The sequence below is a fragment of the Filimonas effusa genome (genome assembly GCF_004118675.1).
In the GTDB taxonomy this organism is placed as follows: Bacteria; Bacteroidota; Bacteroidia; order Chitinophagales; family Chitinophagaceae; genus Filimonas; species Filimonas effusa.
In genome coordinates this window covers 230,686-288,356 of the sequence record NZ_SDHZ01000003.1, presented here as the reverse complement: position 1 = coordinate 288,356, position 57,671 = coordinate 230,686, and the positions used below count along the sequence as shown (strand labels likewise).

Annotated in this window: 45 protein-coding genes (2 of these 45 only partly in view); 24 read left to right on the top strand and 21 right to left on the bottom strand. The window is 46.2% G+C overall.

What is annotated here, in order from left to right; all coding sequences use genetic code 11:
* Together gpmI and yihA are read left to right on the top strand one after the other, a co-directional pair.
* Positions 1-1,098: the 3' portion of a 2,3-bisphosphoglycerate-independent phosphoglycerate mutase gene (gene gpmI / locus ESB13_RS19090; RefSeq protein ID WP_129005285.1), read on the top strand. Its footprint begins 432 nt before the window's first position; 1,098 of the gene's 1,530 nt are visible here — the last part of the coding sequence; its start codon lies beyond the left edge, outside the window; its stop codon occupies positions 1,096-1,098.
* Positions 1,091-1,747 carry a ribosome biogenesis GTP-binding protein YihA/YsxC gene (gene yihA / locus ESB13_RS19085; protein WP_281275058.1) on the top strand — a complete coding sequence of 219 codons (657 nt, stop codon included), beginning with the start codon at positions 1,091-1,093 and terminating at the stop codon, positions 1,745-1,747. Before gpmI ends, yihA begins: the two co-directional genes overlap by 8 nt.
* Positions 1,748-1,854: 107 nt before the next feature.
* Here yihA and ESB13_RS19080 read toward each other — a convergent pair whose 3' ends face one another.
* The 6 genes from ESB13_RS19080 to ESB13_RS19055 form a co-directional block, all read right to left on the bottom strand.
* Positions 1,855-2,322, bottom strand: coding sequence for a hypothetical protein (locus tag ESB13_RS19080; protein WP_129005284.1), 468 nt, complete (start codon positions 2,320-2,322; stop codon positions 1,855-1,857).
* Between the two features lie 34 nt (positions 2,323-2,356).
* Positions 2,357-2,827 (bottom strand): hypothetical protein, encoded by a 471-nt coding sequence (locus tag ESB13_RS19075; protein ID WP_129005283.1) that lies wholly within the window; start codon positions 2,825-2,827, stop codon positions 2,357-2,359.
* Positions 2,828-2,909: 82 nt separating this feature from the next.
* Positions 2,910-3,383 (bottom strand): ribonuclease H-like YkuK family protein, encoded by a 474-nt coding sequence (locus tag ESB13_RS19070; RefSeq protein ID WP_129005282.1) that lies wholly within the window; start codon positions 3,381-3,383, stop codon positions 2,910-2,912.
* A 364-nt stretch (positions 3,384-3,747) separates the two neighbouring features.
* Positions 3,748-4,116, bottom strand: coding sequence for a CoA-binding protein (locus tag ESB13_RS19065; protein WP_129005281.1), 369 nt, complete (start codon positions 4,114-4,116; stop codon positions 3,748-3,750).
* Positions 4,117-4,183: 67 nt separating this feature from the next.
* Complete coding sequence (locus ESB13_RS19060) at positions 4,184-4,690, bottom strand: GbsR/MarR family transcriptional regulator (RefSeq protein WP_129005280.1); 507 nt, start codon at positions 4,688-4,690, stop codon at positions 4,184-4,186.
* Between the two features lie 174 nt (positions 4,691-4,864).
* Complete coding sequence (locus ESB13_RS19055) at positions 4,865-6,301, bottom strand: hypothetical protein (protein ID WP_129005279.1); 1,437 nt, start codon at positions 6,299-6,301, stop codon at positions 4,865-4,867.
* 135 nt (positions 6,302-6,436) lie between these two features.
* On the opposite strand from ESB13_RS19055, the gene ESB13_RS19050 reads away from it, so the two are divergent.
* A complete protein-coding gene (locus tag ESB13_RS19050) occupies positions 6,437-7,183 on the top strand; it encodes a hypothetical protein (protein WP_181955313.1) in 747 nt (248 codons plus the stop codon).
* A gap of 189 nt (positions 7,184-7,372) precedes the next feature.
* Here ESB13_RS19050 and ESB13_RS19045 read toward each other — a convergent pair whose 3' ends face one another.
* The 3 genes from ESB13_RS19045 to lpxA form a co-directional block, all read right to left on the bottom strand.
* Complete coding sequence (locus tag ESB13_RS19045; RefSeq protein WP_129005278.1) at positions 7,373-9,016, bottom strand: pyruvate dehydrogenase complex dihydrolipoamide acetyltransferase; 1,644 nt, start codon at positions 9,014-9,016, stop codon at positions 7,373-7,375.
* A gap of 128 nt (positions 9,017-9,144) precedes the next feature.
* A complete protein-coding gene (locus tag ESB13_RS19040; protein WP_129005277.1) occupies positions 9,145-9,849 on the bottom strand; it encodes an ABC transporter ATP-binding protein in 705 nt (234 codons plus the stop codon).
* Between the two features lie 9 nt (positions 9,850-9,858).
* On the bottom strand, positions 9,859-10,653 hold the full coding sequence (lpxA, locus tag ESB13_RS19035) for an acyl-ACP--UDP-N-acetylglucosamine O-acyltransferase (RefSeq protein ID WP_129005276.1): 795 nt from the start codon (positions 10,651-10,653) through the stop codon (positions 9,859-9,861).
* A gap of 508 nt (positions 10,654-11,161) precedes the next feature.
* Between lpxA and dnaB the strand changes: the two genes are divergently transcribed.
* Genes dnaB through ESB13_RS19015 form a run of 4 tightly spaced genes read left to right on the top strand, consistent with a single transcriptional unit; the run spans position 11,162 to position 16,374 of the window.
* On the top strand, positions 11,162-12,817 hold the full coding sequence (gene dnaB / locus ESB13_RS19030) for a replicative DNA helicase (protein ID WP_129005275.1): 1,656 nt from the start codon (positions 11,162-11,164) through the stop codon (positions 12,815-12,817).
* A gap of 10 nt (positions 12,818-12,827) precedes the next feature.
* Positions 12,828-13,526, top strand: a complete 699-nt coding sequence (locus tag ESB13_RS19025; RefSeq protein ID WP_129005274.1) for an RsmE family RNA methyltransferase — start codon at positions 12,828-12,830, stop codon at positions 13,524-13,526.
* 28 nt (positions 13,527-13,554) lie between these two features.
* Positions 13,555-15,162, top strand: coding sequence for a L,D-transpeptidase family protein (locus ESB13_RS19020; protein WP_129005273.1), 1,608 nt, complete (start codon positions 13,555-13,557; stop codon positions 15,160-15,162).
* Positions 15,163-15,195: 33 nt separating this feature from the next.
* On the top strand, positions 15,196-16,374 hold the full coding sequence (locus ESB13_RS19015; RefSeq protein ID WP_129005272.1) for a hypothetical protein: 1,179 nt from the start codon (positions 15,196-15,198) through the stop codon (positions 16,372-16,374).
* Here the strand turns inward: ESB13_RS19015 and ESB13_RS19010 are convergent.
* Complete coding sequence (locus tag ESB13_RS19010; protein WP_129005271.1) at positions 16,328-17,407, bottom strand: MBL fold metallo-hydrolase; 1,080 nt, start codon at positions 17,405-17,407, stop codon at positions 16,328-16,330. The genes ESB13_RS19015 and ESB13_RS19010 overlap by 47 nt on opposite strands.
* A 156-nt stretch (positions 17,408-17,563) precedes the next feature.
* Between ESB13_RS19010 and dnaX the strand changes: the two genes are divergently transcribed.
* Positions 17,564-19,714, top strand: a complete 2,151-nt coding sequence (dnaX, locus tag ESB13_RS24100; protein WP_246022628.1) for a DNA polymerase III subunit gamma/tau — start codon at positions 17,564-17,566, stop codon at positions 19,712-19,714.
* 188 nt (positions 19,715-19,902) lie between these two features.
* Here the strand turns inward: dnaX and ESB13_RS19000 are convergent, their stop codons facing one another.
* The gene (locus tag ESB13_RS19000) at positions 19,903-21,117 is read right to left on the bottom strand and encodes an alanine dehydrogenase (RefSeq protein ID WP_129005270.1); all 1,215 of its coding nucleotides are present in this window, start codon (positions 21,115-21,117) and stop codon (positions 19,903-19,905) included.
* Positions 21,118-21,163: 46 nt separating this feature from the next.
* Entirely contained in the window at positions 21,164-21,577 is a 414-nt protein-coding gene (tsaE, locus tag ESB13_RS18995) for a tRNA (adenosine(37)-N6)-threonylcarbamoyltransferase complex ATPase subunit type 1 TsaE (protein ID WP_129005269.1), read from the bottom strand.
* Positions 21,578-21,780: 203 nt separating this feature from the next.
* On the opposite strand from tsaE, the gene ESB13_RS18990 reads away from it, so the two are divergent.
* Both ESB13_RS18990 and ESB13_RS18985 read left to right on the top strand, forming a co-directional pair.
* The gene (locus tag ESB13_RS18990) at positions 21,781-23,910 is read left to right on the top strand and encodes a heavy metal translocating P-type ATPase (RefSeq protein ID WP_129005268.1); all 2,130 of its coding nucleotides are present in this window, start codon (positions 21,781-21,783) and stop codon (positions 23,908-23,910) included.
* Positions 23,910-25,832: a RecQ family ATP-dependent DNA helicase gene (locus ESB13_RS18985; protein ID WP_246022627.1), complete on the top strand. Its 1,923-nt coding sequence runs from the start codon at positions 23,910-23,912 to the stop codon at positions 25,830-25,832. Before ESB13_RS18990 ends, ESB13_RS18985 begins: the two co-directional genes overlap by 1 nt.
* A gap of 10 nt (positions 25,833-25,842) precedes the next feature.
* On the opposite strand, the gene ESB13_RS18980 is transcribed toward ESB13_RS18985, so the two are convergent.
* On the bottom strand, positions 25,843-27,369 hold the full coding sequence (locus ESB13_RS18980) for a helicase HerA-like domain-containing protein (RefSeq protein ID WP_129005267.1): 1,527 nt from the start codon (positions 27,367-27,369) through the stop codon (positions 25,843-25,845).
* 88 nt (positions 27,370-27,457) lie between these two features.
* Between ESB13_RS18980 and ESB13_RS18975 the strand changes: the two genes are divergently transcribed.
* Both ESB13_RS18975 and ESB13_RS18970 read left to right on the top strand, forming a co-directional pair.
* Positions 27,458-28,774 (top strand): M16 family metallopeptidase, encoded by a 1,317-nt coding sequence (locus ESB13_RS18975; protein ID WP_129005266.1) that lies wholly within the window; start codon positions 27,458-27,460, stop codon positions 28,772-28,774.
* Between the two features lie 30 nt (positions 28,775-28,804).
* Positions 28,805-30,892, top strand: a complete 2,088-nt coding sequence (locus ESB13_RS18970) for a M16 family metallopeptidase (RefSeq protein WP_164974277.1) — start codon at positions 28,805-28,807, stop codon at positions 30,890-30,892.
* A gap of 57 nt (positions 30,893-30,949) precedes the next feature.
* Here ESB13_RS18970 and ESB13_RS18965 read toward each other — a convergent pair whose 3' ends face one another.
* Genes ESB13_RS18965 through glf form a run of 3 tightly spaced genes read right to left on the bottom strand, consistent with a single transcriptional unit; the run spans position 30,950 to position 34,142 of the window.
* On the bottom strand, positions 30,950-31,960 hold the full coding sequence (locus ESB13_RS18965; protein WP_129005264.1) for a glycosyltransferase family 2 protein: 1,011 nt from the start codon (positions 31,958-31,960) through the stop codon (positions 30,950-30,952).
* A gap of 45 nt (positions 31,961-32,005) precedes the next feature.
* The gene (locus ESB13_RS18960; protein WP_129005263.1) at positions 32,006-33,025 is read right to left on the bottom strand and encodes a hypothetical protein; all 1,020 of its coding nucleotides are present in this window, start codon (positions 33,023-33,025) and stop codon (positions 32,006-32,008) included.
* A gap of 4 nt (positions 33,026-33,029) precedes the next feature.
* Positions 33,030-34,142, bottom strand: a complete 1,113-nt coding sequence (glf, locus tag ESB13_RS18955) for a UDP-galactopyranose mutase (protein WP_246022626.1) — start codon at positions 34,140-34,142, stop codon at positions 33,030-33,032.
* 83 nt (positions 34,143-34,225) lie between these two features.
* Here glf and ESB13_RS18950 point away from each other — a divergent pair, with 83 nt between their 5' ends.
* The 6 genes from ESB13_RS18950 to ESB13_RS18925 are packed head-to-tail and all read left to right on the top strand — an operon-like array spanning position 34,226 to position 41,242.
* Positions 34,226-35,530 carry a flippase gene (locus ESB13_RS18950; protein ID WP_129005262.1) on the top strand — a complete coding sequence of 435 codons (1,305 nt, stop codon included), beginning with the start codon at positions 34,226-34,228 and terminating at the stop codon, positions 35,528-35,530.
* Positions 35,531-35,575: 45 nt separating this feature from the next.
* A complete protein-coding gene (locus ESB13_RS18945; protein ID WP_129005261.1) occupies positions 35,576-36,478 on the top strand; it encodes a glycosyltransferase family 2 protein in 903 nt (300 codons plus the stop codon).
* Positions 36,475-37,671: a glycosyltransferase family 4 protein gene (locus ESB13_RS18940; protein WP_129005260.1), complete on the top strand. Its 1,197-nt coding sequence runs from the start codon at positions 36,475-36,477 to the stop codon at positions 37,669-37,671. The genes ESB13_RS18945 and ESB13_RS18940 overlap by 4 nt, the downstream gene beginning before the upstream one ends.
* Complete coding sequence (locus ESB13_RS18935) at positions 37,671-38,750, top strand: glycosyltransferase family 4 protein (protein WP_129005259.1); 1,080 nt, start codon at positions 37,671-37,673, stop codon at positions 38,748-38,750. The genes ESB13_RS18940 and ESB13_RS18935 overlap by 1 nt, the downstream gene beginning before the upstream one ends.
* A 40-nt stretch (positions 38,751-38,790) precedes the next feature.
* Positions 38,791-39,972, top strand: a complete 1,182-nt coding sequence (locus tag ESB13_RS18930; RefSeq protein WP_129005258.1) for a glycosyltransferase — start codon at positions 38,791-38,793, stop codon at positions 39,970-39,972.
* On the top strand, positions 39,947-41,242 hold the full coding sequence (locus ESB13_RS18925; RefSeq protein WP_129005257.1) for a hypothetical protein: 1,296 nt from the start codon (positions 39,947-39,949) through the stop codon (positions 41,240-41,242). Before ESB13_RS18930 ends, ESB13_RS18925 begins: the two co-directional genes overlap by 26 nt.
* 118 nt (positions 41,243-41,360) lie before the next feature.
* Here ESB13_RS18925 and ESB13_RS18920 read toward each other — a convergent pair whose 3' ends face one another.
* Positions 41,361-42,800 carry an undecaprenyl-phosphate glucose phosphotransferase gene (locus ESB13_RS18920; RefSeq protein WP_129005256.1) on the bottom strand — a complete coding sequence of 480 codons (1,440 nt, stop codon included), beginning with the start codon at positions 42,798-42,800 and terminating at the stop codon, positions 41,361-41,363.
* A 341-nt stretch (positions 42,801-43,141) separates the two neighbouring features.
* Here ESB13_RS18920 and ESB13_RS18915 point away from each other — a divergent pair, with 341 nt between their 5' ends.
* Complete coding sequence (locus ESB13_RS18915; protein WP_129005255.1) at positions 43,142-45,427, top strand: right-handed parallel beta-helix repeat-containing protein; 2,286 nt, start codon at positions 43,142-43,144, stop codon at positions 45,425-45,427.
* Positions 45,428-45,493: 66 nt separating this feature from the next.
* On the top strand, positions 45,494-46,189 hold the full coding sequence (locus ESB13_RS18910; RefSeq protein WP_129005254.1) for a response regulator transcription factor: 696 nt from the start codon (positions 45,494-45,496) through the stop codon (positions 46,187-46,189).
* 515 nt (positions 46,190-46,704) lie between these two features.
* On the opposite strand, the gene ruvB is transcribed toward ESB13_RS18910, so the two are convergent.
* Positions 46,705-47,736 (bottom strand): Holliday junction branch migration DNA helicase RuvB, encoded by a 1,032-nt coding sequence (gene ruvB, locus ESB13_RS18905; RefSeq protein WP_129005253.1) that lies wholly within the window; start codon positions 47,734-47,736, stop codon positions 46,705-46,707.
* 89 nt (positions 47,737-47,825) lie between these two features.
* On the opposite strand from ruvB, the gene ESB13_RS18900 reads away from it, so the two are divergent.
* On the top strand, positions 47,826-49,265 hold the full coding sequence (locus tag ESB13_RS18900) for a RapZ C-terminal domain-containing protein (protein WP_129005252.1): 1,440 nt from the start codon (positions 47,826-47,828) through the stop codon (positions 49,263-49,265).
* Between the two features lie 22 nt (positions 49,266-49,287).
* On the top strand, positions 49,288-50,010 hold the full coding sequence (locus tag ESB13_RS18895; RefSeq protein WP_220399722.1) for a nucleotidyltransferase family protein: 723 nt from the start codon (positions 49,288-49,290) through the stop codon (positions 50,008-50,010).
* A gap of 80 nt (positions 50,011-50,090) precedes the next feature.
* On the opposite strand, the gene ESB13_RS18890 is transcribed toward ESB13_RS18895, so the two are convergent.
* The 3 genes from ESB13_RS18890 to ESB13_RS18880 all read right to left on the bottom strand — a co-directional run bounded on the left by ESB13_RS18890 (position 50,091) and on the right by ESB13_RS18880 (position 54,275).
* Positions 50,091-51,272 (bottom strand): MraY family glycosyltransferase, encoded by a 1,182-nt coding sequence (locus ESB13_RS18890; protein ID WP_129005251.1) that lies wholly within the window; start codon positions 51,270-51,272, stop codon positions 50,091-50,093.
* Between the two features lie 96 nt (positions 51,273-51,368).
* The gene (locus ESB13_RS18885; RefSeq protein WP_129005250.1) at positions 51,369-53,060 is read right to left on the bottom strand and encodes a hypothetical protein; all 1,692 of its coding nucleotides are present in this window, start codon (positions 53,058-53,060) and stop codon (positions 51,369-51,371) included.
* A 63-nt stretch (positions 53,061-53,123) separates the two neighbouring features.
* On the bottom strand, positions 53,124-54,275 hold the full coding sequence (locus ESB13_RS18880; protein WP_129005249.1) for an acyltransferase family protein: 1,152 nt from the start codon (positions 54,273-54,275) through the stop codon (positions 53,124-53,126).
* A gap of 230 nt (positions 54,276-54,505) precedes the next feature.
* Between ESB13_RS18880 and ESB13_RS18875 the strand changes: the two genes are divergently transcribed.
* Together ESB13_RS18875 and ESB13_RS18870 are read left to right on the top strand one after the other, a co-directional pair.
* Positions 54,506-56,944: an SLBB domain-containing protein gene (locus ESB13_RS18875; protein WP_129005248.1), complete on the top strand. Its 2,439-nt coding sequence runs from the start codon at positions 54,506-54,508 to the stop codon at positions 56,942-56,944.
* A gap of 12 nt (positions 56,945-56,956) precedes the next feature.
* Positions 56,957-57,671, top strand: partial view of a Wzz/FepE/Etk N-terminal domain-containing protein gene (locus ESB13_RS18870; RefSeq protein WP_129005247.1) — the 5' portion only. Its footprint extends 374 nt past the window's final position; 715 of the gene's 1,089 nt are visible here — the first part of the coding sequence; the start codon lies at positions 56,957-56,959; its stop codon lies off the right edge, out of view.

Here is a 57,671-nt window from a genome sequence, read left to right as displayed (position 1 = left end):
TATATTCACGCCTTTACCGACGGACGTGATACCGATCCAAAGAGCGGTTTGGGTTATGTCACCGGTTTACAGGAACACCTGAACCAGTCTGTAGGTAAAATTGTAAGCGTGAGCGGCCGTTATTATGCTATGGACCGTGATAAACGCTGGGAGCGTGTGAAACTGGCTTATGATGCGCTGGTAAAAGGCGAAGGTGTGAAAGCTACCGATGCGCTGGCAGCTATCGAGCAGTCGTACGCACAGAATGTAACCGATGAATTTATCTTACCTACCGTTATCATAGGTTCCGATCAACAGCCGCTGGCTACCATTAAAGATGGCGATGTGGTGATCTGCTTTAATTTCCGTACCGACCGTTGCCGTGAAATCACGCAGGTGTTAACACAGGAAGAGCATCCTGAACATGGTATGCATACGCTTCAGTTGAATTATACTACCATGACGGAGTATGATAAAACTTACCGTAATGTAAACGTGATCTTTGAAACCGATAACCTGAACAATACATTAGGGGAGGTGCTTGCTGCAAATGGCAAAAAGCAGATCCGTATTGCAGAAACGGAGAAATATCCCCACGTGACCTTCTTCTTCAGCGGTGGCCGTGAAGCTACTTTTGAAGGTGAAAGCCGTATTATGGCGCCTTCTCCCAAAGTTGCCACTTACGATCTTCAGCCCGAAATGAGTGCAAAAGAGCTGACCGATAAACTGGTTCCTGAAATTGAAGCAGAGTCTGCCGACTTCATTTGCCTGAACTTTGCGAATGCCGATATGGTGGGCCATACAGGTGTATTCCCTGCAGTAGTGAAAGCGGTTGAAACCGTTGACGCCTGCGTGAACCGTATTGTTTCTGCAGCTTTACCGCATGGTTATACTGTTTTCCTTACTGCCGACCACGGCAATGCCGACTACATGGTTAATGAAGACGGAAGTCCCAATACACAGCACTCTACCAACCTGGTACCGTTGTTTGTGATCAGCAATGAATTTAAAGGAACTGTAAAACCCGGTAAATTGGGCGATATTGCGCCTTCTATCCTGCACTGGCTGAGGTTACCTATACCAGCCGAGATGACGGGAGAGGTTTTAATCAGTGAGTAATCAGAATATGGAGATCAAAAAGGCAACGTACCTTATTTCAAGTCCAGCAGTAGACAAATGTCCCAAGGCCGACAGGCCTGAATATGCCTTTATAGGTCGCAGTAACGTCGGGAAATCATCTCTTATAAATATGTTGTGTAATAACCAGAAGCTCGCCAAAACATCGGCGAGCCCTGGTAAAACACAAAGTATCAATCATTTTACCATCGAGAGCTCCGTGCGTGAAAAAGGTCCGGTAGAGCGCTGGTATCTTGTGGATCTTCCGGGTTATGGTTATGCCAAAATAGACCAGAGCAGCCGGAGGCGATGGGAGCAGATGATCGAGGGTTACCTGCGCAAGCGGGAGAACCTGGTGAATGTATTTGTACTGATCGATGCGCGGCACATGCCTCAGAAGATAGACCTCGAATTTGTGAACCAGCTTGGTCACTGGGAGGTGCCTTTCACTATAGTATTTACCAAGGCCGATAAAGAAAAGCCTGCGGTGGTTGAGCGTCATGTAAAGGCATTTCTCGATGCCATGCGTGAAACCTGGCAGTTCCTGCCGGCAAGTGTTGTTACCAGCGCCACTAAAAAAACAGGTAAGGATGAGATCCTTACCCAGATCGCCGGGATGAACCTGGGCAAGGATGAAGCGACAGGGGTATAGGCAGCCTTTGTGAGGGCTGGCAATTTCCTTGTTGGTATCAATGCTGAAAAAAAATGGGGTTGACCATTGTGTGGTCAGCCCCATTTTTTTGGTGGTTCTGAAGGAACCTATTTCGATTGCAGTAGTAAAGAGGTGTCGGAAGAGATCTTTTTATAATAGTGCGCAACGTATGGCGCCATGGTGCTTCCGCCTGAAAGGATCATGGTGTCGTGGGTAAAAACATAGCGGGATGGCAGCACATCGGCACTGTTATATTCTCCCATAGAGAGGGTGGTGTCGCCGCCTGCTGCCAAGGGAGGTATGAGCTTATAAATAGTTTTGAATACAGTTGCCGAGTTGTAATTACGTATATACAGTTTATAGCTTTGCGTAAAAGTCATGTAGGAGCGTTCGTTCTCGGGGTAGTAGTATACGACGCCATATTGGGGCGCCTGCGGGGTATTGAGCTCTCCTATTGGCTGCCATGTTCCAATGAGGGGGTGGCTGTTATCGAGCGCCGGCGTTACGGGTGATTTGTCTTTACTGCACGATGCAAGGAGCAGGCATGAGAATGCTATCGCAAGTAATGGTTTCATATGATGATGGTTTTTGGTTTGTAATGGTTGGTTGTTAGTTTCCTTTCAGCCATGACGCTACAACCTGGGGAGGCACTTTTTTAAAGTAGAATTCGGTGAGCACTTCGCTGGCGGTAGTGTAATCGTGTTCGTAAGTTCTCAAGGTATCGTTTCTGATGCTGTATTCGATTCCTGAGCGCAGGTAAACCTGTACATCGAGAGGGCCGATATTGAAGCGTGACAAAATTCGATTTTCGGCAGGTGGAACCGGGGCCCAGTTCATTTTCACGGTGGTATCTGTGCGGGTATGCACCAGGAAAATGCGGGGTTGTTCCATGAAAGTGCGGTAGCTGTTCCGGTTTTCGGTATAAAAGCGTATTCCGCCGGGTTCTGCCAGGGTTTTATGAGAGCGTTCTCCTATTGCCTGCCAGGTACCAACGAGGGAGTGCTGTTCCGGGGTAGCCGGCGATTTACTACAGGCTGCCAGTAACAGGAAGGCAAGGGGTGCTGCAAGTACGTGTTTCATGTGATTTGGCTTGCATTTACGTGCTATGGTGGCAAAATCACATGAGGCGTTGCTTGCAGACGAAAACTTAATTTGCAGCCTTTTAGTTCACGACCTTATCGGCGCAGCAGCTGCTGGCGAAAGCTTCGGGTTTGGCTTTAAACGCGAATCCCATTCCCAGGATATAACCCATGGCTTCCCGCAGGGCGTCGTTGCTTTTGAACTGGGGATTGGTGTTAATGTCGGCATGAACTTCCATGTCTACATTGTACTCAATGAACAGGTTGCATAGTTCATAGGCGATCTCAATGCTTTTTGCGACTTCTACCAGCATTCTTTCCTTGATGTTGTACTTGAGGCGGGTTTTGTCGTTGTGGATGAACATAAATCCACCGTTACGTTCCCTGAGGAAAACGATCACGGTAGCAAATTCTGTGTCTTCTCCTTTAACCTGGCTGTCTGTGCCGATGCAAACTTTGAGGCGTGTTCCCTTGGCAGTTTCTTTCTTAATAGCCTCTTCAACTGCATCTTTGATGGGAAGCTGGATGCTTTCTCCATTGAATTTTCTCCAACGCATAAGTAATGAGGTTTTTTGAAGTTACGTATAAAATGCTGTAACCGACGGGATTGGCAGATGACGGGAACGTTATTTTTCAACAGCTTATCCACCCACACCCGTAAAACGAGCCTGACCGGGGTGTTTACATCGGTTGAAAATGTGCAATACCGGCCTATAGAGGCTAATGCAGCTATAGTGGTTTGGCCTTATAGAATATATAGCGTGCTATTGTATGGCTGGAAGGCGGCAGGCGCGTGTACTGGTCTTATGCTAATGTTATGCTGATCCTATACTGATCGTATACATATAAAGCGTACTTTTTCGTAGATCGTTGCTGCATTCCGGCGCGGGATGGGGTTTACCGGGAGATGGCCGAGCCAGGTTAATACTGGCCTGTGCTGAGCATTACCAGGGTACAGGCGTGCAGGGGCTCTATCTTGTTTTGTCCGGCGAGTTCTTCCAGTTCGGGGTTTTCGGCGCCGGGGTTAAAGATAATGCGTTTGGGACGCAGGGAGAGGATATAATCATAATAAGGGCGCTGATTAGCGGCTCCAAGGTAAAGGGTAACGGTATCGATATCTGGCAAGGGAGGCTGACCTGTTTTTATGGATACGTTGCCTACATGGCCTTCTTTAAGCCCGATCGCTTCAACCGGATGGCCGTGTGCTGCAAGCTTGTTGATGGCCAGGAAACTGTAGCGTTGCGGATTGGTTGATGCGCCCAATACCAGCGTGTTCTTTGGTGTTTGCATACCTTGTATACTTCAAACAACGTGCTAAATGTGGTAAGGCGGCCCTGGTCCCTGCTTTTTGCCTTTATTATTTCAGCAGTTTGACAAAACTGTTCAGGAACCAGTTTTCTTCTGCTTTAATGACAGTATCCAATGTTTTTTCGGCATGGCCTGCAAACTTGCGGATACCGCCAATTACATCGGTAAAAGCTTTTATTTCGGGATCTTTTTTATCGCCTTCCACCTCATTCAGCTGGTTGAGGACCTTTAACATGGGGTCGAGCTCCCGTTTTTTGCGCTGGGCAATAATGCGGGTGGCTACGCGCCAGATATCCTTATCTGCTGAGAAATACTCTTTCCTGTCGCCGGAGATAATTACTTTGTCAACCAGCCCCCAATCCATCAGTTCGCGAATGTTCATATTGGCGTTACCGCGACTGATATTGAGTCCTTCCATCACATCATCGGTACTAAGTGGTTTTTCTGCTATCAACAGGTGTGCATGTACCTGTGCCATCGTTCGGTTAATACCCCATTGGCTTCCTAAAACGCCCCAACTTTGAACAAATTGTTGTTTTGCTTCCTGCAAATTCATCCGTAATAATTTTTCTGGGTTCTTTCTTCAATATGGTAAAGCAACCTTAGCAATCGATTCCTGTTTTTATGTGTTCCTGTCTCCGGCTTTTTCGTTTTCTAGTTTATTTCCTGTCCCAAGCCAGGCTCTATTTCTGAAATTTCAAGATTTACTGAAATTATAAACTTTTTCTGGCTAATAGTCAGGACAGGGGGCATCTTTTTCTTTTTTATTGCCCGGTCTGATCTGCAATGTTACATAACCGCCGCCATTAGGCACACTTTTCTTTCCCAGGAGCCACCCGAGATTGTGTAAACCTACGAGCAGCGGCCCCGCTTTTAATGCCAGTCCTACCCATGCAGAACGTTCAAGCGTATATTGAACAGGGAGATATACGCCCAATTCTTTTTTCTCCCAGCGCGGGGTAATTGCAAAGGTAGTTAACTCCTTAGTATTCAGTTGTCCAACATTGTCGATACTTCTGATACTCCATTGGAGTTCGGCATTGACATAAAAATTTTTTTCGAGGTTTTTATCGAAGTTGATGAGCAGCCTGGTGGGCTGGTTTATTGAAAAATTGCCGCGCAGGGTATCGTAGCGGGCGGCAATGCTTTTAATGGTATCGCTTAGCTGGTTGATATTTTCCAGGTCGTTGAATTTATTCTGAAGGCTGCTGGCGTAGGTGCCGTCTTTGGCTCCTGAGGCATGTGCGCTGGCTTTGCCGTAGGTATAAGTGTTGCGGCCTATATCGAGCAGGGCGGCTGAGAATTTCCAGTTATAGTCGTGCGGGGCGGGTGGTTTTTCGAGGTAAAGTGCATCGCTTTCCCAGTAATGAATGTATTCAACGCCCAGGTCTAACCCTACGCTGTTGCTCATGCCTTTCAGGAACTGTTTGATGTTGGTGCCTGCCGACTGATCGTTATTGGTGCGGTCGTAGTTATTGGAATAGCCATAGCGTGCATCGGCAGCGGTAAGGGCAAAGTCGTACGGTACGAAAGGGTTGGGGGATGTACGTGGTTCAAAGTTGATATTTGACAAACGGCCATGGGCTCCGGACAGGGAGCGCATGAATTTCAATTGCACGCCTCCCTGCCAGCGGCCTGCGTAGGTTTGGCTTAATACCCTGGCGTATCCCATCTTCAATTCGAGCCAGCCGCTGCTTTGTGTTGCTGCGTATAAGGAAGTGGTTGGCTGGTTCTGTGCTGCAAACTCATAGACATACAGCATGCTGTCGTGCCAGTTTACGGGGCTTGATCTAACATGATTGTAAGAGCGGATATTGGCGCCCAGGCTGAATGCGGAGACCTCATTGATCTGATAACGGAAGTTCATCAGATTCACTGTTGCGGCAGTGTGTGCATAGCGTCTGAAGTTACCGTTCTTACTTACCGCATATACTGAATCGGCAGCTGACAGCAAGCTGTACGGCTCGATGTAAAATGCATTGGACATTGTTTTACCCTGAACACCGAGGATAGTAAGGTCCCATTTATAGGGAGCATTCAAGATACCTGCCGGGTTGTAGTCGGGCGCCATACTGCCTGCATAGGCAGAGCCGTGGATGGCCTGTAATTGCTGCGAAAACGCAGTGGTCACGGATGTAAAAAGGAGTAGAAGGATTATGGTACGCATGGTAAATTGCATAACGTGTATGCACAGGGTTTTTGTATAAGGGTGTAAGATTATAAAAAAATGTGTATATTAAGTTAGTGAATATGGGAATCTGTATTTAACTTTCCTAATCATTCTTACTAAATAACTAATCCCATGGCAAAAGCTAATAAAAAAAAGGTTGCACCTAAGAAAGCCGCCCCTAAGAAGGTGGTTAAGAAAGCTGCTCCTAAAAAGGCTGTAAAGAAAGCTGCCCCTAAAAAAGCTGCTCCTAAAAAGGTAGCTGCACCTAAAAAGGCGGCGAAAAAAGTAGCTCCTAAGAAAGTTGCCGCTCCTAAGAAAGCTGCAAAGAAAATAGTTAAGAAAGCTGCTCCCAAAAAAGTAGCTGCTCCTAAAAAGGCGGCGAAAAAAGTAGCTCCTAAAAAAGTGGCTGCCCCCAAAAAAGCAGCCAAGAAAGTAGTTAAAAAAGCTGCTCCCAAAAAAGTAGCTGCACCTAAAAAGGCAGCCAAAAAAATAGCTCCCAAAAAAGCGGCAAAAACCATCGTTAAAAAGGCTGCCCCTAAAAAAGCGGCTCCCAAGAAGGTTGCTCCTAAAAAAGCTGTGAAAAGTGTAGCTCCGAAGAAAGCTGCTCCCAAAAAAGCAATTCCAAAGAAAATAGCTCCCAAAAAGCCTGCTAAGGCAATACCTGTAACTACGCCTAATCCTGTAGTTGAGGAGCAATTACCATCGACCTTATTTGGCCAGGAGCCAGAGGTGACAGAGCCTGAAGAAGAAGTGGTACCTCCGGTAGAAACACCTGAGGCTAATGACGACTTCGATGAAGATTTTGACAAAGAAGACGATGATGATGCGTTGGTTGACGATGAAGATGACGACGACGACGATGATGAAGACGAAGATTAATTAATGCGGAATAGTTTTCTGCACTAAAGCATATAAATAAAGAGAAGCTGTATCGTAGTAATACGATGCAGCTTCTTTTTTGAGGTTATAGCTGTGGATGAGAGAGGAAAGCTGTGCTAAAGGCGTTGAGGAGTGGTATAAAAAAAGCCTCCCGTGGAAAGGAGGCTTTTTTTATATGCTTTTATAACCTTAGAGGAGCATTCTCAGTGGCTCTTCGAGGTAGTTCTTAACGGTTTGTAAGAAGGCAGCACCTGTAGCGCCGTCAACAGTGCGGTGGTCGCAGGTTAACGTTACTTTCATGATATTGCCTGGTACCACCTGTCCGTTTTTAACAACGGGAACTTTGCTGATACCGCCTACAGCGAGGATACAGGAATCCGGTGGGTTGATGATGGCAGTAAATTCGTCTACGCCAAACATGCCCAGGTTAGAGATGGTGAAGGTGCTTCCTTCCCAATCAGAAGGCTGCAGTTTTTTATCTTTTGCTTTCTGAGCGAAGTCTTTCACTTCGGAGCTGATCTGGGTTAAGGTTTTAGTATCGGCGAAGCGTACTACAGGAACCAGTAATCCTTCGTCAACTGCAACGGCTACACCGATGTTTACGTGGTGGTTGATACGGATCTTATCGCCCAGCCAGCTGCTGTTGATAGCGGGATGTTGTTTCAGTGATAAAGCTACGGCTTTCAGCACGAGGTCGTTGAAGCTTACTTTCACCTTAGCGTTTTCATTGATCTTCGTACGTGCAGCTACGGCGGCGTCCATGTCAATTACCATGGTCACATAGAATTCGGGAGCGCCGAATTTGCTTTCGCTCAAGCGTTTGGAGATCACCTTACGCATTTGCGATACGGGGATCTCGTCGAAGCTAACTTGTCCGGCAGGAGCTGCAGGGGCTGCAGATTTAGCCGCAGGCGCCTGTTGCGGAGCAGCCTGGGGTTTATAGTTTTCGATGTCGGCTTTAACGATCCTACCGTTGTCGCCGCTACCTTTTACATATTTGAGGTCGATGCCTTTTTCTTCTGCTACTTTTTTAGCGAGCGGGGAAGCGAAGATGCGTCCTTCGTTCACTACCTGGGGAGCAGCTGCACCGCCACTTTGTGCTGCGGGAGCGCTGGCAGGAGCATTGCTTTCTGCTTTAGGCTGTTCTGCTTTAGGAGCAGCTGCGGGTGCAGTGCCGCCGCTTTTAAGACCATTGAGGATGGCCTGAACGTCGGTGCCTTCTTTGCCGATAATGCAAAGCAGGTCGTTGACCTGAATTTTTTCACCTGGTTTTGCGCCCTGGTGAAGCAGGATACCGTCTTTATAGCTTTCCAGCTCCATAGTAGCCTTATCGGTTTCTATTTCGGCCAGGATATCGCCTCTTTTAACGGCGTCGCCTACATTTTTCTGCCAGGAGGCGATAACGCCTTCGGTCATGGTATCGCTAAGCCTTGGCATGAGCACAACTTCTTCTGCATTAGCGGTGCTGGCTGCGGGCTGGCTTTCTTCGGACTTGTTTTCTTTGGCTTCAGGAGTTGCTTCCGGCGCTTTGTTTTCAGCAGCAGGCTGGCTTGCGCCGCCACCGTGCTGAGATAGCAGAGAACTGATATCTTCTCCCTGGTTTCCTATTATCGCCAGCAGGTCGTTAACCTGTAATTTTCCACCGTTGTCTGCGCCTAAATGTAGTAAAGTACCTTCCTGGTAGCTCTCCAGTTCCATGGTAGCTTTGTCAGTTTCAATTTCAGCTAACAGATCTCCTTTCTTAACGGTATCGCCCACTTTTTTGTGCCATGCTGCGATAACACCTTCGGTCATGGTATCGCTCAGGCGAGGCATTAAAATCACTTCGGCCATAATATATCGGTTGCTCGTTTAAAAATTGAGCCGTGAAATTACAGCAAAATGCCTTACGAATTACGATTTAGCGCCGGGGAAATGTTTACGCGGCGTGTTAATATCAGCGTGCTGCGTTTGCTGAAGCGCTATTTATAGTCGAGGATGGAAAGATGATGCTGGCAAAAACTATATTCCTGCGGGTCGTTGCTGCTTACTACTATTGTTTTTCCGGCGGTGTATGTTGTTATGAGCTGATGGTACAAAGCATACCCGGCTGCATCGAGGTTGGTGCAGGGTTCATCTAATAATAACAATGGAGAGCCGGCAAAAATGGCCTGACCCAGTTTGAGGCGTTGTTTCATACCGCTGCTATAATATCTTATCTGCTTATGTGCGGCTTTTTCGAGTGATAGCAGGGTAATGATCTTTTCGGGTGTGATACCGTCCTGAAAGGGCTTAAAACTGCTGTGGAAGCGCAGGAATTCGAGGGCCGACATTTCCTCGATAATATCGAGATAGGGAGCGGCGTAGGTGAGGTACCGGAATACGTGATCGGCTTCAACGGGTTTTGTTTCCGCAGGCCCTGTTGCAGTGATGTTACCGGGTGTGTTTGCTGCGGCTCCGCTGATGGTTGTGTTGCTGCCGGAAATGGCCGGCATATCGTTAAACCAGCGGCATTTACCTTCACTGGGCTCCATGCTTGCGGCGAGCACTTGCAATAGAGTGCTTTTGCCGCTGCCGTTGGGGCCGGTAATGGCATACCGCTGCCCTGCTTCGAATGTGAAGTTGATATGGCGGAATATCCAATCCCTGTTGAACCGTTTGCCGGCATCAGTTAATTGAATGTTCATATACCTGTTTTAGTCTTCGTCGCCGCCGCCAGCATATCTTTTGATGATGCCACGTCCGCTGTCGCGGATAAAAGCGAGGATATCATCGCGTTCGTCGGTAGCCTGCAGTTCTTCCTCTATGTATTCCATAGCCTGGGAGGTGTTGAGGCCTTTGTTGTAAATAATACGGTAGATATCGGCAATATGATTGATCTTTTCAAGATCGAATCCCCTGCGTTTAAGCCCTACGCTGTTCACGCCGCCGTAGCTAAGCGGGCTGCGTACTGCTTTGATGAAGGGAGGAACGTCTTTACTAACGAGGCTGCCGCCGCCGATATAGGAGTGTTGCCCGATTTTAACGAACTGGTGAACGGCGCAAACACCTGCAATCCAGGCCCAGTCGCCCAGTACCACATGACCTGCCAACTGAACGCTGTTGCTCATGATACAGTTGTTACCGATAATACAGTCATGGGCGATGTGAGTGTAGGCCATGATGAGGCAGTTGTCGCCAACTTTAGTTTTCCAGCGGTCGCTGGTGCCCCTGTTGATGGTAACAAATTCACGGATGGTGGTATTGTCGCCAATTTCGACCATGGTTTTTTCGCCCTTGTACTTGAGATCCTGGGGGACGCCACCCAATACGGCTCCGGGGAAGATGCGGCAGTTTTTGCCTATACGAACGCCTTCCATAATGGTTACGTTACTGCCAATCCAGGTGCCTTCGCCTATTTCCACATCCTGATGGATGACAGAAAATGGGTCCACTTTAACGTTTTCCGCCAGCCTCGCATTGGGGTGTATATATGTATGAGGGTGAATCATGCCTGTCACTCAATCTTTGTATTAATAGTAAAATTAAAAGCCCCCAGGGGAGCTTATGGGCTGCGCAAAAATAGGAGTATTGGACAATTAGTTCTTTTCTTATTTACGAAAAATGGGTGTTTTATTCCTTAAAAAACCTTAAAATCTTTACGCACATCAAGTGTGCATTACGATGGCGCAGAGAGGGGAAAATTATTGTAAATTGTGTAAAACATGCGAAATAAGCTGGATAAACCTACTTTTCTGTGCAAAACCAGGGAATAGGCGTGGAATAATTGTGCATTGAAATAGTTCAAATAATAGAAGCAGAAAATTCTTTGCGGCAATTAATCTGCTATTATATTCGCCGTCCTTTATCTGAATTGATGGCAGGCGGACGAATGGAAGCTGGCAGCGGGAGGTGACGCCGGAGCCGTTTTAATGGGGGGAATGACCCGGGGAAGCGGCGTTTTGCAGTTAAAAGGATGACCTGGTTTATGATTACTAATGCCCTAGAATTGTTTGTGAAATGGATCTAACCAACCTAAATAAAGACCGGAAAAACCGGCGTAAGCCTTCAGTAGACCTCAGTACCATGGTGTATGGCAAAGTGCCGCCACAGGCCAGGGAACTGGAAGAGGCGGTACTGGGTGGTGTAATGCTGGAAAAGAGTGCGTTTGATGCGGTCGCGGAGATCCTGAGGCCTGATTGTTTTTATGTAGATGCGCACCAGCGTATTTTTCGGGCATTCCAGAGCCTGGTTCAGAAAAACTTTCCTATCGATATACTTACGGTGGTGGAGGAACTGAAGTCGAAGGAGGAGCTGGAGATGGTTGGTGGTCCGTACTATATCACGAAGCTTACGAATTCGGTTGTATCTACTGCGAACATCGATACGCATGCTCGTATTGTGTTACAGAAGTTCATACAGCGCGAGCTTATACGTATCAGCGGTGAGATCATTGGTGAGGCTTATGAAGACAGCACGGATGTGTTTGACCTGATGGATGAGGCGGAAGACAAGATCTTCAAGATCACGAACAACTTCCTTAAAACGGACTATAAACAAATGAGCAGTGCGCTTGCGGAAGCAATTAACCGTATTGACGAACTGCGGAACCGTACCGACGATATTTCCGGTGTGCCAAGTGGTTTTCCTACGCTAGACAGGGTCACTTATGGCTGGCAGAAATCGGATCTTATCATCCTGGCGGCACGTCCTGCGGTAGGTAAGACGGCGTTTGCGCTGAACCTTGCGCGGAATGCGGCATTGAACCCTACACGTCCTACTGCGACGGCTTTCTTTTCCTTGGAGATGAGTGCGGCTCAGCTGGTACAAAGGATTTTATCGGCGGAGAGCGAGATATTGATGGAGAAGATATCGCGGGGTAAGCTGGAAGATTACGAATACCAGCAACTGCATGCCAAGGGGATCAAAAAACTGGAACAGGCAAATATTTTTATTGACGATACTGCGGCCCTTAACATCTTTGAATTCCGGGCCAAAGCGCGAAGGCTGGTAAACAAGAACCATGTAGGCTTCATCATTATCGACTATCTGCAGCTGATGAGCGGCACCGGAGATAAGGGAGGGAACAGGGAACAGGAGATCAGTACCATCTCGCGTACGTTGAAGATGCTGGCAAAGGAATTACAGGTGCCTATCATTGCACTGAGCCAGTTAAGCCGGGCGGTAGAAACGCGTAAGGAGAGTAAGATGCCCCAGTTGAGTGACCTTCGTGAATCGGGTGCGATTGAACAGGATGCGGACATGGTAATGTTCATTTACCGTCCGGAATACTATGAGGTAATGAACAATGAGATGGGCGAAAGTACGCGTGGTGAAACGCACGTGCGTATAGCTAAACACCGTAACGGTTCACTTGAAACCATTAAGTTGCGGGCAAACCTGGCTATCCAGCGTTTCCATGAGTGGGATGAGGATGAGAATGGCGGCGGCGGATTTGGCGGTGGCGGTGGATTCTCCGGCGGTGGCGGATTCCAGGGCGGCGGCAATGCTGGCGGTGGAAATACCTGGAAGCCGTTAGGACCTGGTGGCGCCGGTGGCAATGATGCCGGCAATGGCGGCGGCAACGATGATGGCGGCCGTTTCTTTATTCAAAAAGGCAGCCGTATGAACAGCGGCGAATTCGACGATGGCTTAGAAAATGATGCTCCGTTTTAATTGTTAAGGAATGGCTCCCTATTTTTTTGAACCAGATATTATACCGGGTGTCTCTGTTTATGAACTAAGTGAGGAAAGCCGGAAACATATAGTGCAGGTATTGCGCATGCGTGAAGGTGAAGCGGTGATGCTTACCGATGGTAAAGGCCACTGGTTTGCCGCCAATATAAAAGCTGCGGATAAAAAGACCTGCCAGGTACAGATCAACGGTTCGGGTTTCTCCGAAAAACCATTGCGTAAGGTTGCGGTTGGCATTTCATTATTAAAAAATGCCAATCGTATCGAGTGGTTCCTGGAGAAGGCCACTGAGATGGGTGTCAGCGAAATAATCCCCCTGTTATGCAAGCGCACGGAGCGACAGCATTTCCGTTTCGATCGTTTGCAACATATATTAATATCGGCCATGTTACAAAGCCAGCAGCTGTGGCTGCCCATATTACATGAGCCTATTGCCTATCCGGAGGCTATTGGCCGGTTCTCTTACTCCCAAAAGCTTATAGCTCACTGCGAAACGTTTCAAAAAAGCAATATTTCCCAGTTAAAAATGGCACAGGATGTGCTTATCTTGATTGGACCAGAAGGAGATTTTACATCTTCTGAAATTACAGAAGCCCTTCAGCACGGCTTTGAACCTGTATCACTCGGGGTAACCCGGCTGAGAACAGAGACGGCAGGTGTTGTAGCGGCGGCACTGCTGGTAAATCAATGATCTTAACCGTTAAAAAACCGGGATAACCATGAAGAAATGCTTCTACTATGTCTTAACAGGCCTGGCAATGGCCGGATGGTGGGCTTGCGGCAACCAGAAGAAAGAAAAAAAGCCGATTGTAAGAGATACTACCATCACCAGGCAAACTTCGTTCAACAACCTGTTCCTCGACAGTACGCAGATCGATGCGTTCCTGAAAAGCGATACGGTGTTCAAGCCCTATGCGGGATCGTATTCCGATTTCTACAAACATCGCAACTATGAGTATGCGTGGTTCGACAGCTCCGGTATTGCCGAGCAGGCGGGTAACTTCCTCAACCTGTTATCGAGTACCGTAGAAGAGCTGAAGGACAGCAGCCTGTACAGCAAACAACTTGAGAAGCTGTATACCGATTTCACCAAAGATTCGTCGCATATGCAGGATCGTGCGAAGCTGCTTAAGACTGAGCTGTATCTTACCGGTCAGTTCTTTAAATATGCTTCTAAAGTATATGAAGGCAGTGAGCTTGATGTATCGGAACTGGGCTGGTTCATTCCGCGTAAGAAAATAGATCTTACTGCGGTACTTGATTCCGTTATTAAAACCAAGGGCAAAAAGGGAACGGACTATGCCCCGCTGAATCCGCAGTACAATGAGCTGCAATCGTTTCTTGCGAAGTATGATAAGATACAGAAAGACACACGCTGGGATTCTATTCCACGTATAAAGAAGACGCTTAAACAAGGCGATACGGATACCGTACTGGTGGTGGTAAAGCAACGTTTACAGGCACTGGGCGATATGGCGGCTGCAGACAGCAATGGCGCTGCGTTTGATGCTTCTTTATCCGATGCTTTAAAGGTTTTCCAGCAGCGTATGGGATTAACGGTAGACGGCAAATTATCGCAGGGTGTCATCAATGAATTAAACGTTCCTATTGACCAGCGTATCAAACAGATCCTGATAAATATGGAGCGGGTACGATGGCTGCCCAGCGGCAAAGATTCTTCTTATATACTTGTAAATATTCCTGAGTATAAATTGCATGTTTACGAGAAAGGCAACCAGGCTTTTGAGATGAATGTGATTGTTGGCACCGAAGGCAACAGCACCGTTATTTTCAATGGCCGCCTGAAGTATGTGGTATTTGCGCCTTACTGGAATGTGCCTTCGAGTATCGTGCGTAAAGAGATTGTGCCGGGGATGAACCGTAACAGCAATTACCTGGCCCGTCAGAACATGGAGATCACTGGTACCGAAGGCGGCCTGCCGGTGGTAAGGCAAAAGCCGGGGCCTCAGAATTCATTGGGGCTGGTGAAGTTCCTTTTCCCCAACAACTATAATATTTACCTGCACGATACGCCTAACAGGGAGCTGTTTAACCGCGCCAACCGCAGCTTTAGCCATGGTTGTATACGTATAGCCGAACCGGCTAAAATGGCGCAATACCTGCTGCAGGATCAGCCGGAATGGACGGAAACGAAGATTGACAGTGCTATGCATGGCACCAAGGAAAAATGGGTAACGGTGAAGAACCCGGTATCGGTATTCATCTGTTATTTTACTTCGTGGGTAGACGGCGATGGCAGGATCAATTTCAGGAAAGATATTTACGGACACGATAAAAAAATGGCTGATAAGTTGTTTGTGCGTTAAATCCATATATTCGCCCAAACAGAATCATTGGAAATGCGCCTGACAGAAGTTAACAATGCGGCTACAGCAAAAGATTTTTTAGAGGTAAACGTATTGATGAACAAGGGGAACAAGAACTATGTTCGTCCCCTGGACAAAGAAGTAAACGAGGTATTTGATCCCTTAACCAACAGGCAGCATAAGTATGGTGAATCGAAAAGGTGGGTATTAAAATCGGATAGCGGCGAACTGATAGGGCGCATTGCAGCATTTACCAATTCAAAATATGTAAATAACGGCACCTCTTTTCCAACGGGAGGTGCCGGTTTTTTTGACTGCATCAATAATCAGGAAGCAGCCAATCTTCTTTTTGATGCGGCAGCCGAATGGCTGCGCAGCAAAGGGATGGAAGCTATGGACGGCCCCATCAACTTTGGCGACCGCGATAAGTGGTGGGGACTCATGGTGGAAGGGTTTGAAAAGGCGCCCATTTATGGCATGTCGTATAACCCGCCTTATTACGAGGCTTTGTTCGAGGGGTATGGCTTTCAGAATTTCTACAACCAGTATTATTACGCGATGATGGTGAATGATCCGTTGCCACCGCGTTTTGCCGAGCGTCATGCCAAGTTTAAGACAAAGCCTGGTTATGCTGCCCGTCATATCGATATCCGCCAGATGGAGAAACATGCAGCTGAATTTGCGACTGTTTATAATGCCGCGTGGGCACAGCATGGCGAGGCAAAAGAGATCACCACAGAGCAAGTGATCAAGCTCTTTAACAAGATGAAGCCTGTAATGGATGAGCGTCTTATCTGGTTTGCATATTATAAAGAAGAGCCTATTGCCATGTGGATCAATATCCCGGACTTAAATGAATATTTCCGTCATTTTAACGGCAAGCTGGGGCTGATTCAGAAGTTACGCCTGTTATGGATGAAGAAGACCGGGGCCTGCCGCATTTTTACTGGTGTGGCTTTTGGGGTGGTTCCCAAGTACCAGGCGCTTGGGATAGATACATTCATGATCCAGGAAGGCGCGTTGCTTATCCAGGGCAAGGGCTGGTACGACCGTTATGAAATGGGCTGGTCCGGCGACTGGAATCCCAAGATGATCAATATCTACAAACATCTTGGCGGAACACAAAGCCGCCGGATGGTTACCTACCGTTATATGCTTAATAAGGCTATTCCTTTTGAGCGTCATCCTGTGATGGAGTACCGCCAGTCATAGTAAGCCACCATGGCTGAACCGGCAGCGGCCCCTGGAGGGTAAACTGTTGTCCTATCATAGGAACAGCTATGGGCTGCTGTAGAGCGGTGGCTGCTTTGGTTACGCGTTTAACAGGGTCGTCCCATGCGTGGGCGCTGAGAGAGAATTTACCCCAATGTACGGGCAATAGTACAGCGGCATTAAGGTCTTTGGCGGCCTGTACGGTTTCTTCGGGCTGCATATGGATATAGGGCCAGAAAGGATCGTATTGGCCGCATTCGAGGATGGCGATGTCAAACGGGCCAAAGCGTTCGCCTATTTCTTTAAAGTGCGTATCGTAGCCGGAGTCGCCCCCGATATAAATGTTATAAGCGGGTGTTTTAAGCACGAAAGACGACCACAAAGTTTTATTGCGTACCAATCCGCGTCCCGAGAAATGGCGGGCAGGAGTAGCCGTTAATGTTATTTCGGGGGCGAGACTTACCTGCTGCCACCAGTCGAGTTCCGTAGTTCTTTTTGGGGAGATGCCCCAGAACTCGAGGTGTGAGCCTACGCCCAGGGAGGTGTACCAGTGTTCTGCTTTATGTTTCAGTTGCTGAACGGTTTCATATTCGAGGTGATCGTAGTGGTCGTGCGTAATGATCACGATGTCGAGGGGCGGGAGGTCGTGAACCGAATAGGCCCTGGTTCCTGCGAAGGCGGCGGGTCCTATTTCATTGGAAAAGGAGGCGCGTTTCCCGAATACCGGGTCGACCAGTATGTTCAGGTTGTTCACCTGGAGGAGGTAGGAGGAATGTCCGAACCAGGTAAGGGTGAATGCCGACTGGCGTTCATCGATATGCCGTTTTACCACGGGCATGGGTACGGGCGGAATGCTTGTTTTCTGCTTGCGCAGCATATGGCGTAAAACTTTACCATAACCTACGCCTTCGGCCAGTTGTGGGGTAGGGTGCAGGTTTTCGAAAGCTCCTTTTTTATAATGTTTTGATTGGAGGATACCTGTATGGGTAGCCGCCGGTTTTTTTCCAAACACACTGAATGATTCCTTGAACATGCCACCAAGGTAATATTATTTTTGAACCTCCGGTGGTGAAGGATGGAAAGAGGGGGACTGGCAGCTGTCCGGCAAGGCGGGTTTGTGTATAATTTGAGAGCAAGTTCCGGGGGCATATTTCGGGCTACCCGGTAGTATTTGTATCTTGCAGCCTGTATGGATAAGTTTATTGTTTCGGCGAGGAAATACCGCCCTCAGACGTTTGATACGGTGGTGGGGCAGTCTCATATTACTACTACACTCAAGAATGCGATCAAGCATAACCAGCTGGCGCATGCTTTTTTGTTTTGTGGTCCGCGTGGGGTAGGTAAGACCACCTGTGCGCGTATTCTGGCCAAAACCATCAACTGTGAGAACCTGCAGCCCGATGGAGAGGCTTGTGACACCTGTAACTCCTGCCGTACTTTCAATGAAGGTACTTCGCTGAACATTCACGAGCTCGATGCCGCCAGTAACAACTCGGTGGACGATATCCGTTCGCTGGTTGAGCAGGTGCGTTTTGCGCCCCAGGCCGGTAAGTACAAGGTATATATTGTGGATGAGGTGCACATGTTAAGCGCCAGCGCCTTCAATGCGTTCCTGAAAACGCTGGAAGAGCCGCCATCCTATGCCATATTCATCCTGGCCACTACTGAGAAGCATAAGATATTACCCACCATTCTTTCGCGATGCCAGATCTTCGACTTCAAGCGCATCACGGGGAATGATACGGTAGAACATCTGCAGTCTATTGTTACGAAGGAGGAGATCAAGGCCGAAAAAGGTGCTTTACAGGTTATTGCCCAGAAAAGTGAAGGATGTATGCGCGATGCGCTGAGCATCCTGGATAAGATCGTGAGCTTTACCAATGGCTCTGTTACCTATCATAATACGCTGGAGCATTTAAACATCCTGGATCACGATTATTTCTTCCGTTTGCTGGATTTCCTGATGCGACAGGACCTGGCCGGCGCGATGCTGTTATATGATGAAATCAACCGCAAAGGTTTTGAAGGCGACCTGGTATTAAATGGTTTTGCTGAATTCATCCGTAACCTGCTGGTATGTAAGGATGCGCGTGCCGCTTCGCTGCTCGATGTGGTAGAAGGGATGCAGTCTAAATACACCAGTGTTGCTGCACAGGCGAATGCCGCTTACCTGGTAAGCGCTTTAAATATTCTGAACGAAGCTGAGATCAATTATAAGATGGCGCGTAACAAGCGCCTGCATGTAGAGCTTTGTTTGATCAAACTCAATTTCCTGCAACAGGCGCTGGAGTTATCGGTAGAGAATGGCGCTGTTGTAAAAAAAAAGCGAATTGACGGGCCGGTAGCGCTTAAAATGAAAGGCATAGCTGCGTTGCAGCAGAAGCCTGGAGCTGGCGCGCCTGGCGGCAATGCAGCCGGTGGCAGTATGGCTGGCGGGAACATGTCTTCCGGTGGCGGTGCGCCAATTGGAGGCAATGCTTATCCGGGGGGCGGAATGGCATCCGGCGGTAATGCGGGAGGTGGCAATGGCTATTCCGGTAACACAGGAGGTGGCAATAGTTACGCCGGTAATGCAGGTAGCGGAATGGCGCCGGGTGGTTATGGGGGGCAGCAGGGAGTTGCATCCGGTAATGGATTCCAGGGTAGTCATCAGGCTGCGATGGGCGGACAACCCGGCGGGGCTGTTGGTTCGGCCGGTTCTGGAGCAAGGCTTTATATCAACAATGATGTGGCGGGAAACAGTGTCAATGAATCAGGGCAACCTTATTATGGCAGTGAGGGCACGATGATGTCTGGTGGAATGCCATTGCAGACTGCCCAGCCGGTAATGCCTTATGGCGCTGGCCCGGGAATGGCAGCGCCGGCAGGTAATGCACCGCGCAGCAAACGATCTTTACTCGAAGCTTTAAGAGATAAATACGGCGATCAATACCAGGTAGAAGAAGTGCAGGAGGCTGAGCCTTTAAACATGGACAAGCTTCGCGTGCTTTGGGATGAATATGCCGATAAACTTGAAAAACAGCAAAAACACTCTGCCGCCAATACTTTCCGGATCTGTAAAATGGTACAGGAATCGGATGTGCATTTCAGCGTAGTTGTAAACGCCCTTATCCAGCAGAACTTTATTGACCAGGAGCGTATTATGCTTATCGATGCCATTCAAAGGGCATTCAATAACCGTTCTATCGCCTTCCATGTTGTAGTGGAAGAAGGGGAGGTGGAAGAGCAGCCGGCAAACGTATCTCTCAACAGCCGTCAGCGGTTTGAAAGGATTGTTTCCCAATATCCCTGGGTAAAAGAGCTGAAAGAGCGGCTGAAGCTGGATTTGGATACATATTAAGAATGCTAAAGTTTGCTAAAAAAGCGAGCATTTTTAAAGATGCTTTTGAGAAGCTTTAAGGATGCTTTAAAGAAGCTTTGTCGCATACTTTCCCAAACCGACTCTTTTTTTAGCAAAAGCTGCATTTATTTTAGCAAAATAGATATAACCTAAGCCTGTTATTGTAATTTACCATTCTGCCTTTATCGCTATCTCCTGCTTGCGATCAACAGATTCAGATCTGTGTACTTGAGGTTGAAGCGCTGACTGATGTAGAAGTTGGTGAGGGCGCCTTTGTAGAGGTAGATGCCGTGGCGGAGGTTGAAGTTATGCCATACCATATCGTCGAAGCCGCCCTGGTCGCTGGCCAGGAGGAGCAGCGGCATGAGCACGTTGCTGATGGCGTGGCTGGCGGTGCGTGCAAATCCGCTGGGGATATTGGGTACGCAATAGTGTATGACGTCGTGTTTAATGAAAACAGGCTTTTCGTGGGTGGTTATTTCGCTGGTTTCGAAGCAGCCGCCTCTGTCGACGCTTACGTCGATGATAACGCTGCCGGCGCGCATGGCGCGGACCATATCTTCGGAAACCACTATGGGGCAACGGCCGTTGTCGCTGCTGAGGGCGCCTACGGCAACTTCGCAGGTTTTCAGTTGTTTGGCCAGGATCTTTGGCTCTATAACGCTGGTCCATACGCGCACGCCAAGATTGTTCTGAAGGCGTTTCAGGCGATAGACGTTGTTGTCGAATACTTTAACGGATGCGCCCATGGCCAGGGCTGTACGGGTGGCAAACTCACCTACCACGCCGGCTCCTATAATAATAACTTTGGTAGGAGGAATACCGCTGATACCGCCGAGCAATACACCTTTACCATTATCGGGGCTGCCCAGGTATTGTCCGGCAATGAGCATGACGGCGCTGCCGGCAATTTCGCTCATGCTGCGTACAATGGGGAAGGTACCGCTGTCGTCTTTCAGGTGTTCGAAACCCAGGGCGGTGATACGTTTCTCCATCAACTTTTCTATCAATGGTTTTTTGAGCATCGACAGGTGGATGGGGGAGATAACCGTTTGGTTCAATTGCAGGAAAGGAAGGTCGTCTTCGGTGAGGGGGGCCGTTTTCAGGATCATCGGCGCTTTGTATACATCTTCTTTGCTGTAGGCAATGCGGGCGCCGGCTTCACTGTAGTCGCCATCGCTGTATTTACTGCCTTCACCGGCTTTATGTTCAATGATAACTTCGTGACCGTTGTTCACCAATACTTCCACCGCTTCCGGTATCAGGGAAATACGTTTTTCGTGCAGCGCGTTTTCCTTAGGTATGCCAATGGTTAGCTTGGCGCCTTGCCGTTTAATATCCAATTTCTCTTCAAAGGTCTCGTAACTGAAAGAAGTACTCACAATAGACTTTCCTACTGGCATGATAATATGCGGTTATAAGATTAAAACTACATTTTTTTGAGGAAACTCAGTTATTTATCACTATACGCCTGGTATGGGGGCCAGTTGTTTCCAGGTAAATATGAACCGTATCGTCGGGCAGGAGGCCGGCGGCTTTTTCGGGCCATTCCACCAGGCACAGGCTGCCGCTGTACAGGCAATCTTCGATACCCGCCTGTATGGCTTCTTCTTCGTCTTTCAGGCGGTACCAGTCCATATGGTAGATACTACCCCGGTTGGCGCTCCTGTATTCGTTGATGAGTGCGAAGGTGGGGCTGCTCACAGTATCTTTTACATTGAGCAGGGAGCAGAGGGCATGTATAAAGGTTGTTTTACCGGCTCCCAGTTCTCCATGAAAGGCCCAAACGGAATATTGCCCGTATTGGTCCCATATAGCGGCGGCAGTATCGGCCGCCTGGCTCAGCTCATAATTTAGTTCCATGGGTGCAAATTTAGTTTTGAATTTGCTGATAAGGAGGCTTCCCTGTTAAAAATCGGGAAAGAGCGGCAAAAGGCTGGCTGAGACCGGAGCGTTGTTGCCGGAAGAAACAGTGTTACCGGTGGTGAATGGCTTGCCGGGCAGAAAGCGGTTACTGCTGCCGGCAGGCCGGTAGTTACGTTTAAAATTTGGTGTTACTTTGTAGTATGGAAAAGGTGAACTGGAAGGTTGAAGGCATGAGTTGCACCAATTGTGCGCTCACCATAGAAAAATATCTCACACAGCAGGAAGGGTTGTCCGACGTGAAAGTGAATTTCATAGGCGGTGATGTAAGTTTTGCGATAAATGACAGCACACCGGCTGCCAAGGTAGAGCGGGGCATTGAAGGGCTGGGTTATCATGTAGCCAATGGTCCTGGCAGCGCGAATAAAGCCGTTAAAAAGAAAAAATGGTTTAAGAACCATCTGCAGCGTTTCTGGTTTTGCGTGGTGTTTACATTACCCCTGGCCTTACATATGCTACCCGGGATACATATTCATCTGCTGATGAACCCGTGGGTACAGTTGGGACTTACGTTACCTGTGTATATTGTTGGAATGGATTTTTTTGGCCGCAGCGCCATCAAGAGTTTGTTGAAGGGCATTCCCAATATGAACGTACTGGTAGCGATGGGCGCTACTTCTGCTTTTATTTACAGTCTTATAGGGATGTTCAGCGCTGATGCGGCAAACTACCTGTTCTTTGAAACTACCGCTACCATTCTTACACTGGTGTTCCTGGGCTACTTGCTTGAAGACAAGACTGTAGAAACAACCCAGGCCAATATCCGGCGTCTTACCGTATCGCAGAAGGTGATGGCGAATATGATCGCTTTTGACGACAAGTTTCAGGAGCATGTGTTCCCTGTTGACAGCGCGAGCCTGAAGGTGGGGGATCTTATCCTTATCAAAAGCGGGGAGTATGTGCCTATGGATTGTAAGGTATTGTCGGGGGAGGCCAGTGTTAACGAGGCGGTTGTTACGGGTGAAAGCCTGCCGCTGACGCGTACGATGAACGATAAGCTTATAGGCGGCAGTATGGTGGAACAGGGCAGTGTAAAAGCTTATGTTACGGCTGTAGGCGAGGATACTGTTATGAGCCAGATACTGCGGCTGGTAAAAGAAGCCCAGTCTGAAAAGCCGCCGGTACAGCAGATGGCCGATAAGATCAGTGCTGTATTTGTTCCTGTGGTGGCCGCTATAGCTGTACTTACGCTGATGGGTAATTACTGGATAGCAGGGCTACCGTTTGCTATGAGCCTGATGCGGGCTATTGCCGTACTTGTGATTGCATGTCCGTGTGCCATGGGGCTGGCAACACCAGCTGCGATAGCTGTGGGATTAGGGCGGGCTGCGAAAAAGGGTATATTGTTTAAAAATGCCCGGAGCCTGGAGATCTTCAGGGATATCAGGCAGGTGGTGTTTGATAAAACGGGCACGCTTACTACGGGCAAGTTTGTTATAACTGCTTTTGAAGCGTCCGATAGTGCTGGCGATAGTGCATTGAAGGATATCGCTTATTCTCTCGAGAAATATTCGAACCATCCTATCGCGAAATGTATTACGGCGGTGTGGAAGACAAAGGATGAATTGCGCTGGGCACGTATTGAAGAAGTAAAGGGGCTGGGAATGAAGGCGCTTGATAAGGAGGGGAATACCTATGCAGCGGTTTCGTACCGCGGCGCAGCGCATCTTACTACCGACAGCGGGCATAACGTATATATTATCCGCAACAATGTTTTACTGGGCTGGATCGATGTAGCTGATGAAATAAGGCCTGAGGCGAAGGATGTGGTGGCGGCTTTAAAGCGCCGTGGCATTACCACGATATTATTAAGCGGGGACAAAAAAGATAAATGTGAGGCTGTTGCTGCCGCATTAGGTATAGCGCAGGTGTTTGCCGAACAAACGCCGGAGAGCAAGCTGCAGCAGATAGAAGCGTTGAACCGCCAGGCTCCTGTTGCTATGGTAGGGGATGGTATCAACGATGCGCCTGCGCTTGCCAAGGCAACGGTAGGAATTTCTTTAAGCGATGCTTCGCAGATAGCGATGCAAACTGCGCAGGTGGTATTAATGAACCATGGCCTTACTTATCTGCCGATGGCATTGGGGCTGGGGAAACACACTTATCTTACAATCAAACAAAACCTGTTCTGGGCATTTATCTATAATATAGTAGCTATACCTGTAGCGGCGCTGGGTTATCTTCATCCTACCCTGGCGGCGCTTGTCATGGGTTTGAGTGATGTGGTGCTGGCTATTAATTCAGTAAGGCTAAACTGGAAAAAGGTTGCCTGATGATGAATGATGCAAGATTTGTTCTGCGTAAATACTGGGGCTATACTGCATTCCGTGGTTTGCAGGAGAAGGTAATTGAAGCTGTTCTGCAAGGCAGGGATACGTTGGCGCTGCTGCCTACCGGCGGTGGCAAATCGGTTTGTTACCAGGTGCCTGCTATCCTGAACGATGGCATTTGCCTGGTGATATCGCCATTGATAGCTTTGATGAAAGACCAGGTGGAGAACCTTGGTCAGAAAGGTATAGGAGCTATTGCCATTTACAGTGGCATGAACAACCGTGAGGTAAGACAGGCATTTGATGAAGCGGCAAGTAACCGTGAGATCCGGTTATTGTATATTTCCCCGGAACGTTTGGATACTTTATTGTTTTCGCAATATGTTGATGAGCTGGATATTCAGCTGGTGGCGGTAGATGAGGCACATTGTATTTCCCAATGGGGTTATGATTTCAGGCCGGCTTATCTGCGTATTGCGCAATTGCGCGACCGGCTGCCGGGTAATGTGCCTTTCCTGGCTTTAACGGCTTCGGCTACGCCATTGGTGCAGGAAGATATCATCGACAAGTTGCAGTTAAAACAGCCTGCGGTATTCCGGCAGTCGTTTGAAAGACCTGAACTGGTATATCGCCTGTTTCGAACAGAAAGCAAGATCAATAAGCTTATAGCGTTACTTCAGGAGATAAAAGGCAGTGGTATTGTGTATTGCGGCACCCGCCGCCGTACGCAGGACGTAACAAGGCTGCTGCTATTGCAGGGCATACAGGCTGGTTTCTATCATGCGGGTTTGCCGCAGGACGAAAGAAACGAAAAGCAGCAGGCCTGGGTGAACGGTGCGTTGAGGGTGATGGTTTGTACCAATGCCTTTGGTATGGGAATCGACAAACCGGATGTTCGTTCTGTGATACACTACGACGTGCCGGACTGTCTTGAGAACTATTACCAGGAAGCAGGCCGGGCGGGGCGCGATGGTAAAACTGCTTATGCTGTTTTATTATTTGAAGCACAGGATGAGCAGTTATTGCTGGAGCTGCCCGATATACGTTATCCCAAACTTGCCGATATACAGCGCGTGTACCAGGCATTGGCGGATTACCTACAGATACCGGTAGGTGTTGGAGAAGGAGTGTACTACGATTTTGATTTTATGGGTCTTGTACAGCATTTTTCTCTCGATCCAAGGTTAGCGATCAATGCTATCAGGATATTGGAACAGGAAGGGCATCTGAGTTTCAAGGAAAACGTATTTATGGTAGCCAGGGTGATGTTTACTTCAACACGTACGCAGCTGGAAGAGGTAGAGCGTATGTATCCCCAGCTGGAGCTGCTGATGAAAACACTGCTTCGTACGTATGAAGGTATTTATGATAACCTGGTGCCGGTATATGAGAAGCAGCTCATGCGTTTATGCCGTCTTAGCCGCGAGCAGTTGTTACAGCAGCTGCAGCAACTGGAACGTCTTGGTGTAATAGAATACCTGCCACAGAAGGAAACGCCGCAGCTGCATTACCTGCTGAACAGGGCGCCGGCAGCTTTTTTGAATATAGACCTGCGGAACTATGAGCGGCGGAAACAATTATACATACAACGGTTACAGGCTATGCTGGGTTATACCAGGGATGCCGGTGGTTGCCGCAGCCGTTATATTGCGCGGTACTTTGGCCAGGATGATGCCAAAGCCTGCGGGATATGTGATGTATGTGTAGCGGCAAGGCAATCGGGGCCGCTGTTGCCGGAAGAGTTTAATAGCATTACTCAAAAGATAAAAGCGCTGTTATCCGGTGGCGCTGTTCCTATTAAGAGTCTTGTGGCGGGGCTTACTCCTTTCACTGAAGAAAAGAGCTGGCAGGTGATCCGCTTCCTGCTGTCGGAGCAAAAGCTTGTGATGGACCAGGCTGGTAATGTTACGGGGCGCTCTTTGTAATTTCTGCTTTTTACCGTTTCCTGCTGGTTTTGCCTGTAAGGCCTAATGCTCCGAGCAGGCTACGGGTAAGGATGGAGGCTGCTGTTCTGCCTGCCTGGCGTACTACGGGGTTATCGAAGAAGCTTTCTTCTTTTTTGGCTTTGCGTGTTTCAGGCTTCGACTGTTCCTGTTCTTCTTGTTCCCGGGTGGCTCTTTCAAGTTTGGCTGTCAGTATTTCAAAAGCGCTTTCGCTGTCGACAGACTTGTTGTATTTAGCAGCGAGTTTGCTATGGCTGATGACGTTGTCGATTTCTCCCGGCGTAAGAATGTCCATACGGCTTCGAGGTGTTGCCAGCATGGTATGCACCAGTGGTGTAGGGATACCTTTTTCGTTCAGGAGTGTTACCAGGGCCTCTCCTATTCCCATTTGAGTGAGGAGTTCGTCTGTTTTATAGAACTCCGTTTCGGGGAAGTTCTCTGCTGCCTGTTTAATGGTTTTGCGGTCGGCGGCGGTAAAGGCTCTTAAGGCATGTTGTATTTTAAGGCCCAGCTGGCCCAGGATAGATGCGGGTACATCCTGCGGGTTTTGCGTGCAGAAGAAAATGCCTATTCCCTTGGAGCGGATCAGTTTTATAACCGTTTCGATCTGCTGGAGTAAGGCGGGTGTAGCTTCCTGGAACAGCAGGTGCGCTTCATCGATGAATAAAACAAGTTTGGGTTTATCGAGGTCACCTTCTTCGGGGCATACCGCATAGAGTTCAGCAAGTAGTTGCAGCATAAAGGTGGAAAACAGTTTGGGCCTGTTCTGCATGTCGGTAACCCGGAGAATGTTTATGATGCCCCGTCCGTCATCGGATATGCGCATGAGGTCATCTACTTCAAAGCTGGGTTCTCCGAAGAATATTTCAGCGCCCTGTTGTTGTAGTTCTATCACTTTCCGGAGTATGGTGCCTGTACTGGTAGTTGATATTTTACCATAGGTTTTTTCTACCTCTGGTTTACCTTCATTGCCGATATATTGTAAAACTTTAATAAAGTCTTTAAGGTCTACCAGGGGCAGCTGGTTATCATCGCAGTATTTAAAGAGCAATGCTACGAGGCCGCTTTGCGTATCGTTAAGGCCCAGGATCTTGCTAAGCAGTATAGGTCCGAATTCTGTGACGGTAGCTCTGAGGCGAACGCCTTTTTCTTCACTTAACGTGAGCAATTCAGCGGGGTAGGCTGCGGGTTGCCATTCCAGTTCCATTTTGGCATAACGTTCTTTAATCTTATCATTGAGCGTGCCTGCGGCGGCGAGGCCACTGAGATCGCCTTTAATATCCATCAATAATACAGGAACGCTGGCGTCGCTTAGTATTTCGCTGATAAGCTGCAGGGTCTTGGTTTTACCGGTGCCGGTTGCGCCGGCTATAAGGCCATGGCGGTTCATGGTTTTCAGCGGCAGATTAACGGCGGCTCCGGGAACCAGGTTGCCGTTTAACAAAGCGCAACCCAGTTGGGCCGATTCGCCTTTGAAAGTATATCCCTGCTGTATTGATCCTAAAAAGAGCGCGCTCATGTAATTTTTTGTAACTAAGCTAATAAACATTTTAATATTGCACCCGAATAATTCATCTAGTCACCTTAAATACAACAAACCTATGCGTATGCGAAAAAAGGTTTTGGCTACAGTACTGTTTGCGCTTCTTTCAGGCTCGGCTGCTGTTGCCCAAAAGCTGCAGTTTACGGAGTATGACCTAAGTAATGGTCTGCACGTGATCCTGCACCAGGATAAATCTGCTCCTGTGGTAGCAGTTTCTGTCATGTATCATGTGGGCTCCAAGAACGAGGATACTGCGAGAACAGGTTTCGCACATTTCTTTGAACACCTTTTGTTTGAAGGTACTGAAAACATTAAGCGTGGTGAGTTTGACAAAATAGTATCCAGCAACGGCGGACAGGCCAATGCAAATACCACGCAGGACCGCACCTTCTATTATGAACTTTTTCCAAGCAACCAACTTGAGCTGGGGCTATGGCTGGAAAGCGAGCGTATGTTCCATCCTGTGATCAATGAAATTGGTGTAAAGACCCAGAACGAGGTGGTGAAGGAAGAGAAGCGTCAGCGTTTAGACAACCAGCCTTATGGTAAGTTCACTTATGAAGTGTTCCGCCGTTTGTTTTCTGCGCATCCTTATCGCTGGCAGCCTATTGGCAGCATGGAGCATCTTGATGCGGCTACGCTGGCTGAGTTCAAGGCTTTCTTTAAAAAATATTATGTTCCCAATAATGCGGTTTTAAGTATTGCGGGTGATATAGATATCGAAAAAACAAAAGGTCTTGTAAAGGCATATTTTGAAGAGATACCTAAAGGCGCACCTGTTGCACCTGTTGCTGTTACTGAGCAGCCGCTAACACATGAAATTGTTGATACGGTATATGATGCTAACATCCAGATCCCTGCCATATTCGCTGCTTATCGTATCCCGGGTTCCAAGAATCATGATTCCAAGGTGCTGGAAATGATCTCTTCAATTTTGTCCGGTGGCGGAAGTTCACGTTTATCCAAAAAGATGGTGGATGAGAAAAAGAACGCACTGGAAGTAGCTGCTTTCAATTATGCGCTTGAAGATTATGGCGCTTATATTACGCTGGCACTGCCTAACAACAATGCATCGCTTGATTCGCTGCTTGCCGATATAGATGCTGAAGTTGCTTCGTTGCAGAAAGATCTGATCAGTGAATCGGAGTATAAGAAGATACTGAACCAGTTTGAAAACAATTATGTAAGCGCCAACAGTAAGATGCTTGGTGTAGTAGAGAATCTTGCGAACGGTTATACGTTCAAGAAAAATACAAATGATATCAACGAGGAGCTGGATGAAATACGTTCTATTACCCGTGAAGAGATCAGGGATATAGCGCGGAAATACCTGGTAAAAACGCAGCGTGTGGTTTTGTATTATCTGCCTGGTAAAGAGTAAGATCTTTCTATGAAACACAAATCAAATACAATGAACAAGAATATAGGATTAACAATAGTGGCTGCCCTGCTGGTTTTAGGAGCGGCGGCACAAACAAAAATAGACAGGAGCAAACGCCCGAAAGGTGGTCCTGCACCTACCGTTACCATACCCGACCCGGTAATATATACCCTGCCTAATGGTATTACGGTACTGGTAGTTGAGAATCATAAGTTACCGAAGGTATCTGCTTCTTATTCGATCGATGCAGGGCCTGTACTTGAAGGTGACAAAGCGGGTGTGATGAGCCTGATGGGAAGCATGCTGAATGAAGGAACACGTACCAAGCCGAAAGCCGTATTCGACGAGGCGGTAGACCAGATAGGAGCAGAGGTAAGTCTTAGTTCCAATGGCGGTAATGCTTCGGCTTTAACGCGTTATTTTGACCAGGCTTTTATGCTTATGGCAGAGGCGTTGAAAGAGCCGGCTATGGAGCAGGCTTCTTTTGAAAAGCTGAAAAGCCAGACGCTTACCAGTTTGAAGACTGTTGACAGAAGTGTGAAGGATATTGCGGGCCGCGTTACCCCGGCTTTGTTATATGGGATAAAACATCCGAGCGGGGAATTTGAGACAGAGGCAACTGTGAGCGCCTTAACCCTGGCTGATGTGAAAGTTGCCTATGCGAAGTATATTACCCCTTCACGCGGCTTTCTGACATTTGTTGGGGATATTAAGCCGGAGCAGGCGAAAAGCCTGGCAGAAAAGGCATTTGGCTCCTGGAAGGGTGCAACGCTGACGCTGCCTCAGCTGGCTGCGGTTAAGAATCCTGCTGCTACGGAGATAGATCTTGTTGATGTACCCAATGCGGTTCAATCTGAAATAAGAGTGGCTAACCTGGTTGAACTGCCTTTAAGCAGTCCTGATTATTTTGCTGTATTACTGGCCAACCAGATACTGGGTGGCGGGTCGGACAGCTACCTGTTCAAGAACCTCAGGGAGAAAAGGGCATTCACTTATGGGGCCTATTCTTCTATTTCCGCAGGCCGTTACCAGACTGCGTTCATAGCAAATGCTTCGGTTCGTAACGAAAAGACCGACAGTGCGGTAGTTGAGTTTCTGAATGAGATAAAACGCATTCGTACGCAAAAGGTAAATGCCGAAGAGCTTACAAGGGCCAAAGCGTTGTATAACGGGAACTTTGCACTGGGTATGGAGAATACAGCCCGGATCGCTTCTTTCGCTACCAATATCATCGTAAATAATTTACCGAAGGATTTTTACCGTACTTACCTGCAGAAGCTGAATGCAGTTACTGTAGAAGATGTACAACGTGTTGCCGCAAAATACTTTGGTGTAGCCAACAGCCGCATCATTGTTACCGGTAAAGCTTCGCAGGTAGAACCCGGGTTGAAGAAACTTGGATATAGCGTTCATCTTTACGATAAGCTGGCGCAGCCTGTGAAAGCAGGTGCAGCGGCTGCAACCGTTTCAGCAGATGCCAAAGAGGTGATCAATAATTACCTGAAAGCTATTGGAGGAACGGAAGCGTTGAGGAAGGTAAAAACCGTATGGTATAAAATGACATTGAGTGTGCAGGGGATGAGCCTGGCGGTAGAAAAGAAGGATATGGTTCCGAATAAAACGCTGACGGTAGCTTCTGCGATGGGTAATGTAGTTGATAAACAAGTGTTCGATGGCAATACGGGTTACCAGGAGCGCGGTGGGCAGAAGATGACCCTGCCTGCTGACCAGTTGAATTCGAGGAAAGGTGTTACCAGTATGTTTGAGCAGCTTGATTATGTACCGGGCGTTGTTTTTAAACTTGTGAGCAAAGGCATCAGTAAGGTAGATGGTAAAGACGCTTACGTGATAGAGGTTACCAATCCTGGCGGTAAGATGCAGGCTGAGTATTATGATGTAGCCAGTAAGTTGCTGGTGAGGGTTGAAAGTGCTTTAGAGATGAATGGCATGCCTTTAAACCAGACGACAGATTTCAGTGACTACCGGAAAGTAGGTGCGATACTGATTCCTTATAAGTTTGTACAAACGATAGAGGCTGGTGGTCAGCAGCAGGCGTTGGAGTTTGTGACTACCGACGTGAAGCTCAATGAAGGCGTATCTGAAGGTGATTTCAAATAACCGGGAGATAAAACAGAAAAGAGGGGTGCCCGGCTTGTGCCGGACACCCCTTTGTATTTATTGTTGTGTTGTTGTTAGTCCGTTTTTTATGATGCCGTCTTTTACCCCTTTGATGGCTGCTGCTGCATTTTTAAATTTTCCTTTCAGCAGCCTGTTGCCTATCTGCAGTGCGGAAACGAAAAGATAAAGCGGCAGTCTTTTTTTATGGTGTTTGCGTGCAAAGATGAACTTACTTCTGAAATGGTGGTAGTTGCCCAGGGGTGAGGCTTCGGAGCCTTTCTGGCTTTTGCCATCTATACTGGTGCCATGTTTATGCAGGATATGCGTTTCATTGCAAAAGAGTAGCGAATAACCTGCTCTTTTCATCCTGTAGGCGATGTCCAGTTCTTCGAAGAAGAGGAAATAATCTTCACTAAGCAGACCTACTTTTTCGAGGACATTGCTGCGTGTGAGCAAGCAGGCTCCTGACAGGTAATGGATATCTTCCTGATTAATGATCACAGGGCGCAGGAGGGCCTCGTTTTCGCCCATTTGTTCCGGCAGGCCGGTGTTTTTGTTATACCTGCCGTAAGTGCACTGAATACGCGTAGGATCGTGGTAAAAGAGCTGTAAACAGCCCACCAGGCCTACGTTTTTTGCTTTATTATTCTGGAAAAAGCCGGTGAGAATGCTCAGGGTGTCTTTAAACACGATAGTATCGTTGTTGAGCAACCAAAGGAAATGATCTTTTGAATGCAGGTTGCTGTAACGGATGCCGATATTGTTACCGGCGGCATAACCGCTATTTTGGTCGCTCCAAATAAAATGGATCAGGCTGTTATCATATATTTCCTGTTCAATAAACTGGTGCTGGTGGTATAAGCTCCTGTTGACATTGATGCCTTTTTTTTCTGTGATGTTCTTTGCCCAGCTTTCGAGCTGGAATACAGAATCATTAACCGAACCGTTGTCTACGACAACGATCTTAAAATCGGGGTAATCCTGTTCTATGAGTGACCCGAGGCATTCGATGGTATCGCGCCAGGAGTTATAGTTCAGCACTATGATATAAACTGCTGCGGGGTTCATTTATAAAAGCATCAGATATGAATAAATAGCAAAATCCTTTCCAGATCATATGGCGGGCACTGATGCGGGAACAAATATTTGTTCCAGGTCGTTATTGAATTCGGCTTCCTGGCGGCGGATGCTATCGCGATAGTGGTCGAAATCGCGTGTAGCGCTGTCGTAATTATTAAAACAGTACCTGATCTGCTCCAGTATAGCAGGAATATCTTCTTTGACATCGTTAAACTTATACGAGGCAGGAATAGGAATATCCTGGTCGTTTGCGGCGGCGCCTCTTTTCCCGGTGATGATACAGCATCTTGAGATAGCGGCTTCCCGTGGGAACCTGTCTTTTCCCGGGTGTTGTCCGAAGTCGATATACACTTTTGAAGTCTGGCAAAGGGCAGCGACCTCCTGTGGGGTAAGGTTAATAAGCGGCGCCCAGTTGAGTTCCGGCGCGTGTTCTATCAACTGTTTCGTGAATTCCCAGCCTTTAAGCGGGTTATACAGGATGCGGTTTTCGCGTGGTTTATCTGCGAGCCTGTTTGCAAAAAATGAGGCGTTCAGGTAATCGGATAACCTTGTATAGTTATGGATGCCATGACGTTCCAGGTGCAGCGCTGCATAACGTGACTGTACCAGGTGCAGGTTGATGGGAAGTTTCTCCGGCTTCTGAAGATTAAACCGTTTGGTAATGCCGGTCATTTTAAGCAGGGTAGACCACCTGTCGACATCGGCTGTATCATAGAAGAAGTCGACGCTGAGCCACCATATTACTTTTCGGATGGCGGGATACCGGTAAAGGTATTCTGTTCTTGTTTCGGGTACTACGAGGATGTGTTTTGCGTTGTTTTCGATTTCGGTGGCATATACCGGTTCATATACGGCGAAGCGAGGATGAACGGGGTTTGTGCCTTTTTTAGACCGGTAGTAAAACAAACGCGCGTCTATATTTCTTTTCCTGAGCTGGTGTACAAACTGGTGCAGTATTTCTGTGCCGCCTGTGGCATGCGCTGCGGGGCAGGGCACATAAATGATGGTATCGTGATATACCGGGAGCGACTTTATATTCGATTCATTCAACACAGTATCAAAATAATTTTCTGGTTTTTGTTAATGCGGCAGCGATCACCTGGTGCATATCGTAGTAGCGGTATTCGGCAAGCCTTCCTCCGAAGATGACGTTGGTTTCGGCATGTGCCAGCTCCTGGTATTGTTTGAGCAGCTGCATGTTTTTTTCATCATTGATAGGATAATAAGGCTCTTCGCCGGGTTGCCATTCGCCGGGATACTCTTTGGTGATAACGGTAGTTGGCTGCTGCCCGAATTCAAAATGTTTATGTTCTATGATGCGTGTAAACGGGATTTCTCTTTCGGTATAGTTAACGACGGCATTGCCCTGGAAATTGGGTTGTTGCAGATGATCATGTTCAAAACGCAGGCTGCGGTATTCGAGGTGTCCAAACCTGAAATCGTAGAATTCATCGAGCTGGCCTGTAAATACAATATTGGTGGCCAGCTGGTTGAGTTCCTGCCTGTGTTTGAAATAATCGGTATTCAACCGGACTTCCGTTCCTTCCAGTAATGCTTCTGTAAGTTTATTATAGCCTCCGATGGGGATGCCCTGGTATTTATCGTTGAAGTAATTGTTATCGAAAGTGAACCGTACCGGGAGACGTTTGATGATAAAGGCCGGAAGATCTTTAGCATCGCGGCCCCATTGCTTTTCGGTATATCCCTTGATCAGCTTTTCATAAACGTCGGTGCCTACGAGTGAAAGCGCCTGTTCTTCGAGATTAGCGGGATGAGTGATATTGAGCGAGGCTATTTGTTCCCTGATCCTTTCCTGGGCTTCGGCGGGAGTTTTTACGCCCCAGAGTTGATGAAAGGTATTCATGTTAAAAGGAAGGTTATACAGTTCGCCTTTATAGAATGCCAGCGGTGAATTGGTGTAACGGTTGAATTCAACGAAAGAATTCACATAATCCCAAAGATCTTTATCGTTGGTATGAAAGATATGAGCGCCATAATAGTGCACGTTAATGCCGTCCGTTTCTTTACACCAGGTATTGCCACCTGTATGTGCTCTGCGGTCGATGACCAGGCATTTCTTTCCTTTTTTCCTGGCTTCGTGTGCGAAGACCGCTCCGTACAATCCGGCGCCTACTACCAGGTAATCAAAATCGGGCATATTGGAGTTCATATATTAAGAGAATCGATATACTGGAAAAATAATGCCAATGTTTAAACTACTGGCAGTGTTTTTGCTCTAAGCAGGTCCTGTTTATGTCTACAACCCGCAAATTAACCAGGAATTTCGGTGCTTTGTCTGTAATACAGGCGGCAAACTTCCTCATCCCTTTTCTTGCGTTACCCCTAATAGTAAGGGTAATAGGGACCGAGAAATTCGGTGCTTTGAATTTTCTTGTGGCCCTGGCAACTTATTTTGTGTTGCTCATCAACTATGGCTTTGATTTCACCGCTACGCGGCTTATTGCCCGCGACAGAGATAACCAGGAACTGGTAGACAAGATATTTTCGCAGGTATTTGTTGTGAAGAGTGTATTGTTCGGGATATCGGTGATCATTTTCTCGTTGCTGCTGTTCTGCGTGCCGAAGTTGCAGAAAGATATACTGGTTACGATATTATGTTTTGCTGCGTGTTTTGCGAATGTGTTTATGCCCAACTGGTTATTTCAGGGTATGGAACAACTGCAGCATGCGGCTATTTTCAACCTGGTTACAAAGCTGTTGTTCTCGGTAGCTATGGTGCTGCTTATACAACAGCCGGCGGACTATTGGCTGTATGCGTTGTTTACGACTGCCTCGCAGGTGCTGGCGGGAGTGTTATTGTTCTTTTATGCCATGCGCAGGTTTAAGATAAGGCTGCGTGCCGTGGCATTTGCGGAGGTAAAGCAGGTGTTATGGACTGATAAAGCAGTTTTTATTTCAACGTTGCTGATAAACCTGTATACTACCAGTAATATAGTGTTGCTGGGTTTTTTACAGCCTGAAAAGGAGGTTGGTATATTTACCGCGGCGGTGCGTATCATAGGCGTGGTGCAAACGCTGACGCTTATGCCGTTGAGCCAGACGTTGTTTCCGCATGTAGGGCGTGCCTTTGCGGAGGATACCTCCAGCGGACTTACCGAAGTAAAAAAGATCTTTCCTATCGTGAATGTGCTGGCATTTTGTATTTCACTGGGGCTGATTATCACGGCTCCGCTTGCCATCGGTATTTTGTTCGGCGCCGAATTCAAGGCGGCGGTACCGTTGCTTCAGTTGCTGGCGATCAATCCTTTATTAACGAGTATCAGTAACCTGCTGGGGACGCAGGTAATGTTGAATATGAAAAAAGACCAGTCTTTTTTATGGATCACGGGGGTAGGTTCTGTTTCCTGTATTATGCTGAACCTGCTGCTTACGCCCACCTGGTCGTATTATGGTACGGCGCTTGCATGGATAGGGACAGAATTGATCATTGTGTTGCTGATGGCTGTCATTCTGCGCCGGTCGGGGGTATCTTTTATTGACCGTCGCTATTATTCGTGGCAGTACCTGTGGCAGAAGGTGAAGCAATTCAAGCGCTGACGAACAAGTCAGCTATAACAATACGATTTAGCAGATACCAATGTTATGTCAGATAAAAAAATTGCCATAGTAGTAGTCACTTACAACAGGATAGCGCTGTTGCAGCAGTGTATTGCAGCCTTACGGGAACAGGAGTTTGTTTATTCCCGGATCTTTGTCGTGAACAATGGCAGTACTGACAGCACTCAAAGCTGGCTTGATACGCAGGATGACCTAGAGGTGATACACCAGCAGAATACGGGTGGCGCCGGAGGTTTTTATTCGGGGATCAAATATGCAGTGGAGAAGGGCTATGACTATATATGGGTAATGGATGATGATGTAATTGCGGGCAAACATGCGCTTGAGCAATTGGTAGATGCGGCGGCTATTGTGCCTGATTTCTCGTTCCTGTGCAGCAAGGTGATAAGTACCGACGGCACTATTGTAAACACGCCTAATATCGATTATTCGCACTCGAAATACAATTATCCTCTCTGGGGGGAATATGCAGAGCATAGTTTAATCCGGGTGCGTAACAGCACCTTTGTTTCGGTATTAATCAATGCCAGTCATATTCAGCAGGCGGGGTTGCCTATCAGGGATTTTTTTATATGGGGTGATGATATTGATTTTACGAGCAGGCTTTCGAAGCAGGCGCCGGGGTATATGGCGGCGAAGAGCCAGGTTACTCATCTTCGTGTAAATCCTTCTTTTCCAAGTATTATCACAGAAGTTGACAAAGGGCGCATAGCGCTTCATTTCTATAATATCCGGAATAACCTGTACATCAGCCGGAAGCACAAGAAAAAAATTGAGCTTCTGATGGATACTTTTCATTATACCAAAGTAGCTTTAGCGAGTGTGTTCACTGCCAATGGGTGGTACAAGCTGAGTGTTTACCTGAAAGGCTTTTGGGCAGGACTTTTTTTTGATCCGCCGATTGTTTACCCTAACCAGAAACTATGACCATACTTTTTATCAATACACTTTACACGCCCCATCATATGGGTGGTGCAGAAGTTTCTGTGCAGCTGTTAAGTGAAGCATTGGTAAAGAAGGGGCACCGGGTATATGTTATTTCGCTTGGCAACAAACGGCAGGTGAAACGGGTGAATGGTGTAGTTGCTGTTTACCTTCGGTCGAAGAACATTTATTCGCTGCTGAGCGATGGCAAAAAGCCTTCGTGGAAGCGCATGTTATGGCATGTTATAGACACCTGCAACCCGCATTATTACTACCAGCTGAAGCATATTATAAGCCGCATTAAACCTGATGTTGTAAATACCAATAATCTCCAGGGGTTTTCGCTTTTTACGTGGAAAGCATTACGGCGTTTGAATTTGCCTGTTATACATACTATGCGGGATTATTATATTCTATGCCATCGTACAACCTTGTTCAAGGGGGGCTGCAACTGTGATCAGCTTTGTTTTGCCTGCCAGGTCAGTTTCCATGTGAAGAAGGGATTCACTGATCTTCCGGATGCTTATATAGGGATCAGCCATTTTATTATGACCAAGCATCATGAGCTTGGAGTAGGGCTTGATAAGCCTGGTTATATCGTGCCTAACATAGTAGCGCTACCTGCGGCGGCGGCGGCAAAGCAAGCCGATCCCAATAATATCAGGATTGGGTTTATAGGGAGGCTTACTGCTGAAAAGGGTATCGATTACTTATTCAGTGAATTGCATAAGCTTCAACTTTCCAATTATACTTTAGTGCTTGCCGGCGCTTATGACGAGGCATACCGGAAAATGTTACTGCAGGCATACCAGCCTGGGGGTGAAATTGTATTTCTTGGTAAAACAGATGCTGGCAGTTTTTATAGCAATGTAGATCTTGTGGTGATACCATCGGCATGGTGGGAGCCTTTTGGAAGGGTGGCCATAGAAGCCATGGCCTGGAATAAACCGTTGTGTATAGCGGCTCAGGGGGGATTGATTGACTTATATGAGCCTGAGTGTATGTGGCAGTTCCAAATGCAGGAGGATAGCCTGGCTGCGGTATTGGAAACTATTCTCCGCAAGCCGGAGGTGTTAGCTGAGAAAGCTGCGGCATGTGGTAAGTTTACAAGTAAGTATACGGCTACTGTTGTTACAGAGCAGTTTTTGCATATTGCAGCACCGCTTTCACATCATATAAAAAAGCAGGAAAGATAATGGCCAGGGTTTATGTAAATGGAAAGTTTTTATCGCAGAAGATGAGTGGTGTACAGCGTTATGCCTCGGAATTACTCCGGCATTATTATGCACTGGATAAGGATGTTGCTTTAGTGTCGCCGGCAGAACGGCGCAGCGGTGATGATTTTCAATTGCCCATTCCTGTAATGACAACGGGCTCGAAAGCCGGCCTTTGGTGGGAGCAGGCGCAGTTGCCATGGTTCCTTTCGGGTAAGGGGAGGCCGCTGTTGCTTAACCTCTGTAATATGGCGCCTGTCATGTACCGGAATAAGATCACCTGCATTCATGATATCGCTTTCCTGCGTTATCCGCAGTTCTTTTCTACCGCCTTCCGCACTTATTATAAAGCTATTATTCCGGCTATTATAAAGTCGAGCAAACATATTATTACGGTAAGCGAGTTTTCGCGTTCGGAGCTTATGGATTATTATAAACTGCGCCCGGAGCGGGTTTCGGTGATACCCAATGCGGGGTTCCGTTCGGGACAAGGGCAGGAGGGAGCCGAACAGGAGTTGCCGCTTCCTGTAAGGCGGCCGTATTTTTTGTTTGTAGGGTCTGTTGATCCGCGGAAGAATCTTCTTTTCTTATTAAGGGCTTATGAAGCTGCGCAGTTAAAGGAAACAGATCTTGTTGTTGCGGGAGGGGGCTATGCTTCTTTTAATGATGCACTATTAAAGGATATTCATTTATATCATCAGCACCCGAATATTCATTTTATCGGGCATGTACCTGATGCTTTATTAACACAATATTATAATTATGCCCGGGCTGTAATTGTACCTTCTTTTTACGAAGGATTCGGTTTGCCGGTAGCGGAAGGCTTATCTGCTCATTGTGAGGTACTTGCGTCGGATATCCCTATTTTCAGGGAAGTTGCCGGCGCGCATGCATTTTATTTTGATCCTTTCAAACCTGATGCTTTAATAACCCTTATGCGTGAAAGAGATGGTACATCCCGCCCCGATGGGGAGGATGGGTATTCCTTTATTCATCGGCGATATAGCTGGGAAAAATCGGCGAATGCCTTAGGGGACTGCATTAGCGCGTTTCGGGATTAACTGCGGCATAGCATTTGCTTACATGTGAAAAAGGCCGCACATGAAAGTAGCTATTGTACATGATGAACTCGTTAGACGGGGGGGAGCAGAGCAGGTTGTGTTGAGCATGCACAAGGCCTATCCTGATGCACCTATATATACATTATGTTATAATGCTGATACCACTTACCCGGAATTCAAAAAGGCGAACGTGATCACGTCGTGGTTTCAGAAGATCGGTAACAACGAGAAGCTTGTAAAAGCCTTGTTCTTTCCTTTTGCCATGCTGGCCATGCGTTCCATGAAACTGGAAGGTTTTGATGTGGTACTTATTTCAACTACTCATTGTGCGAAATATATCCGTGTAGATAAGGGCACTACGGTGATCACTTATTGCCATACACCTTTCCGCCTGGCATGGCGTCCGTGGTCGTATGAAAATATCATGAAAAAGAACTGGCTGGTTCGTAATGTTTTTTTGCTAGTTGCAGCCATGCTGAAGCAGTTCGACAAGCTTGCGGCACGCCGTTCCGACTACTATCTTACCAATGCCATTGGCATGAAAGAAGCGATAGAGGAGGCTTATAAGCCACGCAGGGAAGTAACGATCATAAATCCTTCTGTTAAGCTGCAGAACTTTTACCTGGCGCAGCAGGTAAAGGATTATTACCTGGTAGTGTCGAGACTTGAGCCGTATAAAAAGGTGGATCTTGTCATCGATGCCTTTAATTCCATGCCCGATAAAAAGCTGGTGATAGTGGGTAAAGGTTCGATGGAAAAAGATCTGAAGGCGAGGGCTAATACCAATATCAGTTTCCTGAATTCACTGGGTGCGGATGAGCTGGCCCGTTTGTATGCTGAAGCGAAAGCATTTTTATTTCCGCAGCATGAAGATTACGGCATTACACCGCTTGAGGCGGCAGCTTCCGGAAGGCCTGTAATTGCTTATGGGAAGGGGGGTGTACTGGATACGATGATTCCATGGAATATAAGCACTGCGCAGGCTACAGCGTTGTTCTTTAAAGAGCAAACGATGGCGGCAGTGAGTCATGCCATCGATAAATTTGAGCATCTTTATTTTGATCCGGCCTTTATCAGGCAGCATGCTCAGCGGTTTTCGGAGAATATTTTTATAAAAAAGATCCAACGTTTTGTTCAGAGCGTTATTCCTGGTTATTTTGTATTTCCTGAAAGACTGACAACCCATCCTGTTGCTTATGATGTTGTTGAACAGAGCCAATAATCCCGCTTTACAACGCGTTATCAATATTTATATGGGTGCGATCTTATTCATCGCGCCCTTTACTTCTTTAGTGCTATTCCCATCCGCATCTGCTTCGGTGCCGTGTTTGGTAGCTGTTTGGCTTTTCCTGCCGTTGTTCCTGTATTTCAGTTTTCGTAGGCGCGATGGTTTCCTGAAAGAGTTCCTGATCATAGCGTCTGTTTTTATAGGCATTAATGTGCTTGCACAGGCCTATGTTTATTTTTCCGGCGTTGCTTTAACATCTGACCTTGTGCTTACAAAAGCAGATGATCCTAACCGGGTATTTTTACGGAGGTCGATGTTCACACAATCGGCCTACTTGTTTGGAGGGCTGTTGCTTTATTTGTATGTAAAGCATTATGCCCATTGGCGGCATTTGAATTATTTCTACTGGGGGTTACGTGTACTGGCTATTTATGGCTTGCTGGAGATATTGCTTTTTCAGTTAACGGGTAAGAACGGGGATTTTTTAAGTAACAGGCAGTTTGATCATACCCCAGGCAGTTTATTTCAAACGATGAAAGTAGGGCCATTGGTAGTGCAGCGCTTAAAAAGCCTCACCGGTGAGCCTTCTATGTTTGCCTTTACCGTAGTGCCTTTCTGGATATTGGCTGTGGGGCTGAGACGGACTGTTGATATTGTTTTACTGGGCATAACACTACTTCTCACCTTTTCAACTTCGGCCTACCTGGGCATTGTTATACTGGCATTGGCTGTGGTGGTCCGTGAGCCTAAGATCAGGAAGTATTCGCTTTGGTTTATACCGGTGACTTTGCTGATTGGTGTTGTGCTATATTTTATGAGCCCGGGTTTCCATCATTTCCTGCATGATATCATACTTGATAAACTCACGGGCGCCAATACTTCGGGGCAGGAGCGTGGCAGCTTTATGCGTGATCATATGCATTTCTGGCTGTATGATATGAATATCGCCGGTAAGTTTACCGGCCTAGGTTTTGGCTATGTACGTTCTACCGATTTTTTCTCGACTTTACTTGTCAATAACGGGATCATTGGTGTTGTACTTTTTACCTGGTTTTATTTCAAGCATGCATTTTCTATTACACGGAACACAAAAGGCGCCAGGCAGATCCGTTTTTATTACCGTACTGCGCTTATCGCCACTTATATTATCATGATGCTTTCTGTTCCGGAGTTTGGTTATATGTCGTTATGGGTTTTGCTTGCCTCCGGCCGCAGATTGGTTACCGGCAGGATAGAGAGCAGGACGGTTGAGAACAGGTGGTAGCAGTATGGCAGATGGCAGATTACAGAAGAGGGGTGGTAGTTGAAGATGGCGGAGGTTGTAATGGTGAAAGAATGATGTGCGGATGACAGAGATGATGCGTTATTGGTAATTGTGTTATTTAATAAGCGGTTTCTTCGCCTTTAAATATGTTGAATACTGTACGGAAGATGATTTTCATATCGAGGAGGATGGACCAGTGTTCCATGTACCAGATATCATGTTCTACTCTTTTTTCCATGAGGTCGTTGGTTTCGGTGCCACCTCTCAGGCCGTTAATCTGAGCCCAGCCTGAAATACCTGGTTTCACGAAGTGGCGCACCATAAACTTACTGATGATGGCGCTGTATTGTTCTGTATGCATGAGCATGTGCGGGCGGGGGCCTATCACACTCATGTCGCCTAATAATACGTTTAAGAACTGGGGCAGTTCGTCGAGACTTGTTTTCCGCAGGAAGGCGCCTAATCTGGTAACTCTTACATCTCCTTTAAGGGCTTGCTGAGAATCGGCATTGCTGTTAACTGTCATAGTTCTGAACTTATAACACCAGAAAGGTTTGTTGTCCTGGCCTGAACGCAGTTGCCGGAATATAACAGGGCCTTTTGAGGACAACTTAATGCAGAGCGCTATCAAGGGATAGAGCCAGCTTAATATGAATACTATGACAAGCGTGCTGAATACTATGTCGAAGCAGCGTTTTATCAATTGGTTGTGAATTTCCTGTAATGGCTCGTCCCTGAGAGAGATCACGGGGAAATGATTCATGTAATCGATATGATAGTTAGAGCGCAGCATGTTTGTGAAGTCCGGTACGAATTTGATACGGAGGAAGTGCTGATCGGCCTGTTTTACCAGGTCCTGTACGTTCTGGTTATGATCGGGCAGCAGTGTAGAGTAGATCTCTTTTATATTGTTGGTAATGGCATAGTCGATGATGTCTTTCACGGAACCTTTAATGTTGGCTGCCAGTGCGCTTGAAGGCGAGCTGCCGGTGCCACCTTGTGTAACGGGTACGGCCATTGCCTGATGTTTGATAAGGTCGTCATCGAAAAAGCCGCTGAATTCAAAGGAGGTTTTTTGCCCGGAGAAGTATTCTGCCAGCTTGCGTGCTGTATCATTAAAGCCAATGATCGCAATCTTTTTACGTGTCCTGGTATTACGAACGAAGGACCTTATAATAGCTTTGAGTGCCAGCCTGCTGCATCCTATGGCTGCAATGAATTGAATGAGAAAGTAGAGTGAAAAGCCTATTGTAATATCGTCTTGTTTAACGAGGACCAGGTAGAATCCGAAGAACAGTGCGAATGCCAGCATTGCGTTCAATGTTGCATTCTTCAGGTGAGAATAACGACCTGCAGACCTGTAGTTATACATTTTAAGCAAGGCTGTAAGCGATAACCAGATGAGGTTGGTAATATAAAAGAGGTTAACTCTTGTGCCGGGTAACATTAACCTGTATGCATCGAATATTTCGAAAGCAACCAGTAGGGTACCGTTCAACAGGATAAAATCCAGTACCAATAAAGAAATTCTCACTATATAATCAAATCTTGAGCTCATAACAATACTTTATTGCATTGGATAACTAAAAACCCGGCGGGAAGAGGGAGTAATGATAAAAAAGGCAACAACTATGCCAACGAAAATTAACATATCGGTAACTGCTATATGACCTGTGTGGCCTTCCGTGGCGGCCTGCAGGCAGTTGAAGTGAGTATTGTCTGGCGCTCAGGCATTTACCTCTTTTGCAGGATGTGGATGCTATTTTATTATATTTTTTTTATCCGGGCAGCTACGCTTCACTATCTGTCTATAAATCCATGTATTGCGGTGTATCATCTGTTGTGTACCGTTTATCTTTGGTATAATCCTTGGATTTCAGACTGAGAATATTTTGGCGTATGAGGAGATTTTTAGCATTCTTATTATTTCCTGTTTTTGCAATGGCGCAACAAAAGCCTGTAAAAGCAGTTCGCCAGGCAGGCATTACGGTTCAGGTAGCTACGATAGAGGAAATGGAATTGTTCAACGATTCTTCTGTGCAGTTGCTTATCACTGATCCTGCGCGCGGAGGATTGTTCCATTATTCTGAGGACAGCCTAACTGATGGCGGACTTCGTTTTGCTGCAACGGGCGTAGGCCATGGCAGCTGGCAACGTTTATATGATCAGTCTGTTGCTTTGAATGTAAAGTGGTTTGGTGCAAAGGGAGATGGTAAGTTTAATGATTTTCAGGCATTGCAGAAGGCAATTAATATTGCGGCGGCTGCGCAGATGCCGTTGTTGTTGCCTTCGGGTAAATATTATATCCCGGCATCAGCTGCATTGAACCTGCCTTCGAATACGCATATAAAAGGAGCGGGCGTTACCTTCAGTTCTATCATGACCGATTCTGTTTTTCATAATGGCGCGGCGGCGTTGTTGAAAACAACGGGTGATAATATTGTACTTGAAGACATCACTTTTTCGGGTGGCAGGCCTAAGGCTGTCAATAGTAAGTCGATTCGTGAGGCGGGGCGTTATGCTATCCTTAATATCAGTTTCGACAGCAAGCCTTCTTCGAATATAACTATTCAGCGTTGTCATTTTATGGATGCGTTTGGAAGAGGTATCAGTTACCGTGCGGTGAATATTTCCATCAGGGATTGTTCTTTCAAACGTATAGGCAGGTATGATATTAATTTTGCCAGGCTTGACGGCGCTATCTGCAACTTTGGCCGTACGGGGTGTGAAGATGTTGTGATAGAACGCAACCGGTTTGAATTTGTAGGGACACATTGTGTGGCTTCTTTTAAAACAGAAGGACTTAAGATAAGGGATAACTATCTGGATCAGATCTCGGGGATTGGTCTTGCCAACCAACAATGCAGCAATGTAGAGGTTTCGGGTAATACTTTCAATAATACAGGAGACAATGGTGTTGACTTTCAGCGTTGCGAACGTATTGTTATCAATAACAACTATTTCAATAATGCGGGTGATAAGAATGCCGGTGATGCAGGTTCTGCTGCTGCGGTATTTGTAGGTGATGATTATGGTTTGGCCGGCTCAAGCAGTACCATCATCAGTAACAATTTTATCACCGGGACTTTCAATTATAAAAATAAAAACAGTAAGAGCGCTTTCCAGAACTGTGGTTTTTATATCATCGATGCCAACCATGTTAAGATCACCAATAATATTATCCGTTATATAGGCGCTGTGCCTTCCGACACTAGTTCCATTGTGCTGGAGGATGGTAACGGGATCATGATCGTTAATACCAAGCGTGGTTCGGGTACTGATATTGTTATAGAAGGCAATACGCTTAGTCATTTGAAGGCAAACGGCATTTATGTAAACGGGCAATCGCGTGAGCTGAAGATCAAAAACAACTATATAGATAAGTTTGGTTCGAATGGCATTTTGTTAAGTGCCATAGGAACTAATTTATTCAGCCAGGTAGAAGGTAATACTATTGTTGACGGGATGAACTTCTTTCATCATAATGTGGCGGCAGATATTTATGTTGAGGCTGCCAATGCGTGGATCACTAATTTCAATCTTTCGAGGAACCAACTGCGTAACGACAGCCGTGGCTCGTACAGTTCGCGTAATGATACTGTGTTTACGACGCACGGTATTTATTTCAATGCGCAGGGCTTTGGAAAGTTCAATAACCTGCTGGTATCGGACAACCAGATGAACGGGCATTTGATAGATGAGATTGGTTTCTCGGATAATATTTCGGAGTATAGCGTTACCAAGGAAAACTATTTTCCGCTGGTAAGTTTCAAGAATAACTTTTCAGGCAGTACAGATGATCAGCCGGATATCATTATCCCCGGATTGAACCAGCCTGTTAAGCCAAAGATCATTACGGAAAGCTATGGGGTGGAGCCGCCGGCATATGGCAATTATTCTGCGGGGTCGACCATTAAGAACATTTTTCCTGAAAATGATGTTTATGGTTGGGTTGCGGCCAATTCGGGCTTCGCGGCATCGCTGAAATGGAAGGCGGGCGTACATTATACTCCGGGACAAACGGTATATGTAAATGACCAGGTATTCCGCTGTAAGATAGGTGGCACCAGTGGTAAAAATGCTCCTGCGCCGCAGGATGCGCTGATTGCCGACGGGCAGGTGAAATGGCAGGCGATGGGTAACCGGGTGATCTTTAAAAAGGTGCTGCTCAGGGAGATGCGTTAGGGAGAATTGTATGAATTAAGAAAACTTTTGAAAAATATCGTATATTTTAGCTTAAATCAAACGATTATGGAAGGAAAGAATTACAAGATATTACTATGTGAAGATGATCAGAATTTGGGAATGGTGCTGAAGAATTACCTGGAGTTGAATGATTATGATGTAACCCTGGAACGTGATGGCAGGCTGGGGCTGGCTGCTTTTCAGCGCGAAAAGTATGATATATGCCTGCTGGACGTAATGATGCCCAATATGGATGGCTTTACGCTTGCCGAAGAGATCAGGGATATAGATCCTGAGGTGCCTTTGTTCTTCCTTAGTGCAAAAACCATGAAGGAAGACATTATACAGGGTTATAAGCTGGGGGCTGACGACTATATCACCAAGCCTTTCGACAGTGAGGTGTTGCTGTTGAAAATAAAAGCGATCCTGAAAAGGAATGAAGAGAGTGTGAAAGAAAATGAGAATATCGAGTTTGATTTAGGCCGCTATCATTTCAATCCCAAGCTGCGTGAGCTGATCCACGATGGCAAGACACAGACTTTGTCTCCTAAAGAGAATGAGCTGTTGAAGATGCTGGCGGAACATAAGAACGATCTGTTACCCAGGGAACGTGCCTTGAAAAAGATCTGGGGCAGTGATACTTATTTCAATGGTCGTAGCATGGACGTTTATATTGCCAAGTTGCGCAAGTACCTGAAAGATGATACCAATATCGAGATTGTAAATATCCACGGTAATGGATTCAGGCTGGTAGCGCCGTAGGGGCTTACTGCGCATAGAAAATATCTTTCAACATAACGGGCCTGATGCCGGTTTTCGAGTGCTGCAATTGTGATTGTGGGGTTTGGGACTGGTATCAGGCATTTTTTATACCGGCCGTATTGAAATGGCATTCTGTATTTTTTTGTAACGGGGCGAATTGGGATGGTTTTGAGGAGTAGATAGACGGCTTGTTGGCGGCTTTAAGGCGGCTATATAAAGCGTTCTTTTTCGTATGTGTGAGGTGCTACATGTGAGTAGTTATAATGTGCGGACTGGAATTTTGAGTTTGGGCTGAGGTTTTCGGATGCTATTTACGCATGATTTTCCGATTGTACAAGTTGGTTTGGTGCCTGAACTGGTGGTTAGCCTGCCTGGCGGCGTGGGGATATGGTGAACCGGGTGATAAGTTACGATAGTTGTGAACACAAATTTGAGCTGCGTGGAAGGAAAGCCTACGGCTTATGGCAGTGGACTTTCCTTTTATGTTTCTTCTTTCAGCGTTATCGTTTATTTGTTTAGAACAGGCCTTGTTGCGGGCCGCTGGTGAAGGGTTTCTTTCCTAAATGTTCGTAGGCCTTATGTGTTACTTCGCGGCCTCTGGGAGTGCGTTGGATAAAGCCTTCCTGGATGAGGAAGGGTTCGTAAACTTCTTCCAGGGTTCCGGGTTCTTCGCCTACTGCTGTGGCGATGGTGGTGATGCCTACGGGGCCGCCTTTGAACTTTTCTATGATGGTGCTGAGGATGCGGTTATCCATTTCATCGAGACCGTGTTCATCGACGTTCAAGGCTTTGAGGCCGTGCTGGGTGATACCGATGTCTATTTGTCCGTCGTTTAACACCTGTGCGAAGTCGCGTACGCGGCGTAACAGGCCGTTGGCGATACGTGGTGTGCCGCGGCTGCGGCGTCCTATTTCAAATGCGGCTTCGGGGGAAATGCTTGTTCCCAGGATGGTTGCGCTGCGTTCGATGATCTTTTTGAGTGTTTCGGTATGGTAATATTCGAGCCTTGACTTGATGCCGAACCTTGACAATAAAGGTGCGGTAAGCAAGCCGCTGCGGGTGGTGGCGCCTACCAGGGTAAAGGGTTTTAAGCTAAGCTGGATACTACGGGCGTTGGGGCCGCTATCGATCATAATATCGATGCGGAAATCTTCCATGGCGGCGTAGAGGTATTCTTCTACTACTGTGCTGAGGCGATGAATTTCGTCGATAAATAATACGTCATTTTCTTCGAGGGAAGTTAACAGGCCTGCGAGGTCGCCGGGTTTTTCTATTACCGGGCCTGAGGTTTCTTTGATGTTAACGCCCATTTCATTGGCTACGATACGGCTTAGAGTGGTTTTACCCAGGCCGGGAGGGCCGTGGAAAAGGATGTGATCCAATGCTTCACCACGCAGTTTGGCAGCTTTGATGAAAATGATGAGGTTTTCAATGATCTGGGGTTGTCCTGAGAACTGTTCAATATCCTTTGGGCGGATGTTATTTTCAAACTCCTTCTCTGCCGCGCTCAGCGACCCCTTCTCCGACTGTAAACTGGGATTCGACATGCGGTAAAATTAGAGAAAAGGCGGTAAATTGAAGGAGGCTGTAGGGGGGATCTGTTGTCTGTCAGTTATATTTGCCTGAAATTGACGCTATGGAACAAGTGGTGGCAGCTATCGGGGAACTTTTTCAGTCTTTTTCCGAAAAGCCAGCTGACAGAATAGAGAAGCTGCCCCAGTCGGGCAGTGACAGGATCTATTTTCGTATATATGCGGGTGAGGGCACTTTTATTGCTACCTATAATCTCAATATCAGGGAGAACGAAACTTTTATAAATTTCAGCAGACATTTTCTTGATGCGGGTTTGCCGGTGCCTGGCATTTATGCCTGTAATGAAGCTGCTACTATTTATATACAGCAGGATCTGGGGACGGCTTCACTGTTGAATATGCTGGAGGAGAACGGGCACCAGGCGTATGCTTATGGCCTTTTTCAAAAGAGTTTGAAGCAGCTGGCGCGTTTGCAGATCCTGGGGCATGAGGGCATGAACTATGACTGGTGTTTGACTGCGCATGAATTTGGGAAGCAGGCTATTTTGAGCGATCTGCTTTATTGTAAATATTATTTTCTTGATACGCTGAAGCTGCCTTATGATAAGCAGGCTATGCTTGACGATTTTGATGCGCTCAGTACTTATCTTACTAAAACGGAGTATAAGTATTTTATGTTCCGGGATTTTCAGAGCAGGAATATCATCATTAATGATGATGAGGTTTTCTTTATAGATTACCAGGGTGGGATGCAGGGTGCGTTACAATATGATGTTGCGTCGTTATTATGGCAGGCTAAGGCAGAGTTGAGCGATGAGTGGAAGAACAGCCTGCTGGAGTATTATATGGATGAGATTGATGGATTGCTTCAGAAGCCGGTGGACAGGGAGTTGTTTGTGAGTCAGTATAACGGGTATGTTCTTATACGTTTACTGCAGGTGCTTGGTGCTTATGGTTTCCGCGGGTTGTTTGAGCGCAAGGCGCATTTCCTGGCAAGTATTCCTTTGGCGTTGCGGAATCTTAAGTGGTTTGTTGAGAATAAGCGTATAGGGATTGCGTTGCCGGAGTTTGATAAGGTGCTACGGATTATTGTGCAGGATGAGGTAATAGAAAGATTTGAGCCTCCGGTTGCGGATGAAAATACGCCGTTGGTGGTAACTATCAGCAGCTTTTCTTATAAGTGTGGGATCCCGGTTGACGAGAGTGGCAATGGTGGCGGGTTTGTATTTGATTGCAGGGGAATATTGAATCCCGGGCGTTTTGATGAATATAAGAAGTTAAGCGGACAGGATAAGCCTGTGCAGGATTTCCTGGAGCAGCGAACCAAGATGAACGAATTTTTGAATAGTGTTTATGATATCGTGGATATAAGTGTGGAGGATTATATCAAGCGTGGTTTTGGGAGTTTGATGATCAATTTCGGATGTACCGGTGGGCAGCACCGGAGTGTTTATTCTGCGGAGCAGGTAGCGCGGCATTTGAGGAATAAGTATAAGGTGAAGGTGGTGTTGGAGCATACGAATTGTGAGAATTGGGTGAGGTAGGGGATTTTGTATTTAAAATATTATGATGATGAAGGCGATGATTTTTGCGGCTGGCCTGGGTACACGTTTGAAGCCCTGGACGGATAAACATCCAAAGGCTTTGGCGGTAGTAAACGGGAAAACATTGCTGCAACGCAATATTGAATATTTACAGCGGGCTGGTATTTATGATGTGATAGTGAATGTTCATCATTTTGCTGACCAGGTTATTTCAGATATAGAGCGGTTTGATGGGTGGGGTAGTCGTATTACGATTTCCAATGAAACGGATGCGGTGCTTGAAACGGGTGGTGGATTGAAGAAGGCGGCGTGGTATTTCGAGGGGGAGGAAGATTTTGTGGTGATGAATGCGGACATTCTTACGGACATGGACTTAGCTGCCATGATAAGGCAGCACTTATCGGGGGAGGCTTTGGCTACTTTGGCTACGAGTGATCGTACGAGTTCGCGTTATTTTCTATTTAACGAGGGAGGGCTGTTGTGCGGGTGGGAGAATGTGAAAACGGGGGAGCAGAAGATTGTACGTGATGAACGGCCATTACATCAGCAGGCGTTTAGTGGTGTTCATGTTATTGATACGGCTATTTTTCCTTTGATGGTTCAAGAGGGGAAATTCTCAATGGTGGATGTATATTTAACCGTCGCGTTATTAAATAGCGTACAGGCTTTTAATCATACCGGGGCTACTTTTATAGATGTTGGGAAGCCGGAAAGCCTTGAAAAAGCAGAAGCGCTTTTTCCCTGAGCGGGTGAAAGCGCTTCTATGATGTTATTGTAAGTTTTCGTAAATAGCTAAGGAAGTAACCTGAGGATTAAACATTCTATTTATGGTTCATCTTCACCTGCAGCTACGGCTTTTTTGGCTCCTTTCTTCTGATAAAATGGAACCAATTTAACAGAGGAGGCTGCCAGATGTTCTTCCTGCATCGCCAAATCATTCCATTCTTCATCCTCATCTTTTACAACATGGAGTTGCTGAGTTCTGACTTTCACGGATTTCAGAAGATAGATGCCAGCGAAGAAGAATGCTATCAGACCTGTTACAATAGCAGTATTTCCCAAGCTTTGGAACAAGAAGCAGAATGTGATAGGTAAAATGCTTGCTCCTGCTATGGACAGGCTGATTGCCTTATGCGACATTCCCTTTTCAAGGAGGATGTGGTGAAGGTGGTTTTTATCAGGTGAAAATGGCGATCTGCGATGTAAAATACGTATACCAAATACGCGTAAGGTGTCCATAATCGGCAGTAGCAATATGCCAAAGCCTATTGCAGGAGATGCGGAAACGGGGTGGGCTGTAAATACCGGGCCCATTTCTATGAAGCGTATAACGAGAATTACATTTACGAGACCCAATAGCATAGAGCCGGTGTCGCCCATGAATATTTTAGCTGGATTGAAATTGTAGATCAGGAAGGCTGCCAATGCGCCGGCAAAGGTGAAGCCCAGTAAAGCGTGTGTAAGGTCGCCGTTGATAAAGAAATAGGTTCCGAATACTGCGGAAGTTATCAGGCCAAGGCTACCTGCCAGGCCGTCGATGCCATCAATTAGATTAAAGGCATTAATTACTCCGATTACGGTAAAGAATGTAAGGAAGTAGCTGGCTGTTGGATCTAGGTGATTGATTCCCAGAAAGCCATGCATGCTTGTTATTAGCAAGCTGCCTTTTGTTGCTAATAAGCCTGCTACGATGGCCTGACCAACAAACTTTTTAATAGGAGTTATGATAATAATATCATCTTTCATTCCAAGGAGGAAGATGATTAAAAATGAGGCTACATAATACTGGAAACTAGTATTGCCTGCAATGTTTACAGTTAATAGAAGGGCAATAAGAAAGCCAGAAAACATGGCTAAGCCGCCTAAAGATGGTATGGGAGCCTTATGCACTTTACGTGCATCGGGTACGTCAAATAATTTTTTTTCAGAAGCTACTTGTATAACAACAGGTATTCCATAGAAAGTGACCAAGAAAGAAATAACGCCCCCAATAATTAGCTGCTCCATGCAGTTAGCATTTTTAGGTGAATAAAATTCTAATTGGGGGGAAATAGAACCGAGTGCAAAGTAGAATGTTTTTGATTAACAACCAAACAAATACGCCTAAAAGTTAAATTCCCGCCGTTGCAGGTTGGCTCTGAAGCCTATAGAATAGAAGAAAACATTGCTATTGGGCTGCTCCTTAACATTGTAGGTACGGTAGGTTGCATTCAGATCTACAAACATATTTTCAAATAGTTCATATGAGGCATTGAATCCTAAGGTTACGCTATTTACGGGTATGCCTGAACCAATAAAAATATTCTGGTCTCTAACCCTGGTTTTATAATTCAATAGAAGATTTGATCCAAAATTAAAGCCTGCGGAGTCTAGTCCTTGTTTATAGGCAATAAGTTTTCCCTGCATATACAGGCGTGGTGTTGGCTGGTATTTAGCTAAAAGAATAAATTCTCTGAGATTGGCGCCTAAAGGGTGCGCTAAGGGTTGATTGTAATGTGTAAATGAGCCTGCGCTGTCGTAATGCGTGTATACAAAAGGTCTTATGATGTTCATTTCCGCCTGAAGGTCTAAGTTGCTGATTCCGAGAGCATTGATATATTTTACTCCTAGTTGCAGTGCCTGTTTATTGCGCCAGTCTCCGCGGCTTGGATGAAGGACTTCGCTCATTACCAGTTCATTTATTAGTAACTGGCCATAGAATTGGGTGTTTTTGATCGCATTTATTTTAAAATCCAAGCCGACGCTGGCTTTATCGGGACTTCCTTCGTGTCTTTCTATTGCTCTATAAAAGATAAACGGGTTTAAATAATCTAATTCGAAGCCGTTGCTGCGTCCGAAGGCTATGCTTTCGAACAAGCCTACATTGATCCATTTGGCAGCCTGGAAGCTCAGGTGGTGAGCGGCCATGTATTTTTTGGGTCTGAGATTGTCGCCGTTGGCATATGTAAATGGTGCTGTTTGTTCGGCAAAGATGTTCTGATAGTTAAGTTTCCAGACTCTCGTATTGACCTTAAGGAACAGGTAGGCGTTAGAAAAATCGCTCAGAAACAGGCTACGATAGCCGTTACCTATGAAAAGTTTATCATAAGCAAATACGAAATCGAAGTGTTTACCTGCGTTGAAGGTAATACCTCCTCGTGCGTCGGTATAGTCAAAGTCTTTTGTGCCAGAGCGTTTAAAATAGCCTTGACCAGGAACAGCTTCATACTTATCAACAAATGCTCTTACGTAGGCTGGGTCACGTTCCTGTGTTTCCAGCAAAGAAGTATAAAAGCCAAGTTTTTTTGCTATAGTCCCCCGTATACTGATACCACGAGCGTTTATATATGTGCTGCCAGTGCCGTCGTTAGCATGTCCGAATTCGAAGTTCAATAGTGGATCTACCCTCAGTGTAAAGTCCTCTGTATTGACGGCATACATATTGGCAGGTGTTCTGTAAAATGTTTTCAACAGAGGCTTGCGAGAGGCGAAGGAGTCGAGGTAGGGGGGCGCCCATTCTGCGTTATTCATCAGCAGGCGTTTCATATTGTAGAGATCTACCTGCGAAAGTGATGCCGGATACAGGCCTGCTTCTTCAAGGGACATGAGTTCTGCAATCCGGGCGGTAACTTTTTGCCTGTTGTAAGGCTTTGTTGTTGTAAAGCCTAGAATTGAGTCGTTTTGCAGTTGAATATCCAATCTGTCCAGCAACTGATACTGTTTGTTTTGCAGGGGTATATAGTCTGACTGAGCCTTTATGACCGTCGAAATAACAAGAAGAATAATTAAGCCGGTAAGTGTTTTTGTGCCTTGCATAGAAAAAATTACGTTTGCGAAGGTAAGGGGTTCCTGGTATTTAGGATGGAAAGTGCTGAAAATCTATACTTTTATATATATTTTTCGTTTGTCCAAGATGAATGCGATCAGCCAATAAAAAAGAATAATAATCAGTGCATATAGCAGAGATCCGTTTCTAAGGTCAGAAGAGATGGGTTTACAGATGTACTGATATATCCATCCTAACGGGGATATGTAAAGTTGTTTTCCTGCCGGAGACATATGGTCTTTTATTCTGATGAGTGCCAACAATCGCGGTAGGAGGCCTGCAAGGACGAATATGAACAATGGGTTTTTGCCAAATACGTCAAAAAAACGCATCCATCGTGCTCTGATATTTTGAAATTCAATAAGATAAATCAGGAGCACCAAGGTAAAAATGGCTAAACCGCTGGTGTAAAGTACATAACTGCTAGTCCAGATCTTCTTATTAATAGGGAATAGCATGTCCCAGCAGTAGCCTGTAAAAGTGAGGGCGATGGCAGCTATCGCGAGTTTTGTCAGCATTTTAAAAGTTTTACCTTTTTGCCGGATATATTGGCCTACCAGAAATCCGGAGATGACTTGAACGATTGCGGTGGGTGTGCTGGCTAGTCCTTCGGGATCAAAAGGAATACCCTCGCCTTTGTAAATGTGGTTATAGCCTATAATACGAAGATCTAATGGGGTGCCATAATATCCTTCGAGGCTAAACGGGGCGGCTGGAGCGCCCAGGCACAGGCATATAAGCCAGTACAATAATAGTATAATACAGGCTATTGTGAAAGCTCCTTTAGGCTTTTTCCAATAGACGATCAATGCTGCAACGAGGTAGCACAATGCTATTCGTTGCAAGACGCCCATAATGCGAACGGTTTCCCAGGATTTACCTACCAGTTGATCTCCACTCCATTGTAAAAAAGGGCTCCAGTTGAGCAAAAGTCCTATGGAGAAGATGATCGCAGATCGTTTGAATACCTTTTTCAGGAAAAAAGAGGTGCCAGATTCTCTAAAACGAGGCATGACGAAAGATAAAGCGTTTCCCACTGCAAACAGAAAAAAGGGGAAAACCAGGTCGGTCGGGGTACATCCATGCCAAAATGCGTGTTCAAGAGGTGGATAAATGTGGCTCCAGGAGCCAGGGTTATTGACAAGAATCATCAGGGCTACGGTAGCTCCCCGAAATACATCGAGAGAATAATAACGATTGTTCATGTGGAGATTAACATTCTTTGACAAGATACAAATTCCCCTATATTTGCCGCGATTTCATGATCCGGCTGTTTTCGTTCCCCCCTAATAGAAAGAGTTTACTTCCTGTAAGTAGCCGGTATGAACTCAAAACCTTAGCCGGGCGGTATTTGCTACTGTGACTGAGATAGCGAAGCCATGACAGGCAATTCTTAAACACCTCTTCCTATATTATAGATTTATCTGGCATTATAATGAATATAAAGAAAATGATACGCGTGACCTTGCTATGCAGTTTTTTGTTAGGGCTGAACTTTGCTCGCGCTCAGGATCTGCTTAAGGGAAACGATTTAAGTCAGGTTAAGGCGGAACAATTATCTGATGCAGATATAGCAAAATTTACGCAACAGCTGAAATCGTCAGGGGTGACTATAGAGCAGGCTGAACAGATAGCTTTGTCTAAGGGTATGCCGGCTGCTGAGATTGCTAAGTTGAGGCAGCGGATACAAATGCCAACAAGTGCAGTTGTAGCGGGAAATAGTGTTAGTAATAATGGTAGTGCAGATAGGTCCACAAATAGCAGTGAATTTTTGACCAAAAGAGAAGATGGAAAGCCAATAGATTCGAAGATCTTCGGAGCGGAGCTATTTTCCAGTGCTTCTTTGAGCTTTGAACCTAATTTAAAAATTGCGACACCAATGAATTATGAACTAGGGATTGATGATCAGATTCAAGTCTCTGTTTATGGAGTGCAAGAAACAAATATCGAGTTAACGATTTCTACGGAGGGAATCGCCAGCATACCTAATGTTGGGCAAGTTAAGCTGCTTGGGTTGACTATTGAAGCTGCAACAGAACGAATTAAGCAAGCTATGGGGAATACTGCCTACCCAACTTTACGTACTGGCAGCTCCAAGTTATCGGTTAATTTGTCACGCATACGGAGTATTAAAGTTACGATTATAGGAAGTAATAGGCCAGGTAATTATACTCTATCTTCTCTTGCTACTGTTTTTAATGCACTATATATGTGCGGAGGGCCTTCGGAGTTTGGAAGTTACAGAGAAATTGAGTTGATTAGAAATAACAAGCCAGAACGAAAAATTGATTTATACAAATTCCTGATAAATGGTGATCAAAACGACAATGTCCGTTTGCGTGATAATGATGTTATTCGTATACCTGTGTACAAGAAGCGTGTTGAGATTAAAGGGCAGGTAAAGCGACAAGGAATTTTTGAATTATTGTCAAATGAAACATTTGCCGACTTGCTTCAATATTCATCCGGATTTACAGATACGGCATATAAAGCCGCAGTAAAAGTGGTACAATTAACTGATAGGGAGCGAAGTGTGAAAGATATGGATGCGATTAGCTACTTGTCTTATATTCCTCATTCAGGGGATATATTTACCGTTTCTAAGCTTCTAAGTAGATTTAGTAATAGAGTGAGCATATCTGGGGCTGTATTTCGTGGTGGCTTTTTTGAGTTCACGGAAGGGATGACCATAGCAGATTTGATTCGTCGTGCCGATGGTCTAAAAGAGGAGGCTTATACTGTCAGAGCACAGGTTATAAGGTTAAAGGACGATTTTACGAAAGAAATCTTGTCTTTTGATGTACGTGGGGCATTAAATAATGATGTCGGACAGAATCTGAAGCTAAAACGTGAGGATGAAATTATAATTACGTCTGTGCTAGACCTAAGAGATGAGTATAAGATTTCTATACAGGGGGAGATTCGGGGCCCTGGTGAATATACGTATGCTGATAGTTTGTCGTTGAAGGACCTGGTCATTTTGGCTGGCGGGTTGACTGACGCAGCTCAGCCAAAAAAAATAGAGATTGCGAGGCTTCTTAAAAGGGATACTTTAACGGCTGAGGATGAGCGTGCAAGCGAAATTTTTGAGATCAAGAATGGAGAGGATCTATCAGTAGCTTCGCAAAATGTGCAACTACGTCCTTTTGATATTGTGACTATTCGCAGGAAGCCCGGGTACGTGGCATTGCAGTCCGTAAGTGTTGGCGGCCAGGTACAATATCCTGGTCCGTACGTAATGTCCAGGCGTTCGGAAAAAGTTAGTGATTTGGTTCGGAGAGCCGGTGGTTTTACTCCAGAGGCATATTTGGCTGGAGGATATCTTAAAAGATATCTAAGTGAAATGGATAAATCTTTAAAGAAAGATAAAATAAATAAAATACAAACAAATTTAAAGGACACTACAAATTCGATGTTAATCGATATAGATAAAGCTTTCGATCAAATTCCTTTGGATTTGGATTGGATTATGAGTCATCCTGGAGGGACTGAAGACCTGGTTTTAAAGCCCGGGGATGAATTATATATTCCTAAGTTTGATGCACAGGTTCGTATCAGCGGTAGCGTACTTTCTCCCACGCAAATTCCATACAACAGGCAATATAATGTCAAGGACTATTTGTCTGCTGCCGGAGGAACATCTGATTACGCCAGGAAGGGAAAAATATTTGTCCTGTATCCTAATGGACGGGCTGCTTCGACTAAGCATATTTTTTTATTTAGAAGTTACCCCAAGGTCATGCCTGGTGCAGAAGTGATCGTGCCTAAGAAGAGAGAACGAAAAGGATTGTCTGTTGGAGAAACCATTGGTATAACAAGTGGTATAGCTTCGTTGGCCGGAGTAGTGATTGCCATATTAAATATTTCAAAATAATAGATAGGGGATATGCCTGAAAATAAAGGTGAAGTAACTCTTAAAGAATTAGTGCTAAAACTAAAGGGACTGATTGGATACTTAGTATCTAAGTGGCGACTTGTTTTAATAACTGGGTTGGTTGGTGGAGCCATCGGATTTATTTATGCAACTTCTAAAAAGCCGGTTTATACAGCAGTTCTTACGTATGCTTTAGAAGATGAAAAAGGCAGTTCAATGGGTATTAATGGAGCTTTAGGTATTGCTAGTTCTCTCGGATTTGATTTAGGGGGAAATGCCGGCGGTGCTTTCAGTGGTGCTAATATTGTTGAACTAATGATGTCTAAAAAGCTGGTAGAGCAAACTTTGCTCCGTCCGATAGTGAGTGATGGAAAAAAAATCAGCTTGGCGGAATTATATATTCAATTTAAAGGGTGGCGTAAGGATTGGTCAAAGAAACAGCCTGAAGTGAATGAGACATTGCAGTTTTTGCCTGATGCAGACAGATCGAAATTTTCACGACAACAAGATAGTGTTTTGATGAACATTTCAAAAGGTATTATTAAAGAAGAACTTGCTGTGGCACAAAAGAATAAGAAAATATCTATTATCAGTGTGGAGGTAAAGACAGAAAATGAATTGTTCTCAAAAGCGTTTGCTGAAAGATTGGCTTCTGAAGTTTCTGACTTCTATATAGCAACAAAGAGTAAAAGGGCGAAAGTTAATTTGGACATTTTAATAAGACAAT

Bases quoted from the DNA above. Each gene is read 5' to 3' on its own strand.
- ESB13_RS19050 (WP_181955313.1), top strand. From the start codon at position 6,437: ATGGCAAAAGCTAATAAAAAAAAGGTTGCACCTAAGAAAGCCGCCCCT.
- ESB13_RS19025 (WP_129005274.1), top strand. From the start codon at position 12,828: ATGGCTCCCTATTTTTTTGAACCAGATATTATACCGGGTGTCTCTGTT.
- ruvB (WP_129005253.1), bottom strand. From the start codon at position 47,736: ATGTCGAATCCCAGTTTACAGTCGGAGAAGGGGTCGCTGAGCGCGGCA.
- ESB13_RS18975 (WP_129005266.1), top strand. From the start codon at position 27,458: ATGCGAAAAAAGGTTTTGGCTACAGTACTGTTTGCGCTTCTTTCAGGC.
- dnaB (WP_129005275.1), top strand. From the start codon at position 11,162: ATGGATCTAACCAACCTAAATAAAGACCGGAAAAACCGGCGTAAGCCT.
- ESB13_RS18980 (WP_129005267.1), bottom strand. From the start codon at position 27,369: ATGAGCGCGCTCTTTTTAGGATCAATACAGCAGGGATATACTTTCAAA.
- ESB13_RS18950 (WP_129005262.1), top strand. From the start codon at position 34,226: ATGTCTACAACCCGCAAATTAACCAGGAATTTCGGTGCTTTGTCTGTA.
- glf (WP_246022626.1), bottom strand. From the start codon at position 34,142: ATGAACTCCAATATGCCCGATTTTGATTACCTGGTAGTAGGCGCCGGA.
- ESB13_RS19020 (WP_129005273.1), top strand. From the start codon at position 13,555: ATGAAGAAATGCTTCTACTATGTCTTAACAGGCCTGGCAATGGCCGGA.
- ESB13_RS18920 (WP_129005256.1), bottom strand. From the start codon at position 42,800: ATGAGCTCAAGATTTGATTATATAGTGAGAATTTCTTTATTGGTACTG.
- dnaX (WP_246022628.1), top strand. From the start codon at position 17,564: ATGGATAAGTTTATTGTTTCGGCGAGGAAATACCGCCCTCAGACGTTT.
- ESB13_RS19070 (WP_129005282.1), bottom strand. From the start codon at position 3,383: ATGCGTTGGAGAAAATTCAATGGAGAAAGCATCCAGCTTCCCATCAAA.
- ESB13_RS18970 (WP_164974277.1), top strand. From the start codon at position 28,805: ATGAACAAGAATATAGGATTAACAATAGTGGCTGCCCTGCTGGTTTTA.
- ESB13_RS19015 (WP_129005272.1), top strand. From the start codon at position 15,196: ATGCGCCTGACAGAAGTTAACAATGCGGCTACAGCAAAAGATTTTTTA.
- ESB13_RS18930 (WP_129005258.1), top strand. From the start codon at position 38,791: ATGAAAGTAGCTATTGTACATGATGAACTCGTTAGACGGGGGGGAGCA.
- ESB13_RS18990 (WP_129005268.1), top strand. From the start codon at position 21,781: ATGGAAAAGGTGAACTGGAAGGTTGAAGGCATGAGTTGCACCAATTGT.
- ESB13_RS18890 (WP_129005251.1), bottom strand. From the start codon at position 51,272: ATGGAGCAGCTAATTATTGGGGGCGTTATTTCTTTCTTGGTCACTTTC.
- ESB13_RS18885 (WP_129005250.1), bottom strand. From the start codon at position 53,060: ATGCAAGGCACAAAAACACTTACCGGCTTAATTATTCTTCTTGTTATT.
- ESB13_RS18945 (WP_129005261.1), top strand. From the start codon at position 35,576: ATGTCAGATAAAAAAATTGCCATAGTAGTAGTCACTTACAACAGGATA.
- ESB13_RS19010 (WP_129005271.1), bottom strand. From the start codon at position 17,407: ATGTTCAAGGAATCATTCAGTGTGTTTGGAAAAAAACCGGCGGCTACC.
- ESB13_RS18900 (WP_129005252.1), top strand. From the start codon at position 47,826: ATGGAACAAGTGGTGGCAGCTATCGGGGAACTTTTTCAGTCTTTTTCC.
- ESB13_RS18965 (WP_129005264.1), bottom strand. From the start codon at position 31,960: ATGAACCCCGCAGCAGTTTATATCATAGTGCTGAACTATAACTCCTGG.
- ESB13_RS18985 (WP_246022627.1), top strand. From the start codon at position 23,910: ATGATGAATGATGCAAGATTTGTTCTGCGTAAATACTGGGGCTATACT.
- tsaE (WP_129005269.1), bottom strand. From the start codon at position 21,577: ATGGAACTAAATTATGAGCTGAGCCAGGCGGCCGATACTGCCGCCGCT.
- ESB13_RS18910 (WP_129005254.1), top strand. From the start codon at position 45,494: ATGGAAGGAAAGAATTACAAGATATTACTATGTGAAGATGATCAGAAT.
- lpxA (WP_129005276.1), bottom strand. From the start codon at position 10,653: ATGATTCACCCTCATACATATATACACCCCAATGCGAGGCTGGCGGAA.
- ESB13_RS19045 (WP_129005278.1), bottom strand. From the start codon at position 9,016: ATGGCCGAAGTGATTTTAATGCCTCGCCTGAGCGATACCATGACCGAA.
- ESB13_RS19060 (WP_129005280.1), bottom strand. From the start codon at position 4,690: ATGAATTTGCAGGAAGCAAAACAACAATTTGTTCAAAGTTGGGGCGTT.
- ESB13_RS18940 (WP_129005260.1), top strand. From the start codon at position 36,475: ATGACCATACTTTTTATCAATACACTTTACACGCCCCATCATATGGGT.
- ESB13_RS19040 (WP_129005277.1), bottom strand. From the start codon at position 9,849: ATGAACATTCAATTAACTGATGCCGGCAAACGGTTCAACAGGGATTGG.
- ESB13_RS19080 (WP_129005284.1), bottom strand. From the start codon at position 2,322: ATGAAACCATTACTTGCGATAGCATTCTCATGCCTGCTCCTTGCATCG.
- ESB13_RS18880 (WP_129005249.1), bottom strand. From the start codon at position 54,275: ATGAACAATCGTTATTATTCTCTCGATGTATTTCGGGGAGCTACCGTA.
- ESB13_RS19000 (WP_129005270.1), bottom strand. From the start codon at position 21,117: ATGCCAGTAGGAAAGTCTATTGTGAGTACTTCTTTCAGTTACGAGACC.
- ESB13_RS19065 (WP_129005281.1), bottom strand. From the start codon at position 4,116: ATGCAAACACCAAAGAACACGCTGGTATTGGGCGCATCAACCAATCCG.
- ESB13_RS18895 (WP_220399722.1), top strand. From the start codon at position 49,288: ATGATGATGAAGGCGATGATTTTTGCGGCTGGCCTGGGTACACGTTTG.
- ESB13_RS18925 (WP_129005257.1), top strand. From the start codon at position 39,947: ATGATGTTGTTGAACAGAGCCAATAATCCCGCTTTACAACGCGTTATC.
- ESB13_RS18935 (WP_129005259.1), top strand. From the start codon at position 37,671: ATGGCCAGGGTTTATGTAAATGGAAAGTTTTTATCGCAGAAGATGAGT.
- ESB13_RS19075 (WP_129005283.1), bottom strand. From the start codon at position 2,827: ATGAAACACGTACTTGCAGCACCCCTTGCCTTCCTGTTACTGGCAGCC.
- ESB13_RS18875 (WP_129005248.1), top strand. From the start codon at position 54,506: ATGAATATAAAGAAAATGATACGCGTGACCTTGCTATGCAGTTTTTTG.
- ESB13_RS19055 (WP_129005279.1), bottom strand. From the start codon at position 6,301: ATGCGTACCATAATCCTTCTACTCCTTTTTACATCCGTGACCACTGCG.
- ESB13_RS18915 (WP_129005255.1), top strand. From the start codon at position 43,142: ATGAGGAGATTTTTAGCATTCTTATTATTTCCTGTTTTTGCAATGGCG.